We start from the raw sequence: 57671 nt of genomic DNA, 5'->3' as shown, positions 1-57671 counted from the left end.
CTGGCGCGGGAGCGCGGCCTGCGCGGCGCGAGCGCCGACCTGGTGGCCGCGGCGGACATGCCCGCCGTGGACGAGGCGGTCCGCTCCGCGGTGACCGTCCTGCTGGCCGAGCAGACGGTGCGCCGGGTGGTCTTCGCCACCGATGACCGTCAAATGGCCCTGGAGGCGCTCCCGCCCGCGCCGACCGGCCGCCGCCCGCGCAGCTGGTGGTCGGACGAGTCGCCGGCCGAGGAGGCCACCCTGATCTGCCCGCTCTGGCTCGAGCCGCTGGCTGTGGCCCGGCCCAGCGGAGGCGCCCTGGTGCTCACCGGTCGCCGGGACGCCCTGGTCGCAGCCCGCGACGCCCTGGAGGTGCTGGCCGGCCAGGCCGCCCTGGCCCTCGACCGGATCAGCCTGGTCGAGGCGGTCGGCCGCCGCGACAGCGACCTTTACCTGCGCGCTGTGATCCGCAACACGGCCGACCTGATGCTGGTGCTCGACGAGGATCAGCGGATCCGCTACGCCAGCCCGGCCCTGCACGACCTGCTGGGCGACGAGGAGCTGTCCCCGCTGTCGACCTTCGCCGACCTGGCCGACCGGGACGACCGGGGCCAGATCCGCCGCGCGTTCACCACCGGCGGCGACGGCACGATCTTCTGCGCGCTGCGCCGCCCCGACGACAGCCAGTTGCTGGTCGAGGCCACGTACCGCGACCTCCGCGAGGACCGCCTGGTCCAGGGTTTCGTGGTCACCATGCGCGATGTCACGGAAGGCCACACCGCGAGCGAGCGCCTCCCGCACCGGGAGCACGTGGACGACCTGCCGGCCTGGGTCAACCGCCGCAGCGCGCAGCACAAGTTCCGCTACTGAGAAAACGCCGAAGCGCCGGACCTTCGCGGTCCGGCGCTTCGTTCGTCGGGCGTGGTGAGCGCCCGGTTCTGCCTTATCGGGTGAGGCGGCGACGACCGCCGACACCCGCCACCAGGGCAACACCGATCGCGGCCAGGACAACCTGGAAGAGCAGCTCGATCCAGTCGAAGCCCTTGGTGTCGGCGACACCGGTCGCGCGGGCCAGCACCGTGCCCAGCAGAGCGGCCACCACACCGATGACCAGGGTCAGCCACAGCGGGATGTTCTGCTTGCCCGGAACGACCAGGCGGCCCAGAGCGCCGATGATGAGACCGACGATGAGCGCGGTGATGATGCCGGTGACAGTCATTGGGGGATCCTTTCGGGGGGTGAAGCAATCGTTGCGTCCGTCGAGCCCCAGAGTTCCCGACCCTCCCGAAAGCCAAACCGCCTATTTTTTGTTTGTCCCCTTGGGGTCCACCGAGTCGGATGTCGACAGTGCGGCGATGAAGGCCTCCTGCGGCACCTCCACGCGGCCGACCATCTTCATCCGCTTCTTGCCCTCTTTCTGCTTCTCGAGCAGCTTGCGCTTACGGCTGATGTCACCGCCGTAGCACTTGGCGAGCACGTCCTTGCGGATCGCCCGGATGGTCTCGCGGGCGATGATCCGGCTGCCGATGGCGGCCTGGATCGGCACCTCGAACTGCTGCCGCGGAATGAGTTTCTGCAGCTTGGCGGCGATGGTCACGCCGTAGTTGTACGCCTTGTCCTTGTGCACGATCGCGCTGAAGGCGTCGACCGGCTCGCCGTGCAGCAGGATGTCCACCTTGACCAGGTCGGCCACCTGCTCGCCGGACGGCTCGTAGTCGAGCGACGCGTACCCCTTGGTCTTGCTCTTGAGCTGGTCGAAGAAGTCGAAGATGATCTCGGCCAGGGGCAGCGTGTAGCGGAGCTCGACCCGCTCGGACGACAGGTACTCCATGCCGAGCAGCGACCCGCGCCGGCTCTGGCACAGCTCCATGACCGCGCCGACATACTCGTTGGGCACGAGCACGGTGGCCCGCACGACCGGCTCGTGGATCTCGGCGATCTTCCCGGTCGGGAACTCGCTCGGGTTGGTGACGACCTTCTCCTCGGCGTCCTCGGTGTAGACGCGATAGACCACGTTGGGCGCGGTGGAGATCAGGTCGAGATTGAACTCGCGCTCCAGCCGCTCGCCGATGATCTCCAGGTGGAGCAGGCCGAGGTAGCCGACGCGGAAGCCGAAGCCGAGCGCGGCCGAGGTCTCCGGCTCGTAGACCAGGGCGGCGTCGTTGAGCTTGAGCTTGTCGAGCGCGTCGCGCAGGGCCGGGTAGTCGGAGCCGTCGATCGGGTAGAGACCCGAGTAGACCATCGGCTTGGGGTCCTTGTAGCCGCCCAGCGGCTCGGTGGCGGGCCTGACGTTGCCGGTGACGGTGTCACCGACCCGGGACTGGCGCACGTCCTTCACACCGGTGATCAGGTAGCCGACCTCGCCCACGCCGAGCGCGCCCGCCTTCTCCATCTCGGGCGAGACGACGCCGATCTCGAGCAGCTCGTGCACGGCCCCGGTCGACATCATCTTGATCCGGTCGCGGGCCTCGATCCGCCCGTCGACCACCCGGACGTAGGTGACCACGCCCCGGTAGACGTCGTAGACCGAGTCGAAGATCATCGCGCGGGCCGGGGCGTCGGCCCGCCCGACCGGCGGCTGGAACTGCCGGACGATCTCGTCGAGCAGGTGCTCCACGCCCATGCCGGTCTTGCCGGAGACCTGGAGCACGTCGGACGGCTCGCAGCCGATCAGCTTGGCCAGCTCCTCCGCGTACTTCTCGGGCTGCGCGGCCGGCAGGTCGATCTTGTTGAGCACCGGGATGATGTGCAGGTCGTTCTCCATCGCCAGGTACAGGTTGGCGAGGGTCTGGGCCTCGATGCCCTGCGCGGCGTCGACCAGCAGGATCGCGCCCTCACAGGCGGCCAGGCTCCGGGAGACCTCATACGTGAAGTCGACGTGCCCCGGTGTGTCGATCATGTTGAGCACCGCGGTCTCACCCGTGCGGTCGCCCTCGCGGACCACCCAGGGCATGCGCACGGCCTGCGACTTGATGGTGATGCCGCGCTCGCGTTCGATGTCCATGCGGTCGAGGTACTGCGCACGCATCTGACGCGGGTCGACCACCCCGGTGATCTGCAGCATGCGGTCAGCCAGCGTCGACTTGCCGTGGTCGATGTGGGCGATGATGCAGAAGTTGCGGATCCGAGCGGGATCGGTGTTGCCGATCACGTTCACGCCGGGGTCGAGCGGTCCAGGCACGATCTTCCGTTCTTCTCGAACTTGACGACACCGGCGATCCGCCGGCGGGCTCTATCGTCCCACGTCCGCGCGGGGCCCCCGCTCACACCCGTTCACCTCCCGCTCAGATCTTCTCCAGCGGCGCCAACGGCGGGGGCGGCAGCTCCACGCTGATCTCGTCACCGGGCCGGATCGGGCCGCCGCGCAGCACCACGCCCATGACACCGCCCTTGCGCACCACGTTGCCCTGCTCGTCCTGCCCGATGACCTCCCTGAGCAGCCCCGGCCGGAACTTGTTGATCTGCGCGCACGGGTTCCGCAGCCCGGCCACGATCACCGCCGGCCGCGGATCGTCCCCGCCCGCCCGCGCCGCGACCGCCGCCACCTGCTCGGCCGCCGCGGCCGTGGCCTCGTCCAGCCGCGCCGCCGCAGCCGCCGCCAGCACCCCGGCCAGCGCCGCCGAGCCGCTCTCCCCCACCGCACCCGGCGCCGCCGAGCCGCTCTCCCTCACCGCACCCGGCGCCGGCGAGCCACTCTCGGCCACCACACCCCGCGCCGGAGAGCCACTCGCAGCCTCCGAATCGCGCGCCGGCGGGCCGAAGCGCAGGATCGTGCCGAGCGGCAGCCCGAGCAGGTCGAGCCCGCTGGTCGTCACGTTCTCACCCAGGTTGCCCGGGTTGACCGCGTAACCCTTCTCCCCGACCTCGCCGAACAGCTCCTCGTGGATCAGATGCACCTGCCGCAGGTTCGGCTGGGTCGGGTCCAGCTTCACCCGGTGGCGGTGCCGCACGTTCACCCCCGCGTGCACGTCGCCCTCGACCCCGATCCCGGCCACGAGCACGATCTCGTCCCGCACCGGCTTGGTGAACGAATAGGCGTCGTTGCGGCTGACCGAGGCGACCGTTCCACGAAGACTCATGCCCCGAGTCTCGCCGACCCCGAGCGGCCCGCCCGACCCCTTTCCCGCCCCCTGGACGCCGTCACTCCGGCGGCTCCAGGAACAGGGCCGACAACTTGGGCAGGCGCCGCTGCATCTCCTCCTCGTTGTCGAAATCCCACAGGTCGGCCACGTCGGGCCGGGTCACCGGGCGCTCACCGGCCGGCAGCTCCTCGCCGGTGGCCTGGGCATAGGCGTCGGCCGCGATGGACAGCACCTCCTCGGCCGCGAAGACGGCGCCGTTCTCGGCGGCGGCCCGCACGGCCTTGACGTTGGCCAGCGAGTCCGGCGATTTCACCGTGTTGGCCACCGCGTCGCGGCCGTGCGCGATCAGCCACCCCCGGAAGCTGTCGAAGCCCTCGTCGTCACAGCCGCCGTTGATCAGATAGGCCGCGGCCCACAGGTCGGCCGTGCCGGAGGCCACCATGACCTTGTCGAGATGCCGGCCCCAGGCCACGATCTCCTCCGGATCGCGGGTCGCCAGGTCGGCGGCGGCGCGTTTGGCCACCTCGGCGGGCGAGGCGGGCCGGTCGGCGGTCGCTCGGCCGATGACCGCCCAGAAGTCGTCGGTTCTCATGGCGTGAATCCTGCCAGCGGGGTACGACAAAAACGCGCGCGGCAGGATGGTGCCGTGCCGCCGATTTCCCTCCCCGACGTGCCGTACGGCGCCACCGCCGTCCGGCCGGACTGGTCCGACCTGCCGAAAGCCCTGCGCAAGGCGATCGCGGGGCGACTCGGCGCCCCGGTCACGGCCGCGCGCAGCGCCGGCGGCGGCTTCACCCGGGCCTTCGCCGCCGTGCTGAGGACCGCCGACAGCCGCCGCTTCTTCGTCAAGGCCGCGCCCCTGGAGGACCCCACGTCCCAGTGGTACGCCCGTGAGGGCTGGATCACCTCGCTGCTGCCCCCGGCCGTCCCGGCCCCGCGCCCGCTCTGGTCGATCGCCGAGGCCGGCTACTTCACGCTGTGCCTGGAGGCCGTCGACGGGCACGTGCCGGCCCTGCCGTGGCCGCCGGCCGAGCTGACAGCCACGCTGACGGCCTGGTCGGCCGCGGCCCGGGCCCTGGCCACCCCCTCGGCCGAGCTGCTGGCCTCGGGCATCCCGGCCCTGCCGGACATCCTGCGGGCGGAGATGTCCTGGTGGTCGGAGATCGCCGCCGGCCGGGAGCCGATGCCCGCCACCGCCCGGGACACGGTCGCGCCCGGCCGCCTGACCGAGCTGGCGGAGCTCGAGCGGGCCGCGCCCGGGCTCGTCGCCGGTCCCGGCCTCATGCACGGCGACCTGCGGATCGACAACGTCATGATCGACGAAGCGGGGCGGGCCCGGCTCTGCGACTGGACCTGGCCGTGCCTCGGGGCGCCCTGGTTCGACACGGTGACGCTGCTGGTGACGGCCCATGCCAGCGGGCTCGGCGCGGACGCGTACCTCCGGGGCTGGAACGCACCACCGGAAGGAATCGACGGCGCCCTGGCCGCGCTGGCCGGCTATTGGCTCGTACGGGCGGCCGGCGGGCCCGGCAGCGCCTCCCCGCACAGCCGCCAGCACCAGCGTTTCAGCGGCGAGCAGGCGCTCTCCTGGCTGGCCGCCCGGCGCGGCTGGGCGGCCTCGTGACCGGTCTCGCAGAGCCCTGAGCAGGGCACCGTTTTGGTGGCGGGTCGCGCGGCTGGTAGTCTGGCTCATCGCGTGTGGTGACGCGCCGTTGTTCGCTGTTTCGGCAGAGATGTTTCGAGTGAAACTCTCTTTGGGCAGGGACTTGGGGCCACCCCGCTGAGACCGTTTCCGAACAACTAGTCAGGACAAGGCTGTCGCGTGGCGAACATCAAGTCCCAGATCAAGCGCAACCGGCAGAACGAGAAGGCTCGGCTGCGCAACAAGTCGGTCAAGTCGTCGCTGAAGACGGTGATCCGCAAGCTCAACGAGGCGAGCGAGGCCGGCGACGCGCAGACCGCGACGACGCTGCTGCGTGACGCTTCTCGTCAGCTGGACAAGGCCGTCAGCAAGGGCGTCATCCACAAGAACCAGGCGGCGAACCGCAAGTCGGCCATCGCCAAGCGCGTCGCGTCGCTGTCGGCCTGATCATCGCTGATCCGCTCGGCCGCCTGACCTCGTCAGGCGCCGGGCGTCTGGCTACGCGCAGCTAGAACGCAACCCGGGCACCGCCGGACCGTGAGGTCCAGGGCGGTGCCCGGTTTCGTTTGCCGGCTTACTCGTAACGGCGAGTGGCCGACTGCCGGATCCACTGCTGCTGGACCTCGACCTTCTCCACCCAGGGCCGCTTGATCGGCGCACCCTGGCCCCGGTCGATCAAGCCGGGAAGGCGCCGCGTGGCGTCCTCGGACAGCCGCACCGCCGGCGCGTGCTCGACCGCCGGCCGGACCGCGACCCGCTCCGGGGCCACCGGCTGGGTCAGCGACCCCGCGATCACGTCGTTGAGCTTGACCATCACCGCGACCACGGCCGGCAGCACCAGCACGCCCCACCAGCTGACCAGCTCGGCCAGCGCCAGCAGGATGCCCAGCGCGACCGCGCCCTCGAGGTAGACGAAGCAGAGGAAGCCGCTGGGCGCCACGTGCCGAAGTCGCAGCATGCGCGCGTAGAGCGGCTGGTGGACGACGGTCATCGGCCACCGCCCCGGCGGGCCGCGGCGACGGCGAAGACGGCCTTCTCGAGCGCGTATCCGCGATCCTCGGCGCCGCCCTTGACCGCGGCGTTGCAGTCGGCGGCCGCCCGCATCGCGTCGACCAGGCCATCGGGCGTCCAGCCGCGGGCCCGTTCCTGGGCGCGCTGGATCTTCCACGCGGGCATGCCGAGCGAGCTGGCCATCTGGTACGGGTTCCCGCGCCCGGCCGAGGCGACCTTGGCCACCGTCCGCACGCCGTCGGCGATGGCGTCGGCGATCGGCACGGGGTCGACGCCGACGTGCAGCGCCCACCGCAGCGCCTCGAGCGCCCCCGGCAGGTCACCGATCATCGCGGCGTCGGCCACGGTGAACCCGCTCACCTCGGCCCGGCCCTTGTAGTAGCGCGCGACCACGGCTTCGGTGATCTTGCCGTCGGTGTCGGCCATCAGCTGCGAGCAGGCCGCGGCGATCTCCCGCAGGTCGTTGCCGACCGAGGCCAGCAGCGCGGCCGCCGCCGCCTCGTCACAGCGGCCCCCGTTGCGCCGGAACTCGTCGCGCACGAACGCTATCCGCTCCCGGTCGCCCTTGAGCTTGGCCGCCGCCACCACGGTCGCCCCGGCCGAGCGCAGCCCGTCGGCCAGCGCCTTGCCCTTGGCCCCGCCCAGATGCGACACGATCAGCGAGACCTCGGGGTCGGGGTTCTTGGCGTACGCCAGCAGGGCCGCGATCAGATCCTTACGCGCGTCCTGTCCACTGCGGATCACCAGCACCCGCCGTCCGCCGAACAGCGACGGGCTGAGCATCTCGGCCACCTCGCCCGCCGCGAGGGCGCCACCCTCGTACTCCCGGACGTCGGCCCCCGGATCGGCGGCGCGGGCCGCCTCGACCGCCCCACTGATCGCGCGGGAGGCGAGGAGTTCCTCATCGCCTTGGACGAGCAGCAACGGGGGAGGCGCGGTGGTCACGTCCAATATCGTCGCACGAGGGACTGACGTTTCCGCGTGGCTCACTCCTTAGCGCAGACCCACCGGTCAGCAAACGCGAAAGCCGACATATCGGTGTTCTGCCATATCCCCGGCCACATCACCGTCACCCCATCAGGCCGCCCACCCCACCCGGCCGCCCCGGTCCACCCGAACGGCCATCGACCCCCGTTCCCCGCACCCGGCGATGCCCGAACGGACGACCCCGGGCGTGTCGTCACCTCGGCCCCTCGGACGGCAACATCGAGCCGACCCACGCGTCGACCCGGCCGCCCCGGTGCACCAGACGCTGCCGCAGGATCGCCTCGACCCGGAAGCCGGACTTCTCCGCGACCCGCCGCGAGGCGACGTTCCCGACCTCGGCCCGCCACTCGATCAGCCCGAGCCCGAGCGTCCCGAACCCCCACCCGCACAACGCCCGGACCGCCGCCGTGGCCAGCCCGTGCCCACGCGCCCCCGGATCCATCCAGTAGCCGATCTGCGCGGCCCCGCTGCCGTCCAGCCCGAACCCGACCCGTCCCCGCGGCCCGTCCACGCCGGTCTCCTCGACCACGAACTCGGCGCGCTGCCGGCGCCCCCACGCGGCGATCGCCATCTCCCGGACGAAGTACTCCGCGTCCGACATCCGATAGGGGATCGGAATCTGCAGATACTTCTGCACGGCCGGATCCAGCGAAACGTCGTAAACCCACGGAATGTCCGCCACCGTGAACGGCCGCAGCCGTATCTTTCCGGCCGTAATCGCCTCGAGCTCCATCCCCCGATTCTCACCGCGGCCGTCACCCGGATGTCAGGAGCGGCACACACCGTCGACCGGGACCACGAAATTTGCCGGAACCCGTTAGCCTCTCAGGCCGACGGCGCGCACAGCCCACTCATAGGAGAGGGGCCCATGCCCTGCGCTCCGCCGTAGGAAGAGACTCCCTGATGACGACCATGGTGGCCGAATCCACCCCCACTCCGCTCCCGCCCCCGGAGCCGGAGGCCATCACCCGCCGTCGCCTCCCGTCGGCCGGCTGGCTGCCCCTCGCGATCGTCCTCGTCGTGGTCACGCTCGTCCTGCACCACTTCGGCGTCGCCGCGATGGACATAGCCAAGTTCGCCGTCTGCACCCTGTACGCCAGCACCCTGCCCGGCCTGCTCATCTGGCGGTCCGTCCGCGGCCGCGCCGACTACCTGCCGCTGGACGCCGCCTTCGGCACGGTCACCGGCTTCGTGATCGAGTTGCCGCTCTACCTGCTCCTGCGGCAGTTCGACGTGCCGTACGCGGTGGGCGCGTGGCCGCTCGTCGTGGTGGTGCTCTATGCGGTCGTCCCGCGGCTGCGCCGGTATTGGCGTGGCAGCGGCCGGCGGCTGCCGCTCGGGGTCTCGTGGACCGTGGCCGCCGGCTTCCTGTGGATCGTCGCCCTGATGGCGGTCGCGAACTTCCCCGACAACAGCCTCTCCTCGCCGGCCAACGGCCGGATGGGCATCGACTACCCGTTCCAGTTCGCGCTGGTCGGCGAGTTCAAGCACCACGTGCCGCTGAGCACGCCGTGGGTGGCCGGCACCGGCCTGCAGTACCACTGGTACGTCTACGCGCACGGCGCGGCCACCAGCTGGATCAGCGGCATCGAGCCGCAGACGCTGGTCCTGCGCCTCCTGCCGCTGCCCATGGTCGGCGCGTTCCTGCTGGCCGTGGTCGGCGCGATGCACCGGATCACCGGCCGGTTCTGGCCGGGCGCCGTGGCCGTCGTGCTCATGCTGATCGGCCTCTCGATCAACCCGTTCGACTGGTCCGCCGGGCCGATCTTCGACGGCGCCATCATCGACAACCTGTGGGTGAGCCCGACCCAGACGTTCGCGATGATGTTCTTCGCCGTCGTGATCTATCAACTGGCCGGGATGTTCCAGGCCGACCGGGCCGAGTTGCGCCGACCGCTGCCCTGGATCGTGCTGACCGTGCTGCTCGGCGCGGTGGCCGGGGCCAAGGCCACCTTCATCCCGATGGTGCTCTGCGGCCTGGTGCTCGCTGTGGTGCTGCGCGGCGTGTTCGCCCGCCGGATCGGCCCGGAGCTGCCCGCGCTCGGCATCACCGGCGCCTGGTTCGCCTTCGCCCAGCTGGTGCTCTACGGCTCCGGCTCGCAGGGCGCCGAGCTCTACCCGTTGCAGACCATCAAGTTCACCGCGCTCGGCCAGGCCGTGATGGGCCCGCCCGTCCGGGAGGACCAGTGGCCGCCGATGCTGGCCCTGACCGGGCTCGCCGTGCTGGCCGTGGCGTTCGGCTGGGCCGGGATGATCGGCCTGCTGCGCCGTGAGTGGCGGATGCAGCCGATCGTGCACGTCATGCTCGGCTTCGCGGCGTCCGGCGTCGGCGGCCTGTGGCTGATCGCCCACCCCGGCCTCAGCCAGACCTACTTCGCCCGGTCGGCCGTGCCCTACCTGGCCATGGCGTCGGCGATCGGGCTGGCCTCGCTGATCCCGGCGGGCCGGCCGGTGTCCCGCTGGTTCGCCGGGCTCGGTGTGGGCGGGGTGGTGCTGGGCGCCGCGGGCCTGATCGTGATCCGGGAGACGGCCGGCGCCAGGAAGTCCTGGGTGGAGCTCTCCCCCGGGAACGCCGCCCTCGCCTACGGCGCGGTGGCCCTGCTGCTGGCCGTGACCGGCGTGGCGATCGCGATCGTCGCCTGGCGGGTGCGGCTGCCCCGGCGGCTCACGGTCGCACTGCTTGCCCTCGTCGTCCTCGGCACGACGGTGACCAGCGGCGCCGTCGACCGGGGCCGGTTCATCAGGGCTGAGTTGGCGGCCAACCGGCAGCTGCACACCGACGACGCCGCACGGTCGCCCGCCGGCTTCCCCCGCGGCGCGCTCAAGGCCGGGCGCTGGCTGCGCGACCATTCCCGCCCGCTCGACATCGTGGCCACCAACAGCCACTGCCGCCCGGACCTCAACGGTTGCGACAGCCGCGACTTCTGGCTGGCGGCCTATTCGGAACGGCGGATCGTGGTCGAGGGCTGGAGCTACACCGAGAAGGCGTTCGAGGCCGGCACGCTGTGGACCAGCGCCCTCGGCCGGCGCACGTTCTGGGACCAGGACCTGCTGGCCGCCAACGACGCGATGTTCTACACGCCGACCGCGGAGAACGTCGCCTCGTTCACCAAGGCCCACCGCGTCAGGTGGCTCGTGGCGGTCACCAAGGCCCACGACCCCACCCTCATCCGCGAGACCAGGGAGCTCACCGCGAGCCGCCGGCTCGGCCACTACGCCACCGAACGGTTCCGAACGGGCGACATCACCATCTACGAGGTCCGCTGAGCCCCGCGCTCGGCCCAAGCCAGGCCGAGCGCGTGCACAGGGCCGAGCGCGTGCACAGGGCCGAGCGGCCGCGCCCGTTCGACCGCCGTGGCGCGGTCACCGCCCGGCGGCGGGTGGGTCGCCGCGGGCGACCACGGCCAGGCCGCGGCCGCTGACCACCGCCGCCAGGTCACCCGACTGGTCCGTACGCAGCACGCGCGCGCCACCGCGGCCGAGCCGGGCCAGCAGCGCCGCGTTCGGATGCCCGTAGTCGTTGTCCCGCCCCACCGACACCAGAGCCACCGCCGGATCGATCTCGTCGAGGAACGCCGGCGACTGGTAGCTCGACCCGTGATGAGCGACCTTGAGCACGTCAGCCCGTACCACCGCCGGCCCCAGCCGGTGAAGAAGGTCCTCCTGCTCCTCCGTCTCGGCGTCCCCGGGCAGCAGCACCGTCCGGCCGTCCACCCGGGCTCGCAGCACCAGCGAGTTGTTGTTCGGGTCGGAGTTCGTCCCCCGCATCGGATCGATCGGCCCCAGCACCGTCAGTTCCAGACCGCCCACCCGGTACGTCCATCCGTGCCGGACGACGCGCACCGGCACCCGTCCCGCGGCCTCCGCCACCGAGGCCCGCCCGGCCGGTGGTTCGGGCCAGTCCGGCCCCGCGACCGCCAGCACCTCCCGCCCCCGGAAGACCCCGGCCACGCCGCCGATGTGGTCCACATGGAAGTGGCTGGCCAGGAAGAGAACGATCCGCCGTACGCCCAGGCGCCGCAGGCAATGATCGACCGCGTTCGGCTCCGGCCCGGCGTCGACGACCACCGCGCTGCCCTTCCCGGCCGGCAGCACGACCGCGTCGCCCTGCCCGACCGCGCACGCCACCACCACCCAGCCCGGTGGCGGCCAGCCCGGGGCCAGCAGCCGGACCGGCAAAGCGCCCAGAATCCCACCCAGCGCCACCACCGTGACCAGCCGTCGGATCAGCGGCCGCCGCCCCGCCACGAGCAACCCGACCGTGACCACCGCGAGCAGCACCGCCCCGATCACGCCACCCGGCCAGGGCAGCGCCCCCGCCGGTATCCGCGCCCCGTACGTCGCCACCAGCACCAGCCACCGCGCCGGCCAGTGCCCGGCCCAGGCCGCGAACTCGGCCCCGGCCGGCCAGAGTGGCGACAGCACGGCCGAGGAGACCCCGAAGAGGGTGGCCGGCGCGATGGCCGGCACCGCCAGCAGGTTCGCCGGCACCGCGACGAGGCTGATCGTGCCCGACAGCCCCGCCACCACCGGCCCGCACGCGACCTGTGCCGCGGCCGGAACCGCCAGCGCCTCGGCCAGCCCCGCCGGCCATCCCCGTCGCCGCAGCCCGTCCCGCCAGACCGGCGCCAGCAACAGAAGACCGCTGGTGGCCAGCACCGACAGCGCGAACCCGGGATCCGCCGCCAGCTCCGGGTCGACCAGGATCAGCACCGCCACCCCGGCCGCCAGCGCCGGCAACGCGGCCCGCCGCCGCCCCGACGCCAGCCCGATCAGCCCGATCGCCCCCATGGCCGCGGCCCGCACCACACTCGGCGACGGCCGCGCCAGAATGACGAACCCCACCAGCGCCACCGCACACACCCCCGCGGTGACCACCGGCCCGGCCCGCGTCCGCCGCACCGCGAAGAGCACCACCCCCAGCACGATGGCCACGTTGGCGCCCGACACGGCGTTGAGATGCGTCATCCCGGTTGTTCGAAAATCCTCCTCCAGCGCCGGATCGAGCCGGCTCGTGTCACCCACCACGAGCCCCGGCAGCAGCCCGCCGGGTAGATCGGGCAGCGGCTCGCAGGCCTTCTGCAGCCCCGCCCGCAGCACTCCCGCCGCCCGCTGCGCCCACGACGGCTTCCCGAGCAGCACCGGCGGCTCCCGCACCGACGCCACCGCCGCCCGCAGATCGCCCCCACGCGGCGGCATGAGCTTCCCCCGAGCCGCCACCCGCTGCCCCGGCAGCAGCCCCCGCCACCCCGGATCACTGCCCAGCACCAGCCCCCGAGCCGCCAACCGCAAAGGCGCCGCCCCCTCCCCCCGCACCATCACAAAATCAACCGCCACCAGATAGGTAGGCGGCCCCGCCCCACCCCGAAGCGCCCGCGGATCATCCCGAACCACAACCTCCATCCCCACCGCCTCCCCACTCCGCACCAGCGCCACGAGCGGCCCGGCCTCCCGCACACTGACCCGCGCCCCCGTGGCCACACCCCCGCAGGCCACCCCTAGGAGCGCCGCCACCAGAACCCACTTGGCCGCCCCCGCCCGCCGAACCCCCCGACCCCACCATCGCCTGGCCGAAGTGGACGTGGGCTGGGGCTGCCGGGTGCCGGGCCGGCGGATGACTGCCGGTCGCGGCCGTGCAAGGGGCAGTCCGATCAGGACGGCCAGCAGGGCTGCTCCGGCGCCGAGCAGGAGGCCGGAGCGGGCTGAGAGGTAGAGGGCGGTCAGGGCGGACAGCCAGGTGGCGAGGGCGAAGCCGGCCAGCCGGAGGTCGGCGGGGACCCCGGGCTTCGGCGAAGGGCCGGCTCCGGGCGGTGCCGGCCGGCCGGGCGGTGCGGTGGTCATACCGTCACCAGGTCCTTGAGTTGCTCGTAGCGGGCGTCGCCGATGCCGTCGACCTTGCGGAGGTCGCTGACGGACTTGAAGCCGCCCTGGGCGTCGCGGGCGTCGAGGATGCGCTGGGCCAGGACCGGGCCCACGCCGGGGAGGGCGTCCAGGTCGGACAGGGACGCGGTGTTGAGATTCACCGGGGCGCCGGGTGCGGCGCCACCGCTCGCGGCCGGGGCGGCGGGGCCGGTGGGCACGACGGCTCCTGGCGGCGGGGTGACGCCGACGAGGATCAGTTCGCCGTCGACCACCTTGCGGGCCAGGTTGAGCAGGGCCACGTCGACCCCGGGGTTGGCGCCACCCGCGGCGTTGAGGGCGTCGGCGACCCGGGCGCCGCTGGGCAGGCGGACCAGGCCCGGATTGCGCACCTTGCCGCCGACCGCGACAACCACCTCGGACGGGCCGGACGGCGCCGCGATCGCCGGGCCGTCGGCGGCCGTGGCGCCATCACTGGTGGCGCCGTCGGCCGGCTGCGTCGCGTCGAAGGCCGGTGGCGCCACCGGGTCGACCTGCGGCCGGGCCCGCCACGCCAGAACCGCGGCGATCACGACCACCAGGGCCGCGACCATCGCCAGCGCCTTGACGCCACGCCGCCCGGGGTCAAAGGCACCCAGCCCGAACCGGCGTCCCTCCCCCTTGCCGCCACCGAAAGCACCAGCCGCACTGAGCCCCTCCGGCTCATCGTCCGCACCGGGGTACTCATCCCGCTCGAACGGATCACGCGGAAAGGGGCCGGACGGGAAGGGGTCGCGTGGAGACGGTTCAGATGGGAAGGCGGGAGGGGCGGCGGCGGGGACGAAGAGGCGGGTGGAAGAGGTGGAGGGGGACGAGGGTATGGGCGGGTTGGGCTCGTCCCCCTCCGGCAGAACCCAGGCCGGCGGCGGCAGCGGACGCCGCTCGGGCCCGGGCGGAACTGTGGCCGCCGGGCGAAGCACCGGCCGCGCGGCAGGAAGCGGGTCGCTTTCCGCGATCAAGTCGCCGAGATGTGACCGCTCGAGGTCCACGTAATCGACGCCCCCGCCACTCGCCGGCCTCATCGCCGCCGGCGGAGTTTCAGCCGGCGCAGGATGCCGAGAATTAGCTGTGCGGACCGGGCCCGGCGGCGTCGCCCACGCCGACCCCGCTGGAAACCGGGCCTCCCCCTCCGAACCGGCGGTAGCAAAGCCGGCGGGGGAAGCATCAGCGGCGGACGGCGGTGCCGGAGAGGGCGCGGCCGAGAAGGGCGGCACCCCCTCCGGGTCCAGGTCGACGTCGTCCGGCCAGGCGGGGATGATGTCCGACCAGTTCAGCGGCTCGCCCACCTCCGACAGCTCGGACAGCCCGCCCGGCGCCGGAGGGCCGCCGAGCAGGCCGCCCGGGGGTGGCGTGATGCCGCGGGGCGGCCCGGTCAGGGCCGCCCGGAGCCTCTCGGTGACGGCGTCGTCAGCACTCTTCCGCTCTCGCACGCCCCGGACGTTAGGGACTTCCGCGACCCCGCGCGGAGCCCGCTGTGGACAGCGGTGCATTGTGGATAACCCACCGACCCGCCCCCGACCGTGCTATGGGAAGCCTGTGACGATCACCGAATCCGCCCTGGCCACGGCCATCGAGCAGCTCCGCGCGGCCGGCTGCGTCTTCGCCGAGGAGGAGGCCGGCATTCTGGGCACGGCCGCGCCGGATGACGCCACCCTGGCCGCCCTGGCCGCCCGGCGCGCGCAGGGCGAGCCCTTGGAGCAGGTCGTCGGCTACGCCGACTTCGGCGGCATTCGGATCAAGCTCCGAAAGGGCGTCTTCGTCCCCCGGGTACGCAGCGAGCTCCTGGTCCGCACCGCCCTCGCGGAAAACCCGAACCGGGTCCTCGACCTGTGCTGCGGCTCCGGCGCCCTCGGTCTAGCCGTAAAAAGCCGCAAAAACATCGAACTCCATGCGACCGACATCGACCCCACCGCCGTAGCCACCGCCCGCGACAACGGCGTACCCCACACCTACCAGGGCGACCTCTACGACCCGCTCCCCCGCGATCTCCAGTTCGATGTGATCCTCGCCAACGTCCCTTACGTGGCCACCGCCCATCTCCCGTTCCTCCCGGCCGAGGCCCGCGACCACGAACCCCCCACCGCCCTCGACGGCGGCCCCGACGGCCTGGACATATTCCGCCGAGTAATCGGGAGCGCTCCCAGATGGCTGGCCGAAAACGGGGTACTGCTCTCGGAGATCACCGAAGCGCAGGAGGAGATTGCCGTCCGGACCGTGACCTACCAGGGTCTGGACGCCGACGTGATCTACGACGATGATCTCGAAGCGCGAGTGATCCGAGCCCGGAAGAGGGAGTAGCACATGGGCGTGCTGCGGAGGCTGGCCCGGGCCCGCCTGGCCGCCCGGGTGATGCGGCGTCTGCGCCGCGCGGGCGCCACCGGCGTGCGCTACGACGCCCGTACCTTCCAGATCCGCTGGTCGGCTCCCGGCGAGGACGTCCCGACCATCGTCGAGCTCGCCGACTTCCCCAGCGCCCGGAGGAAGGTCGTAGACCATCATCTGGCCGGCGTCCTACTTCCGGCCGGCCTACCGCCGGCCTGGTCGGAGGTACGCCCCCTGCTGCGCCCGGTCCTGCGCGGTGTCACCCCGGGCGCCCCGCTGCGCCGCCCGGTCCTTCCCTTCCTGTACGAACACGTGGTCGTCGACCATCCGGAGACGATGACCTACGTGACCGCCGACCAGCCGGCCCGCTGGGGCGTACGCCCGGAGCAGGTCTTCGCCGCCGCCCGGGCCAACCTCTCCGGCGCCGTCCTGCAGGGCGAGGCCACCGACCCGGTGGTGGTCCACTTCGTCGACGACGGCGACTCGTACTGGGTCTCGCACCTGCTGTTGGAGCACTGGCTGGAGCGCCTCGCGGCGCAGGTCGGCGGCGTCCCCGTGGCCTTCGCCCCCGAGCGCGGCACCCTGCTGGTCACCGCCGACGGCAGCCGGCATCTTCCCGGCCTGTTCGCCCGGGCCGAGGAGATCTACGCGAAGTCCCTGCGGCCCATCACCCCCATGGCGTACGTCAGTGACGCGCACGGTTGCACCGTGCCCTACGACGCCCCGCCCGGCCATCCCCTGCACCAGGCGGTCGGCCGGGCCCGGCGCATCCTGGCCGTCCAGCAGTACACCCTGCAGAAGGCCGAGCTCGCCGACCCGGCGGCCGACCTCGAGCTGATCGGCGACGAGGCGACCGGCTGGCGCACGCGGGCGGTCTGGACCGGCGACGGCCCGGCCCTGCTCCCCGAGGCCGACGAGGTCCGGTTAGGAGATCGGGTCGTCTCCTGGGCCGACTTGAGTCCGGCTCGCGAGGACGGCTACGAACCACCGCGGTGGAGTTTCAAGAACTAACGGCGGTGTACGACCACGCCGGCCAGCCCGGGCCCGACGTGCGCGGCCACCGCGGCCCCGATCTCGGTGATGTAGCAGTCGCGCATCCGGTCGCCGAGGCGCATCGCCACCGCGTCGGCCAGCGCCGTCGCCCGGTCGTGGGCCTCCAGGTGGTGCACCGCGATGTCCACCTCGCCCTCGCCGGAGGCCTCGACGGCGAAGTCGACCAGCTTGGCCAGGGCCCGCCCGGCCGTACGCACCTTGTCCCGGACGACGATCGCGCCGTCCACCACGTGCAGGATCGGCTTGACCGACAGGGCCGTCCCGAGCAGCGCCTGGGCCGCGCCGATCCGTCCGCCCCGGCGCAGGAACTCGAGCGTGTCGACGTAGAAGAGCGTGCTCACCCGGGACGAATGGGTGACCGCCTGCTCGCGTACGGCCGCAAGATCTTGACCGTCGGAGGCGGCCTTGGCCGCCGCCAGCGCCGCGAAGCCCAGCCCCATCCCGGTGGTTCCGCTGTCGACCACCTGGACGGCGGGCCCGAGGTCGGCCGCCGCCAGCGCCGCCGCCTCGTACGTGCCGGAGAGCTTGGCCGAGAGGTGGACCGAGACGATCCCGTCCGCCCCGGCCTTGAGCAGCGCCTGGTAGGCCTCGGCGAACTGCGACGGGGCGGGCCGGGACGTGCTGACCTGCGAGCGCCGGCCGCCGAGGGCCCGGGCCACCTCCGACGGCTGGATCTCGAGTCCCTCGAGCCCGTCCACACCGTTGATGACGACGGTCAGGGGCACGACGGTCAGGTCATACGTGCCGGCGAGCTCGGCCGGGAGGTACGCGGTGGAGTCGGTGACGACCGCGACGGGCATGCGGGCACGTTAACAGCACCGGCTGTGGTCAGGCCGCGCGGATCGACGTCACCAGGAAGGGGGTGCCCTGCTGGCAGGTCGACATCATGCCCTGCTGGGCCTGGCCGACCACGGTGACCTTGGCGCCGACCTTGGCGTCGCGGCGCATCGCGGCGTCGTCGAAGACCAGCAGATAGGACCCGGAAGAGTCGTTCAGAAGCAGGCAGTTGGGCTCGACCCCGGCGGCGACCGTGCCGGTGATCGTCTTGGCGCCGGCCGCCGGGCGGCTGGGCTCGCCGGTCGGGCCGGACGGCTTCCCGGTGGGCACCGGCATGTCGATCACCTCCGAGGCCGAGGGGCTGGGGCCGGAGGCGGCCGGCGCGGCGGCCGGGTCACTGCTGGCGCAGCCCGCGGCCAGCACGAGGAGCAATACGGCAGGAACCAGACGAGTCGTCAGCATGATGCTTGGACGCTACCGGATCATCGGCGGTTCCCTTCACACCGGCGGCGGCGAGGGCTTGTCCGTGAAGGGGCCGACGTTGTACGTGGCCAGTTGCCACCCGCGGTCGTCGTCGTGCGACAACTCGACCCAGTGACAGTTCTGCAGCGCGCGCAGGCTGCGCACCTGGTCCATGGACCAGCCGAGCACCCGGGCGACGCCCTGCCGGGCCGCCGCGCCGTGCGTGGCCACCACGACCGTGCCGTCGGCTGGCACCGTGGCCGCCGCGTCCCGCAGCGCGTCGGCGACCCGCAGGCCCAGCGCGTCGAGCGTCTCGACCTCGCCGCCGACCTCCTGGCCGGCCTTCCACGCCACGTACTGCTCGGGGAAGCGCGCCTGGACCTCGGTCATGGTCAGGCCCTGCCAGGCGCCGAAATAGCGCTCGCGGAGCCGCTTGTCGAAGCTGATCGTCAGGCCGCTGAGGGCGGCCAGCGCGGCCGCCGTGTCCGAGGCGCGCTGCAGGTCGCTGGCCACGATCGCGCCGGGCCGGAACTTGATCAGCAGCTCGGCCGCGTCGACGGCCTGCTGACGACCGAGGTCGTTGAGCGGCACGTCGGTCTGGCCCTGGACGCGTGAACCGGCGTTCCAGTCGGTGTTGCCGTGCCGCCAGACGATCAGGCGGGTCACTGAGCGTCCGCGTCGGCCAGATCCCGGTCGACGAACGGCATGGTGGGGCAGTCCTTCCAGAGCTTGTCGAGGGCGTAGAACTCGCGCTCCTCGGCGTGCTGGATGTGAACGACGATGTCGACGTAGTCGAGCAGGACCCAGCGGCCCTGGCGCTCACCCTCACGGCGGACCGGTTTCGCCTTCTCCGGCAGGTTGAGCAGCGCTTCCTCGACGGCGTCGACGATGGCGATGACCTGCCGCTCGTTGGAGGCGGAGGCGATCACGAAGGCGTCGGTGATGTAGAGCTGCTCGGCGACGTCGATGATGACGATGTCCTGCGCCTTCTTGTCGGCGGCGGCCTGCGCGGCGGCCATCGCCAGTTCAAGAGCGCGTTCGGTAACGGACAAGAGCATCCCCTCGGTTTGGTGTCCAGGTACGTCAAGCGTCTCACACGCGTATGACATTCCCTTAGCCCCGATAGAGGCCCCGCTTGTTGATGTATTGCACGACTCCGTCCGGCACCAGGTACCAGACCGGCTTGCCGGCGGTGGCCCGGGCCCGGCAGTCGGTGGAGGAGATGGCCATCGCCGGCACCTCGACGAGGGTGACGCTGTCGCGCGGCAGATGCTCGTCGGTCAGTTCGAAACCGGGCCGGGTGACGCCGACGAAGTGGGCCAGCGAGAACATCTCCATCGCGCTCTTCCAGCCCAGGATGCGCGAGAGGGCGTCGGCCCCGGTGATGAAGTAGAGCGTCGAGTCGGCCCCGTAGACGGACCGCATGTCACGCAGGGTGTCGATGGTGTAGGTGGGGCCGTCGCGGTCGATGTCGGCCCGGCTGACGTGGAACCGCGGGTTGGAGGCGGTCGCGATCACCGTCATGAGATAGCGGTCCTCGGCCGGCGAGACCTTGCCCTTCTCGTACGGCTGGCCCGTCGGCACGAACACGACCTCATCAAGATCGAAGCGAGCCTGCACCTCGCTCGCCGCGACCAGGTGCCCGTGATGGATCGGGTCGAACGTTCCACCCATGATCCCGATTCGGCGTCCACCCATCAAAAAAGGATAGATCCATTTCCACCAAGGGCGCGGGTGGGGCGATCAACCATCCAGGCGCTTACGCACGGCTGCGAGAAGGTCGTCCGCTGTGAACGGTTTCTCCAGCAGCGCCACGCCCGGGTCCAACGTGCCCTGCGAGTGCAGCACCGGTTGCGCATAACCGGACATATAGAGCACCCGAGTATCCGGCCTCTCCCGGACCAGCCGCTCCGCCAACTCCTTGCCGAGCATCCCCGGCATCACCACATCGCTCAGCAACAAGTCGATTTGCCCGGAATGCCGTGCCGCCACATCCAGCGCCTGAGCACCACACTCCGCCTTCAGAACCTGGTAGCCCGCCCCCGACAGGATCCGCCCGGCGACGTCCCGCAGCGCGGCCTCATCCTCCACGACCAGCAGCGTCTCCCCGTGCCCCTGGGTCGACCCCGCCGGCACCGCCGCCGCCGGCGAAGACTCCTCCCGGGCCCCGGCCGGCAGCAGCACGGTCACCGTCGTCCCGAGACCGGGCTCGGACGTGATGCCGACCTCCCCATCAGCCTGCGTGACGATGCCGTAGACGGTGGCCAGCCCCAGCCCGGTCGCCTCCCCGCTGGCCTTGGTGGTGAAGAACGGCTCGAACGCCCGCTCCACCACCTCCGGCGTCATCCCTTTACCGGAGTCGGACACCCGCAGCCGCACCTGATCACCGTGCCGCCCGGTGTCGATCACCAGGTTGCCCCCGGACGGCATCGCGTCGCGGGCGTTGAGCGCCAGGTTGACCAGCAGCTGCTCGATCTGGCCGGGATCGCAGGTCACCGGGGGCAGGCTCGCCTCGGGCCTGAAGATCAACGTGATGTGCTCGCCGATCGAGCGCCGCAGCATCGCCTCGACCCCGGTGATCACCTGGTTGAGGTCGAGGACCTGGGGCCGTACCACCTCGCGCCGGGCGAAGGCCAGCAGCTGATGGGTCAGGTCGGTGCCGCGCTTGCCCGCCTTGATCACCTGCTGGGCGTCGGCCGCGATCATCTTGACGTCCGGCTGGTCCGCCTCCGCCTCCTCGACCACGAAGCTGGCGTAGTTCACGATCACGCCGAGCAGGTTGTTGAAGTCGTGCGCGATGCCCCCGGCCAGCTGCCCGAGGCTTTCCAGGCGCTGGCTGCGGTGGATCTGGGCCTCGGCCCGGAGCCGGGCCTTCTCCTGCTCGGCCCGGTCCCGCTCGGAGAGGTCGCGCACCACGGCCAGCGCGAGCCGGCCCTGCGGCGTGTCGATGATCGACACCGAGGACTCGACCGGGATCTCGGAGCCGTCCCGGCGCCGGACGGTGGTCGTGACCGCCCCGATCGGGCCCGGACGGCCCTCGTCGATGCGCCGCCGGCGCTCGGGGAGCATCGTCCGGGCGTCGTCCGTGATGAGCTCGGTGATGTCGCGGCCGACCAGTTCGTCCCGCCCGTAGCCGTAGAGCTCCAGGGCGCGGTCGTTGACGAGCACGATCGTGCTGCCGGACATCACCAGGATGGCGTCCGGGGCGGCTTGCAGCAGGCCACCGGCCAGTTCCTCGGACCACTCCACGCCTTCACCCCCGTTGATCTACGAGGGTATCGGCTCAAAGCGGGGCCAAAGGTCAAAAACGCGCAGCGAGCGCCCGGCGGAGGTCGTCGTCGGCGTCGAGAACCACCCGCCTGAGCAGCGGGTCGAGGTCGTCCGAGCCCAGCAGGCCGGCCGCGAGCCGCCTGGTCTCCGCCTCCACCATCACGGCCGGGTAGGCCAGACCGGCCGTACGCTCGGCGCTCATCCCCGAGCGAAGCCGCATCATCCCGGGCATCTCGGCGAAGTACCGCGCCACGTACGGGCGGACCAGGTCGAGCTGCTCGGCCTGCCAGAAGCCGGAGGCGGTCATCTCGACGAGCCGGTTCGAGAGCTTGTCGTCCCCGATGATCGCCTCCCAGGCCGCCGCCTTGGCCTCCGCGTCGGGCCGGGCGGCCCGCGAGCGGGCGGCCCACTGCTCGCCGGTGGCGCTGCGGTCGCGCTCGAACTCGGCGTCGATCATCTCGGTGCCGGCCGCGCCCAGCACCGCGAGCCGGTAGACGATCAGCCAGCGCAGGTCGGCGTCGACGGCCAGCCCGGCCGGCACCTCACGCCCCTCCAGCCAGCCGCGGAGGCGCTCGACGTCGACGGTGGCGCCGATCAGGCCCCGGGCCGCCGCCAGCTGACGCGACCCGCCGGGCTCGGAGACGGCAAGCAGCCGGTCGGCCGCCTGCGCGACGAGCTCCAGAGCGGCCGGGCGGGTCTCCGGGGTCGAGTAGCGGTCGACCAGGCTGCGGGTGGCCCGCAGCACGTCCTCGATCACCACGACCTCGGACTCGACCGGCAGCGCGGTCAGGACCAGGGTGACCAGCTCGGCCACCGGGCGCTCGCCGTCGACCACCGCGTCGAGGGTGGCGGCCCAGAGCACGGCCCGGGCCAGCGAGTCGTCCAGCAGCGGGAGCAGGGCCGGCACGGCGGCGGTGGACTCCTCGTCCAGCCGGATCTTGGCGTACGTGAGGTCGCCGTCGTTCAGCAGCAACAGGTCGGCCACCGGCTCGCCGGCCAGCTCGCCGATCTCCGTACGGCCGGTGGCCTCGATCTCGACCTCGAGGCGCTTGCGCAGCACCACGGCGCCGTCGGCCCGGTCGTACAGCCCGAGGCCGACCTTGTGCGGGCGCAGCGTCGGGAACTGCTCCGGCGCGGTCTGGAGGACGGCCACCGACGCGTACGCCCCGCCGTCCCGGACCACCTCGGTGCGCAGGGTGTTGACCTGGGCCCGCCGCAGCCAGACGTCGGCCCAGGTGGTCAGGTCGCGCCCGCTCGCGGCCGACAGGGCCTGGAGCAGGTCGGCCAGGGTCGCGTTGCCGTAGGCGTGCGCCTCGAAGTGCGCGTTCACGCCGGCCAGGAACGCCTCGTCGCCGACCCAGGCCACCAGTTGCTTGAGCACGGCCGCGCCCTTGGCGTACGAGATGCCGTCGAAGTTGAGCAGCGCCTGGTCGGTGTCGGTGACCTCGGCCGGCGCCACCGGGTGGGTCGAGGGGTGCTGGTCGGCCCGCAGGCCCCACGCCTTGCGCTGCATGGCGAACGTGGTCCAGGTGTCCGGGAAGCGGGTGGCCTCGGAGGCGATCCGGGTCCCGAGGTACTCGGCGAACGACTCGTTCAGCCACAGGTCGTCCCACCAGGCCATGGTGACCAGGTCGCCGAACCACATGTGGGCCATCTCGTGGGCGATCACGTTGGCCCGGTGCTCGCGCTCGCTCTCGGTGACCGCCGAGCGGTAGATGAACTCGTCCCGGAAGACGACCAGGCCCGGGTACTCCATCGCGCCGAAGTTGAATTCCGGGGCGAACGCCTGCTGGTAGTGCCCGAACGGGTAGCGGATGTCGAAGATCTGGTGGAACCGGTCGAGGCACTGCTTGGTGACCTCGAAGATCTCGGCCGCCTCGGCCTCCAGCGGCTCGGCCAGCGCCTTGCGGGCGTAAAGGGCCAGCGGGATGCCGTCGTGCTCGTCGGTGACCGAGTGGTACGGGCCGGCGATCAGCGAGCACAGATAGGTCGAGATCGGCCTGGTCGGCGCGAACTCCCACCGCCCGTCCTTGCCCGCCACCAGCGGCCCGTTCGCCGCGACCAGCCAGCTCGCGGGCGCGGTCACGCTGACCCGGAAGGACGCCTTCATGTCGGGCTGGTCGAAGCTGGGCAGGATCCGCCCGGCGTTGTTGATGAACATGTGCTGGTAGAGGTACGTCGAGTCGTCCGCCGGGTCGACGTACTTGTGCAGGCCCTCGCCGTTGTTCGAGTAGCGCATGACCGCGTCGACCACGAGCTCGTTGTGCTCGGCGAGGTCGCTCAGGTGCAGCCGCTCGCCGTCCATGGCCCCGGCCGGGACGGGCGCGCCGTTCAGCGTGATCGAGGCGACCGAGACCGGCTCGAACTCCAGGAACGTGGAGGCGCCGGGCCGCGAGGAGAAGCGCACGACGGTACGGGCGCCGAACGTGTCTGTTTCGCCGGTCAGGTCGAGGTCGATCTCGTACTCGTGGACGTCGACGGTGGCGGCGCGGGCGGTGGCCTCGGCGCGGGTCAGGCTCGGCATGACGACAATCATGCCGGTATTCACCATGGCGTCACACCACCACCCCGTTGCTATGGTGGAGTCATGCGTTGCGCGACCCGGAACTGGTGGCTGCCCTAGACGGGCGGCTACCCCATCGCGCAGAAGACGGCCGCCCCCTCCGGGCGGCCGTTCGCATGAGAAGGGTCCCGGAGGAGGGCGTACACCCGACCCGGAAGGACCCCACCATGACCCGCCGCCTCACCGGCTTCCAGCCCACCGGCAACCTGCACCTCGGCAACCTGCTCGGCGCGATGCGCCCGCTCGTGGCCGCCCAGGACGACCCCGGCACCACCAGCTCGATCGCGATGATCGCCGATCTGCACGCGCTGACCATGGAGCATGATCCGGCCCGGCTGCGGGCCAACACCGTCGAGGCGGCCACGCTGCTGCTGGCTGCCGGCGTCGACCCGGACCGCACCGCCCTGATCGCCAACTCACAGGTGCCGGAGCACTCCGAGCTGCACTACCTGCTCGAGTGCGCCACCGGCTACGGCGAGGCCGCCCGCATGATCCAGTTCAAGGAGAAGTCGGCCGGCGGCGGCCCGGTGCGGCTCAGCCTGCTCACCTACCCGGTGCTGATGGCGGCCGACATCCTCGTGCACGACGCCGGCCACGTGCCGGTCGGCGACGACCAGAGCCAGCACCTGGAGCTGGCCCGGACGATCGCGACCCGGTTCAACCACCGCTACGGCCCGACCTTCACCGTGCCCGAAGGCATCCGTCCCGAGGCGGCCGAGCGGATCATGGATCTGACCGAGCCCACCCGCAAGATGAGCAAGAGCGCCGCCAACCCGGCCGGCCGGATCGGTCTGCTCGACCCGCCCGACGTGATCCGCCGCAAGGTCGCCCGCGCGGTCACCGACACCGCCGGCGTCGTCCGCCACGATCCGGAGAACCAGCCCGGCGTCACCAACCTGCTGGAGATCCTGCGCGCGTGCACGGGGGCCGAGCCGGGCTCGTTCACCTCCTACGGCGAGCTGAAGCGGGAGGTCACCGACGCGGTCGAGGCGGTCCTGGCGCCGATCCGGGCGCGGCACGCCGAGTTGACCGACGACCCCGGCCACGTCCAGAAGATCTTGGCGGAGGGCCGGGCCCGGGTGCGGCCAAGGGCCGAGGAGACCGTACGCCGGACGCGCGCCGCCCTAGGTCTACTGAACTAACGCCGCCAGGCGCTTCACGAAGGCGCCGCCGGCCTGGTCGTAGCCGGACGACTGGAACAGGGCGACGGCCGCGGGCGAACACGGCCCGGTCTCCAGCCGGATGACCGAGCGGCCCGCGGCCAGCGCCTCCTCCTCGATCCAGACGATCAGCTGGCGGGCGATGCCGCGGCCGCGGAACGCCGGCCGGACGTACACCCGCTGGAGCTCGGCCACCCCGTGACCGGGGGCCGGGCGCCAGGCCGCGCAGGCCACCGCCCGCCCGTCGACCACCGCTATCAGATAGCGGGCGTCGTCGTCGGGGGTGAACGCCGTGGAGCCCAGCTCGTGCTGCTGGGCCGCCACCAGCGCGGCGAGCTCGGGGTCCAGGGCGGGCCGCGCTTCGATCATCACGACGGTGACTCTAAGCGACGCCCGTTTCCGGATGGTTGACGCAATCTGGACGACTCGCTATTCGGCGGTGTCGTCCTCGTCGCCGTCGTCCTCCGAGTCCTCCACCAGCACCGGGCGCTTGGCGTTGGACACGCTCGTGACCGTGCCGTCGGCCGCCATGTGCAGCAGCTCGTCGTCCGAGCGGACCCGGCGGGCCTTACGGGCCGCGAGACGCTGGGCGGCACTGGCCCGGCCGCTCTCCTCCTCGAGGCGGGCGTCGGTGCCGCGCGGGCCGGCCACGAACTCGCCGGCGTTGGGCTGCCAGTCGAACTCGCGGGCGCCGATCCGGACCGGGTCGCCCGCCTGGGCGCCCTTCTTGGCCAGCATGTCCTCGACCCCGATGCGGTCCAGCCGGTCGGCCAGGTAGCCGACGGCCTCCTCGTTGTCGAAGTTGGTCTGGCGGACCCAGCGCTCGATCTTGGCCCCGCGGACCACGAAGACGCCGTCCTCGTCCTGCTCGATGGTGAAGCCGGAGTCGTCGACGGCCTGCGGGCGCAGCACGATCCGGGTCGGCTCGGGCTCGGGCTGGGCCAGCCGGTGCTCCTCGACCACCTTGGCCAGGGCGTACGTCAGCTCCTTGAGCCCCTCGCGGGTGATCGCGCTGACCTCGAAGACGCGGTAGCCGCGGGCCTCGAGGTCGGGGCGGACCATCTCGGCCAGGTCGCGGCCGTCCGGAATGTCGATCTTGTTGAGCACGACGAGCCGCGGACGGTCCTCGAGACCGCCGTACGCGGACAGCTCGGCCTCGATCGCGTCGAGGTCGGCCAGCGGGTCGCGCTCGATCTCGGGTGCGGCCGCGTCGAGCACGTGCACCAGCACCGAGGTGCGCTCGATGTGGCGCAGGAACTGCATGCCGAGACCCTTGCCGGTGGCCGCGCCGGGGATCAGGCCGGGCACGTCGGCGATGGTGAAGATCTGGTCGCCGGCCTGCACCACGCCCAGGTTGGGCACGAGCGTGGTGAACGGGTAGTCGGCGATCTTCGGCTTGGCCGCCGAGAGCACCGAGATGAGCGAGGACTTGCCGGCCGACGGGAAGCCGACCAGGCCGACATCGGCCACGCTCTTGAGCTCGAGCACGACGTCGAGCTGGTCGCCCGGCTCGCCGAGCTCGGCGAAGCCCGGCACCTTGCGGCGGGTGTTGGCCAGCGAGGCGTTGCCCCGGCCGCCGCGGCCGCCGCGGGCCACCTCGAAGGTGGTGCCGGCGCCGATCAGGTCGGCCAGCACCTCGCCGTCGGCGGTCTGCACGACCGTGCCGTCGGGCACCTTGAGCACGAGGTCCTTGCCGTTGGCGCCGTCGCGGTTGGCGCCGGCCCCGCCGCCGCCGTTGGATGCCTTGACGTGCGGGTGGAAGTGGAAGTCGAGCAGCGTGTGGATCTGCGGGTCGACGACCAGCGTGACGCCGCCGCCGTGCCCGCCGTTGCCGCCGTCGGGGCCACCGAGCGGCTTGAACTTCTCCCGGCGGACCGAGACGCAGCCGTGCCCGCCGTCACCCGCCTGCAGGTGCAGCACAACCCGGTCGACGAACGTGGTCACTGCTCGAACTCCTTCAACTGCTCAAACAAAAGAAAGCGGGCCACGGACCCGTAAGGTCCGCGGCCCGCTTCTGAAAAACTTACTCCGCGGCCGGAACGATGCTGACGGTCTTGCGACCGCGCTTCGTGCCGAACAGGACGTTGCCGGTCGCCAGGGCGAACAGCGTGTCGTCGCCACCACGGCCGACGAGCTCGCCCGGGTGGAACTTCGTGCCGCGCTGGCGGATCAGGATCTCGCCCGCGCTGACCAGCTGGCCACCGAACCGCTTGACGCCGAGCCGCTGGGCGGCGGAGTCACGGCCGTTGCGCGAGCTGGAAGCACCCTTTTTGTGAGCCATGAGTGATCCGCCCCTACTTCCCGCTCTTGATGCCGGTCACCTTGACGCGGGTCAGCGGCTGGCGGTGACCCTGGCGCTTGTGGTAGCCGGTCTTGTTCTTGAACTTGTGGATCCGGATCTTCGGACCCTTGGTGTGCTCGGCGATCTCGCCGGACACCGTCACGCTGGCAAGCTTGGCCGCATCGGTCACCAGGTTGTCACCGTCGACGAGGAGGACCGCGGCGAGCGTCAAGGCATCGCCGGGCGCACCCACGAGCTTCTCGACCTCGATCACGTCGCCCTCGGCAACCTTGTACTGCTTGCCGCCGGTCTTGACGATCGCGTACATCGGACGCGGACTCCCTGAGACTTACGCAGCGAAAGGCACTGCTTGGCGGATGGTGCTTGTTTCCCCACACACACCCGAGGCGGGTGGACACGGAAACACGACGCTAGAAAAGCGCCGTCCGAAAGCGTACTTCATCAGCGGGCCCTTCCCCAAACCGGGGATGAGGGTCAGCCGTTTCCGCACGCTTTGTCGAGTGTACCTGTGAGCTCGGCCAACTTGTCACCGTCGATCTTGGTGAGGTCGCCCTTGAACGTCGCGACCTGCTTGCTCATGCCGGTCAGCGCCTTCTTGAGCGCCGGGTCGGCCGTGAGCTTCGCCATGTCGGCCAGGGCGTACGAGTGGCTCATCATGTCCCGCTCGACCTTCTGGTCGGCCCGCTGCTTGGCCTCGGCACCCTGGCCGGCCGCCTCCGCCTGCAGCTTGATGTCGGCGATGAAGGTCTGGCCGAAGGCGCTGCTGACCCGCCCGGCCTGGGCGCAGATGGCCTCGGTGTCGCTCGACAGGGCCGCGTCGGCCGAGGCCGCGACGGACGGGTCGATCGGGGCCGGCGGGACAGCTGAGGCGGCGGTCGGGGCGGGAGCCGCCGCCGGGGCCTGACCGGTGCCACCGCCGGAGCAGGCGGCCAGGAAAAGAAGGGACACGGCCGCCAGGGCCGGCAGGGAAACACGCATGGGGACTCGGTCTCCTCGGGGGGAACGGGGATCGATCCCGCGAGGGTAACCGACACGGACGGCAAAGGGCGGCTCGGTAGTAAACTTTCTTTACCGAACCGCCCTTTCCTACCCCTGATCAGGGACGCGTACGCCTCCGCGTGCCCCCGCGGCGCGACCGTCGCCGGGCCGCTCCGGCACCCACCGGCTCGTCGTCGTCCTCGTCCTCGTCGTCGTCGGCCGCGTCCGGGTCGTCGGCGCCGGTCAGGCGCAACGGCTCGGTCTCCTCGTCGGCCGCCGGCGCCTCGTAGCGGGACAGGTCGTAGCCACTGATGTCGTAGTCGTCATCCGGCTCGGCCGCCGTCAGCTTGGCCCCGGGCGTGACGATGCCGGAACCGTGCACCGGCGGCAGCTCGGCGACCAGGGCGATCGGGCTCTCACCGGGCTCGCTGACGACCACCTCGGTCGGCGTCGCGGGCGGGTTCTCGAGCAGCTCAGCCGGCGGCTCGACCTCGGCCGGCGCCACGACCTCGACCGGCGCCGCCTCGGCAACCGGCGCCGCCTCGGCGACCGGCGCGCTCTCGCCCCCGCCGCCCCGGCGCCGCCGGGACTTGCCCTCCTTCGGCGCCTGCGGCTGCGGCGGGGCCTGCGTGGTCGTGGCCGCCGCGACGGCCTTGACCTGGTTGGCCGCGCCGTTCGCGCGCTTCTCCGGCACCGGCTCGGTGTGGATCAGCACGCCGCGGCCCTTGCAGTGGTCGCAGGTCTCGCTGAACGCCTCGAGCAGGCCCGCGCCGATCCGCTTGCGCGTCATCTGCACCAGGCCGAGCGAGGTGATCTCGGTGACCTGGTGCTTGGTGCGGTCGCGGCCCAGGCACTCGGTGAGCCGCCGCAGCACCAGCTCGCGGTTGCTCTCCAGCACCATGTCGATGAAGTCGATGACCACGATGCCGCCGAGGTCCCGCAGCCGCAGCTGCCGGACGATCTCCTCCGCCGCCTCGAGGTTGTTGCGGGTCACCGTCTCCTCGAGGTTGCCGCCGGCCCCGGTGTACTTACCGGTGTTGACGTCGACCACCGTCATCGCCTCGGTGCGGTCGAAGACCAGGTGGCCACCCGAGGGCAGGAAGACCTTGCGGTCCAGGCCCTTGAGGATCTGCTCGTCGATCCGCTTGTCGGCGAAGACGTCGCCCGTGCCGGTGTAGCGGTGCATCCGCTCCAGCAGGTCCGGCGAGACCGACTCGAGGTAGCCCTCGAGCTCGTTGTAGGTCTGCTCGCCCTGCACGATCAGCTCGCGGAAGTCCTCGTTGAAGAGGTCCCGGACGACCCGGATGACCAGGTCGGGCTCCTCGGAGAGGGCGGCCGGGGCGTGCCCCTCGGCGGCCTTGCGCTGGATGTCCTCCCACTGCGCCTGCAGCCGCTTGACGTCGCGGGCCAGCTCGTCCTCGCTGGCGCCCTCGGCCGCCGTACGGACGATCACCCCGGCGCCGTCCGGCACGAGCTTCTTGAGCACGTCACGCAGGCGCTTGCGCTCGTTGTCGGGCAGCTTGCGGCTGATCCCGGACGCGTTGCCGTTGGGCACGTAGACCAGGTGCCGGCCGGAGAGGGCGATGTGGCTGCTCAGCCGGGCGCCCTTGTGCCCGATCGGGTCCTTGGTCACCTGCACCAGCACCGAGTCGCCGGAGCGCAGCGCCTGCTCGATCGAGCGGGCGCGCCCCTCCAGGCCGGTGGCGTCCCAGTTGACCTCGCCGGCGTAGAGCACCGCGTTGCGGCCCCGGCCGATGTCGACGAACGCCGCCTCCATGCTCGGCAGCACGTTCTGCACCTTGCCGAGGTAGACGTTGCCGACCATGGTGCCGGAGGTGCTGCGGGAGACGTAGTGCTCGACGAGCACGCCGTCCTCGAGCACGACGATCTGGATCCGGTCCGGCTTCTGGCGCACGACCATGACCCGGTCGACGGCCTCGCGGCGGGCCAGGAACTCCGACTCGCTCAGGATCGGCGGCCGGGTCCGGCGCTGCTCACGGCCGTCGCGGCGGCGCTGGCGCTTGGCCTCGAGCCGGGTCGAGCCGGAGACGCCCTGCACCTCGTCGCTGCGGCGCGGCTCGCGCACCCGCACGACGGTGTGCACGCCGTCCTCGATACCACCGGTCTCGGCGTCGCCGCTCGAGCCCTTGCGGCGGCGACGGCGGCGACGGCGGGTCACGCCCTCGCCGTCACCTTCGTCCGACTCGTCCTCTTCGTCCGACTCTTCGTCGGCCGACGCCTCGGCACTCTCGTCGCCCTCGTCCTGATCGCCCTCGTCGGACGGGCCCTTACCGCGGCCCCGGCCCCGGCGGCCCCGGCGGCGACGGCGGCGACCGGCGGCGGAGTCGTCGTCCTCGTCCGACTCGTCGTCGATGCCCTCCTCGACGTCGTCGGCGGTCTCGTCGACCTCGTCCACCACCGGCTCGGCCGTGGTGTCGACGGCCTCGGCCTCAGGCTGCTCCTCGACGGCGCCGCGACGGCGACGGCGGGTGCGCCGGGTGCCCTCGGCGGGCTCCTCGACGACCGGCAGGTCGGCCACCTCGGCCTCGGCCTCGCCGACCGGCTCGTCGACGGCCTCGGTCACCGGCGGCACGCTGGTGGCGCCGCGACGGGTTCGACGGGTGGGTGCGGGCGCCACCTCGGCCTCGGTGGCCTCGGGTGCGGTCACCGGCGGAACAGCGGCCGTGCCCCGGCGGGACCGGCGGGCGGGCGCGGGCGCCGCCTCGGCCTCGGTCGGGTCCGGCGGCATGAACAGCACGGCCGGCGGCAGAGCGGCGGCCCGGCGGCGGCTGCGCGGGGCCGGCTTCTCCTCGACGAAGTCGGCGTCCAGCGGCAGCACGCCGATGACCGTGGTCTCCTCGGCGGCGGCCTCGGCCTCCTCGTCCGGCGCGGAGACGGCCGGCTCCTCGCCCGCGATCACCTGGGCGACCGGGACCGGCTCGATCGGCGCGGTGGCGGCCACGACCGGCTCGACCGGGGCCGGCTCGGCGACACCGGCGGCGGCCGGAGCCACCTCGGCGGGCTCGACCGGCGCCGGAGCGGCGGCCTTCTTGCGGCGGGTGCGCTTGGCCGGGGCGGCCGGAGCGGCCCCCTCGGCGGGCGGCTCCTCGGCCGGCGGCTCCTCGCCGGCGGCCGGAGCGGCCGCGGGCGCCGCAGCCTTGCGGCGGGTCCGCTTCACCGGCTTGGCCGGCGCCTCGTCAGCCGCCGGGGTGGCGGCCTCTGGGGTAGACGCTATGGGTTCGCCCGGGCTCGCGGCCGCCTCGGAAGCGGTCGCGGCCTCGATGGCCGCGCCGGGGGCGTCGGCCGGAGGCGGGGCCGCCGGCGCCGCTGCCTTGCGGCGAGGGGCCCGCGCACGGCGAGCGGGAGTGGTGGCTGCGGCGGTCTCGGGCGGAGTGACTGCTCCGTCCCGCTCACCGCCCTGGTCTCCCGAGTTGTCTCGGGGCTCGTTATCGAGCATGGGGCGCTCTCCAGTTCTGGCGGCCCCGGGCGCGTTGGAGCGCTGCCACGCAGGGTCGCCGCAAGTTTTTCGGTCCCGCCGGGTCAACCGGCGGGCTTCCGAAGTCTGTCAAGGGCGCCGGCTGCAGCTAGCGCCCTCCGATGGAGGCGTCCTTACCCAGGAAGGGCTGTCTCCCGATCCGCATTCAACGGATCGACGATCTCCCCCTGCGCGGTGAGCATGCCCTGGGCCAGCCGGGTCACCCGCGGGGGCACCGGCGGCTCCAGGCCCGCTACCGCGCGCAGGCCAGAAAGGACGTCATCGGGCCGTACGGCGGGCGTCACCTGTCGTACGACAAGGTCGATTATCGCACACGGTGCGCCGTCCGCCTCGGAAGGTAGGTCGGACTGCTGCGTCACAGCGATGCGGGTCACTGCCTGGCGGGCGTCGAAGGTCCGCTTGCCCTGCTTCGTCATGCGCTCGACCAGCACTTCTTCGGCATCCTGGAAGGCTTTGACGGCGGCCTGGGCCACGGCCGGGTCGACGTCGGAAAGTTCCAGGCGCCAGTGCGAGGCGTCTATCCGGTCGGCCAGGCTGCCCCCGCCCTCCCGGGCGATCACGGACTCGAGCACGTCGAGGCCGGGCGAGAGGGCGGCGTCGAGGGCGATCCGCAGCTTCTCCGGGTCGACCTCGGCCTGCAGGCCGATCTCCAGGTATTCGGCCTCGCTCCCGACACCGGTCGGCGCGGCCGAGGCGTACGAGATCTTGGGGTGCGGGGTGAAACCCTGGGAGAACGCGATGGGCACGCCGCCGCGGCGCAGCGCCCGCTCGAAGGCCCGGGCGAAGTCGCGGTGCGAGGTGAAGCGCAGCGGCCCGCGCTTGGCGTAGCGCAGGCGGACACGCTGAACGACCGGGGCCTGGCCACCGACGGGCTGATTCTTGGGCGCCATGTCAGGCCGACACTCCCAGCCGGTTCCCCACGGGGGTCAGCGGCAGCAGCTTCTTTCCGGTGGGGCCGATCTGGATCTCGGTGTCCATGGACGGGCAGACGCCGCAGTCGAAGCACGGGGTCCAGCGGCAGTCGTCCTGCTCGTACTCGGTGAGCGAGTCCTGCCAGTCCTGCCACAGCCAGTCCTTGTCGAGACCCGAGTCGAGGTGGTCCCAGGGGAGCACCTCGAGCTGCTCGCGCTCGCGGGTGGTGAACCAGTCGAGGTCGACGCCGAACTGCGGCAGCACCTCGGCCGCGGACTCGACCCAGCGGGCGTACGAGAAGTGCTCGCTCCAGCCGTCGAAGCGGCCGCCCTTCTCCCAGACCCGGCGGATGACCGCGCCGACCCGGCGGTCGCCCCGCGAGAGCAGGCCCTCGATCAGCGACGGCTCGCCGTCGTGATAGCGGTAGCCGATGGCCCGGCCCAGCCCCCGGTCGCTGTTGATCTCCTGCTTGAGCATCTTGAGCCGGGCGTCGATGACCTCGGGGCGCTCCATCGCGGCCCACTGGAACGGGGTGTGCGGCTTGGGCACGAACCCGCCGATCGACACCGTGCAGCGGATGTCCTTGGTGCCGGCGGCCTCGCGGCCGGCCTTGATCACCTCGTGGGCCATGTGGGCGATCTCGAGGACGTCCTCGTCGGTCTCGGTCGGCAGGCCGCACATGAAGTACAGCTTGACCTGGCGCCAGCCGTTGCCGTACGCGGTGACGACCGTCCGGATCAGGTCCTCCTTGGTCACCATCTTGTTGATGACCTTGCGGATGCGCTCCGAGCCGCCCTCGGGAGCGAAGGTGAGGCCGGTGCGGCGCCCGTTGCGGGAGAGCTCCTGAGCCAGGTCGATGTTGAAGGCGTCGACCCGGGTCGACGGCAGCGACAGCGAGACGTTGGTGTCCGCGTACTGCTCGGCCAGGCCGGAGCACATGTCGCCGATCTCGGAGTGGTCGGCGCTCGACAGGGAGAGCAGACCCACCTCGGAGAAGCCGGAGAACTCCAGGCCCTCCTTGACCATCTGGCCGACCGTGGTGATCGAGCGCTCCCGGACCGGGCGGGTGATCATGCCGGCCTGGCAGAAACGGCAGCCACGGGTGCAGCCGCGGAAGATCTCCACCGCATACCGCTCGTGGACCGTCTCGGCCAGCGGGACCAGGGGCTTCTTGGGGTAGGGCCAGGCATCGAGATCCATGGTCGTGCGCTTGGCCACCCGGAAGGGCACGTCCGGCCGGTTCGGCACGACGCGCTGGATGCGGCCGTCGGGCAGGTAGTCGACGTCGTAGAAGCGCGGGACGTAGATGCTCTCGGTGCGGGCCAGGCGCAGCAGCAGCTCGTCGCGGCCACCGGGGCGGCCCTCGGCCTTCCACTCCCGGATGATGCCGGTGATCTCGAGCACGGCCTCCTCGCCGTCGCCGAGCACGGCGGCGTCGATGAAGTCGGCGATCGGCTCCGGGTTGAAGCTGGCGTGACCGCCGGCCAGGACGATCGGGTCGTCCTCGGTGCGGTCGGCGCTGTCCAGCGGGATGCCGGCCAGGTCGAGGGCGGAGAGCATGTTGGTGTAGCCGAGCTCGGTGGCGAACGAGAGGCCCAGCACGTCGAACGCTCTCACCGGGCGGTGCGCGTCGACGGTGAAGGCGGGAACGCCGTTCTCCTTCATCAGCGCCTCGAGGTCGGGCCAGACCGCGTACGTGCGCTCGGCCAGGACGTCGGGCTGCTCGTTGAGCACCTCGTAGAGGATCTGGACGCCCTGGTTGGGCAGGCCCACCTCGTAGGCGTCGGGGTACATGAGAGCCCAGCGGACCGTGGTCTCGTCCCAGTCCTTGACGACGGCGCCGAGCTCGCCGCCCACGTACTGGATCGGCTTGCTGACCCGGGGCAGCAGCTGCTCGAGCTGCGGGAAGACGGAACGTACGCTCATGGGGGTCCAGGGTACGCGGTTAAACCTGAAGATCCGCCGCCGCCCGGTCGAGGTCGGTGGCCAGGACGTCCTCGCGGAACGAGCACAACTGCAGCGTCATCCGGGCGGCTCCCCGCTCCCCCACGACGAGCCGCGTGGGGGTCCCGTGATCGGACAGGTCGCCCACCAGGGCGTCCAGCAGCCGCACGCCGGCGCTGTCGAGGAACGAGACCGTCCTCAGGTCGATCAGCACCTTGCCGGCCCGCTGCAGGCGCTTGACGATGGCCTGGCCGATCTCCGGGGCGTTGGCCAGGTCGATCTCTCCGGTCAAGCTGACCAGCTCCGCGTCGCCGAATTTGGCGAAAGTCACCCACTGATCGGTCACTCGTCCTCCCCGCGGCTGCGCCGCATGGTGACGGTCGTGCCGTCGCTGCGGTCGAACAGCACCTGATCCATCGACTCCCTGATGAGCTGAAGCCCCCGGCCCCGGGAGACGTCGCCGATCGGGCCGCGCCAGGTGCCACGGTCGGTCACCCGCACCTCGACCGCGTCGGCGGTCACCGTGGCGACCACGTCGATCATGCCGAACGGGTCGTCGCGGTAACCGTGCTCGATCGCGTTGGCCACCGCCTCGGAGCAGGCCAGCAGCACCGCGTCACGGGCCTCGGCCCCGACCCCGTGCGCCACCAGCCAGCCCCGCAGGTCGGCCCGCAGCAACGCGATCTGCATCCGGTCGGCGCCGATGGTGCGCTCGATGCGCTCCTCGGTGCCGAGCGTCAGGCAGAGCATGCAGACGTCGTCCGCGTGGTCCTTGCCGACCAGGGTGTCGGCCAGCCCGGCGGCGAGCCCGGGCAGCGGCGCGTCGCGGCGCCTCGCGTACTCGCGGGCGAGGATCTCGAAGCCCTTGTCGATGCCGCGGCTGCGCCGCTCGATCAGGCCGTCGGTGTAGAGCAGCATCCGGCTGCCGGGGGTGAGCCGGCGGCGGTGCTCGGTGCGGTGGGTGTTGCCGGCCCGGCTGCCGATCGGGGCCGAGCGGGCGTGCATCAGGAACTCCGGCGAGCCGGCCGGCTCCTGCAGCAGCGGCGGCAGGTGACCGGCGCAGCAGTACGCCACCTCGCCGGTGGTCAGGTCGACCTCCGCGTAGGCCACGGTGGCCATCCGGGCCGGCTCGACCCGCTCGCAGAACCGGTCCAGGCCCTCGATCACCCGGGCCGGGCCGTTCTCGTTGGAGGCGAGCGCGCGGACCGCGCTACGGAGCTGGCCCATCGTGGTGGCGGCGTCGATGCCCCGCCCGACCACGTCGCCGACCACCACGGCCAGCTTGTCGACGGTGATCAGGAAGGCGTCGTACCAGTCCCCACCGACCTCGAGATCCTGTCCCGAGGCCTGGTAGTAGGTCTCGACCGCGAAGCGGTTGTCGCCGGTCGGCAGGTCGCCGGCGAGCAGGCTGCGCTGCAGGGTCCGGGCGATCTGCCGTTCCTGCTCGTAGAGCCGGGCGTTCTCCAGGGCCAGCCCGGCCCGGTCGGCCAGGTCGCTCAGGAAGGCCCGCTCGGCCGCGGCGTCGCGGCGGTCGGGCGCCATCCGCAGCGCCAGCGTGCCCAGCACCAGCCCGCGGGCGGTCAGCGGCAGCACCGAGCAGTCGAGCAGATCGGGGTCGGCCGCGAAGATCGGCTCGCCGGTGGCGGCGACCTGGCCGAGACGCTGCCGCAGCAGCTCGGTGTCGGGGGCCGGGCTGCCCTTCTGCTCCTCGATCGGCACGGCCCCGACCTGCAGGCGTACCTCGGCCCAGTCGGCCACCTCGGGCACGAGCCGGTCGAGCAGGCGGCGGATCCGCGGCTGCAGCCGGTGCACCTCGTCGAGGGCGCCGGTCGTCTCGGCCAGGAACTTGCTGCGTTCCTCGCGCCGGCGCGCGTCGTCGTAGAGACGGGCCCGGTCGAGCGCCTGGCCGGCCTGCTGGCCGAGCAGCCGGACCATGCGCAGCTCGCCGTCGCTGAGCTGGTGCTCGCCCTTGAAACTGAAGGCCAGCACGCCCAGCGTGACGATGCCGGCCTGCTCGTCGGTCGGACCTGTGGTCAAGGGCAACAAAACGACAGTGTTGCGCCCCGAGCGGCGCATCGAGTCGACCAGGTCGGGGAAGTGCTCCTTGGCCTCGGTGAGCGAGGCGACCACGTGCAGGTCGCCGCGCTCGGCGACCCGGGCCACGGCGCGCGGGGACGAGCGCGGCATGTCGTCCCAGTTGCCGGTGGTGGGGTCGGTCGAGGCCACGGCCACGATCTGGTCGCGCTCGGTGTCGACCAGGTAGATGCTGCTGCTGGCGGCGCCGAAGGCCGACTCGGGGGCGCGGACCACCGACTCGGCCACCTCGGCCTCGGTCGGCGCGGCCGACAGGTCGGCCACTATCTGCTGCAGCACCCGGACCCGGCGCTCGGACGCCTCGGCGATGTTGCGGGCGAGCAGCAGCTCCTTCTCGTACTGCCGCCGCTCGGACGCGTTGAAGATCATCGTCCGGATCGCGCGCGGCTGCCCGGCCTTGTCGCGGCCCAGCGTCGAGTTGACCAGGGTCGGCAGCTGCCGCCCGTCGGCGCAGACCACGTCGAAGGCCAGCTCGTGCACCTCGTCCTGCATGCGCAGCAGCGGGGCGTAATGGGTCTCGTGGTAGATCTGCCCGCCCGAGCTGAGCAGGTCACGGAAGCGCCGGTGCCCGACCAGCTCGCCGCGCGTGTAACCCGTCCAGGTCAGGAAGGTCTGGTTGACCCGGACGATGGTGCCGTCCGGCAACGTGGTCAGGTACCCGCACGGCGCGTGCTCGTACAGGTCGTCAGGGTCTTCGTCCCAGGGCAGCCGCAACTCCTGCGTCACGTCCGGCCCACCAGAGTCACTCACGGTCCGCTTCTTACAGCCAGGCCTTCATGGCGTCGGTCATCTCCTCGGGAGCACTCAGGTTGGGGCAGTGCCCGGTGGCGTTGAGCCGGACCAGGGTGCTGCCCGCTGTGTGCTTGTGAACGTAGTCACCGACGAAGTCGGGTGCGATCACATCATCCGAGCACTGGAGGATCAAGGCAGGGGTACGCAACTTGAGCAGATCGTCGCGGTTGTCGGAGAGGAAAGTGACCCGCGCGAACTTCTTGGAGATCTCGGGATCGGTCCGGCAGAAGCTGTTGGTCAGCTCCTCGCCCAGCTCGGGCCGGTCCGGGTTGCCCATGATGACCGGCGCCATCGTGCTCGACCAGCCGAGGTAGTTGCTGTCCAGCGAGTCGAGCAGCGAGTCGATGTCGGCGCGGTTGAAACCGCCGACGTAGTTTTCGCCGGGCTCGTTGATGTAGCGCGGGGACGGGCCGACCAGCACCAGCTTGGCGAAGCGCTCGGGCTCCTGCACGGCGGCGATCACGCCGATCATGGCGCTCACCGAGTGGCCGACGAAGACCACGTCCCACAGGTCGTGCTCGTGCAGGATCTCCAGCAGGTCGTCCGCGTAGCCGGCGAGGCTCGAGTGACGCTGATCGTCGTAGGCCGACAGGTCGGACCGGCCGTTGCCGACGTGGTCGAACAGGACGAGCCGGTAGTCATCCGCGAAGGCCGGAGCGACGAGGCGCCACATGTTCTGGTCGCAGCCATAGCCATGCGCGAACACCATCGGCTGACCGGTGCCGTTGCCGGTCAACGTGACGGCATTTCTCTGTGTCGTTCTCATGTCCCGGTAACCATACGGCTCCAGAGCGTTCCGCACATCGCCCTGGTTGTCCGGCATCTGCATCCGATTTCGGCGTCTTCGCTTTCCCGAAGGGGTGGCGCACCGCATTTAACCTGGGACAAGACCCTGGCCGGAGATCGCGGGCGGGGAGCGAAGGAGATCGACGGATGGCCGACCAGCAGCCGGGCGACACGACGCCGGCGGCCGGGATGCCCGACAGGACCCGGGTCGAGGACGGTTCGGAGCCCTCCACCGTGGACGCGCCGGCCCGGTGGAGCGGGGCCGCGACCGTGGTGCCGCCCGAGCCGCGCAAGCGGTGGTGGCAGCGCCACCAGGAACCGGAGGACGACCGGCTGGCCACGCCGGCGGTCGACCCGTGGGCCGACTACGACACCCCGGTCGACCCGTTCCCGATGGTGACCGAGGCGCCCCCGCCCACGAGGATCGAGCCGAGCCCGCCGCCGGTCACCGCGCAGCCGCCCCCAGTGCCCGCCCCAGTCCCCGCGCGCCCGCCCGCCCCGGTCCCCGCGCGCCCGCCCGCCCCGGCGCCGAAGACCGCGAGGCAGCGGCGGAAAGAACGTAAAGCGGCCGGCCGCCGGCCCGCCGCCCCAAACCCCCCGACGGGCGCGCCGCCCGCCCCGCCGCCTTGGGTCCAGCGCCCGGTGGCCCGCCCGCTGCCCCCGCCGCGCCGCAAGCGCCGCTGGGGCCGCCGCCTGGCCCTGTTCAGCCTGTTGAGCGTCGCCTGCTGCTGCGGCGTGCCCTTCGGGGCCTACCAGCTCTCCTCGGCCCAGTACCCGGTCACCGCCGTCCTGCCGGAGTCCTTCGCCGATCTCCAGCTGCGCGACAAGGACGGCACCGGCACCGGCGACTTCGCCGGTGAGTACAAGGACGACCGCGGCAAGCGGGTCACCGTCTTCGGCACGACCGGCTTCCGCCTCAACCCCGGCGGCGACGTCGGCGCCCACCTGGATCAGGTCGCCGACGAGTACAAGCTCTCCGACGTGCAGTCGTTCGACCTGAACGAGTTCGGGGCGCACGAGAGCTGCGGCACCGGCCGCGACAACGGCTCGGCGGTCGTGGTCTGCGCCTGGGCCGACCACGGCAGCCTGGCCACCGTGCTGCTGACCCGCCGCTCGGTCGCGGACAGCGCCGAGCTGGTCGCCCAGCTGCGCGAAGCCGTGCTGACGAAGGGTTAGGCCTTCTTGGGGGCGTACCTCGGCACGTACTCCTGGCCGGTCAGCTTCTGGATCTCGGCCATCACCTCGTCGGTGAGCTCACGCAGCGAGGTGCGGTCGTCCGCGCGGCCGGAGGGGTCGATCGGCTTGCCGAATTTCAGCGTGACCGACCCGCCGCGCAGGCGGGGCGTCGGGTACGGCTGGCCGATCGGCTGCACCACTTCGGTGCCGAGGCAGCCGACCGGGATGATCGGCACGCCCGCCCCGATCGCGAGCCGGGCCACGCCCGTACGCCCGCGGTAGAGCTTGCCGTCGGGTGAGCGCGTGCCCTCCGGGTAGACGACGACCGCGTCGCCGGCCTTGAGCACCGGGATGGCGCCGTCGAAGGCGGCCAGCGCGGCCCGCCCGCCGGCCCGCTCGACGCGCACGGCGCCGAGCCCGTTCAGCAGGTTGCGGGTGAACCAGCCGCTGAGACCGGTGCCGTCGAAGTAGTCCGACTTGGCCCAGAAGCAGAGGTGCCGGGGCACGACCGCGCCGATGAAGAGCTCGTCAGCGACCGACAGATGGTTGCTGGCGAAGATCACTCCGCCCGTCGTGGGCACGTGCTCGAGGCCCTCGACACGCGGCCGCCAGCCGATCTTCAGCGTATTGCCGACGGTCAATTTGCCGATCGTATAGAGCAGCGGCAACGGGGGTTCCTCCGGAACGGGGTGGTGCGAAAACAGTGGGGGGCGGCTGTGAGGGTAGCGGACGTCACCAGGGAAGTCCCTGTCGAGCCGTCCGACAGACCCGGACATTCACCGCCGAAGCGGAGAATTGTCCGGGTCCGGTTGTCAGTTTCACAGCTTAGTGCTGCCGGGACACCGCCACCGTCACCTGCTCGCCGTCTCCGACCTCACCTGCGAAACCACCCGAAGCGCCCCCGAACTCCAGGGCCGTGGCGAGGGTCTCGCCGGCCACGAACTCCCGGTGCGCCTCGACCGCCGCCTGGACGGCCGGCGAGGCCGAGACCACCAGCGCGATCCGGTCCGACACGTCCAGGTCGGCATCCCGGCGGGCCTGCTGCACGACCCGGATCACATCACGGGCGAGCCCCTCGGCCGCGAGGGCCGGGGTCACCGACGTGTCGAGCACGACCACACCGGCCCCGGCGGGCAGCGGCGCCGAGTTCTCGACGTCCGAGGCGACCTGCTTGAGCTCGTACTCGCCCTCCTGGAGGGTGACGCCGGCCGCGACCGGCGCCCCGTCGACCAGCTCCCAGTCGCCGGTCTTGACCGCCTTGATCACCTGCTGCACCTGCTTGCCGAGCCGCGGCCCGAGGGCGCGGGGCACGACAGTCAACACCTTCTGGCTGTACGCGGCCACGTCGTCGGTGAACACGACGTCCTTCACGTTCACCTCGTCGGCCAGCAGATCCCCGAAACCCGACAGGGCCGGCGCCTGCGCGGTGGCCACCGTGAGCCGGGCCAGCGGCAGCCGGACCCGCAGCGCGCGGGCCTTGCGCAGCGACAGCGCGGCCGAGGCGACGTCGCGGATCGCGTCCATCGAGGCCACCAGCTCGTGGTCGGCCGGCAGCGCCGCCGCCGACGGCCAGTCGGTCAGGTGCACCGAGCGGCCACCGGTCAGCCCGCGCCAGATCTCCTCCGCGGTCAGCGGGGCGAGCGGCGCCACCACCCGGCACACCGTCTCGAGCACGGTGGCCAGGGTGTCGAACGCGTCCCGGTCACCGGCCCAGAAGCGGTCCCGCGAGCGGCGTACGTACCAGTTGGTCAGCGCGTCGAGGTAGGAGCGGACCGAGCCGGCGGCGCCCGAGATGTCGTACTCGTCCATCTGGCGCTGCACCTCGGTGACCAGTTCCCCGGTCTTGGCCAGGATGTACCGATCGAGCAGATGAGGCGAATCGACGCGCTCGACGGCCACATAGCCGGCGGCGTTCGCGTAGAGGCTGAAGAAGTACCAGACGTTCCACAGCGGCAGCAGCACCTGGCGGACGGAGTCGCGGATGGCCACCTCGGTGACGGCCATGTCCCCGCCCCGCAGCACCGGCGACGACATCAGCATCCAGCGCATGGCGTCCGACCCGTACGAGTCGAAGACCCGGTAGACGTCCGGGTAGTTCCGCAGCGACTTGGACATCTTGCGCCCGTCCTCGCCGAGCAGGATGCCGTGGCTGAGGCAGTTGCGGAACGCGGGCCGGTCGAACAGGGCCGTGGCCAGCACGTGCATCGTGTAGAACCAGCCCCGGGTCTGGCCGATGTACTCGACGATGAAGTCGCCCGGGTAGTGGTGCTCGAACCAGTCCTTGTTCTCGAACGGGTAGTGCACCTGGGCGAACGGCATCGACCCCGACTCGAACCAGCAGTCCAGCACCTCGGGCACCCGCCGCATCATCGACTTGCCGGTCGGGTCGTCCGGGTTGGGGCGGGTCAGCTCGTCCACGTACGGCCGGTGGAGGTCCTTGACCTTGACCCCGAAGTCCCTCTCCAGCTCCTCGTGCGAGCCGTAGACGTCCACGCGCGGGTACTGCGGGTCGTCGGACTTCCAGGCCGGGATCGGCGAGCCCCAGAACCGGTTGCGGGAGATCGACCAGTCGCGGGCGTTGGCCAGCCACTTGCCGAACGAGCCGTCCTTGATGTGGGCCGGCGTCCAGGTGATCTCCTGGTTGAGCTCGACCATCCGGTCACGGAACTTCGTCACGGCCACGAACCACGACGACACCGCCTTGTAGACCAGCGGCGTGTCACAGCGCCAGCAGTGCGGGTACGAGTGCGTGTAGCCCTCGTGCCGCACCACCACGCCCCGCTCCTTGAGCAGCGCGATGATCGGCTTGTTGGCCTCGAAGACCTGCACGCCCTGCCAGTCCGGCACCAGCGAGGTGAACCGGGTGTGGTCGTCCACGGTCACGACGGTCGGGATGCCGGCCGCGTTGCAGACGTTCTGGTCGTCCTCGCCGAAGGCCGGCGCCTGGTGGACGACGCCGGTGCCGTCCTCGTCGGTCACGTAGTCGGCCGCCAGCACCTGGAACGCGTTCGGCCCGCCGGCCTCGACCAGGAAGTCGAAGAGCGGCTCGTACCTCCGGCCGGCCAGCTCGCTGCCGCGTACCGTGCCGACCTGGGTCCAACCCTCGAGTTCCTTGCTGTACGCGGCCACGCGCGACCCGCCGAGGATGAGCTTCTCGCCGTCCTTCTCCAGCACGGCGTACTCGATGGCCGGTCCGACCGCGAGCGCGAGGTTGGACGGCAGCGTCCACGGCGTGGTCGTCCACACCGCGATCCTCTCGCCGGTCTCCAGCTTGAAGGTGACGGTCAGCGCCGGGTCGGTGCGGTCGCGGTAGACGTCGTCCATCCGCGTCTCGGTGTTGGACAGCGGGGTCTCGCACCGGAAGCAGTAGGCGAGCACGCGGAAGCCCTCGTACACCAGGCCCTTGTCGTGCAGCGTCTTGAACGCCCACATGACCGATTCCATGTAGGCCGGATCGAGCGTCTTGTAGTCGTTGGAGAAGTCCACCCACCGGGCCTGCCGGGTGACGTAGCGCTCCCAGTCCTTGGTGTAGGCGAGCACGGACGTCCGGCAGGCCTCGTTGAACTTGTCGATGCCGAGCTCGACGATCTGCGCCTTGGTCGTGATGCCGAGCTGCTTCTCCGCCTCGACCTCGGCCGGCAGCCCGTGGGTGTCCCAGCCGAAGCGCCGCTCGACGTGCTTGCCCCGCATCGCCTGGTAACGCGGCACCAGGTCCTTCACGTAGCCGGTGAACAGGTGCCCGTAGTGCGGGAGCCCGTTGGCGAACGGCGGCCCGTCGTAGAACACGTACTCGTTGGCGCCGTTCTCCCCGGCCGGCCGCTGGTCGACCGAGGCCTCGAAGGTCTTGTCGGCCTCCCAGTGCTCGAGGACCGCGCGCTCGACCGCGGGCAGATCCGGGCTCGCCGGGACGCCCGTGGCGTCGGTGTGCTGGGGATAGGCCATCGGTGGTCCTCCAACAGTCGTCTGGACTGCGAGGACGAGCTCCACGCCCGCGGTACCACCTCGCTTGACGGGGTCTCCCCGCCCGCTCATTGCCGTGCTGCCCGGTTCTAATGAGGCCGGAGGCCCGTTCTTCCGGAGGCTCCCCGGTGATGGCCGGATCGTCGCCTGTGTGCGAGACAACGATACCGGCCACCCCCGGGCGCCTACCAATCGATTACCCGGTCCAACCACCCCACCAACCACCCTTGAACGACTAAAGGCCTCCTACCGGGCGGCCGCAAGCGTGGTCGACCACAGCGACTTTCCGTCCCGGTCGCGCAGGTTCACCGTGAAGGCGCCGGTCCGGCTGTCGATCTCGACCTCGCCGAAGTGCTGGAAGCCCTCGGCCGGCGACGCGTTGGCCACCGGCGGCGCGTTGACGAAGACCGCCTGCGGGCCGAACGTGCCGTCGAGGGCGTTCGGCCCGAACGCGCCGGCGTGGGCCGGCCCGGAGACGAACTCCCAGAACGGCGTGAAGTCCTGCACGGCCGCCCGGGCCGGGTCGTAGTGGTGGGCCGCCGTGTAGTGCACGTCCGCGGTCAGGAAGACGATGCCGGTGACGCCGCGCCGATGCGCGTCCCGCAGCACCTGGGCGAACTCGAGCTCACGCCCCTTCGGCGCCCCCGGGTCCCCCTGGGCGACACCCTCCTGCGCGGTCGGCCCGTCCGGCACGACCAGGCCGATCGGCAGGTCGTTGGCGATCACCTTCCAGGTCGCCCTCGACTCGCGCAGGCCGCGGATCAGCCAGTCGCGCTGCTTCGCGCCGAGCAGGCCGCGCTTCGGGTCGGCGTACGTGTTGCCGTCGTTGACGTCCTTGAAGGTGCGCATGTCGAGCAGGAAGATGTCGAGCAGCGGCCCGTACGAGATCTTGCGGTACACGGGGCTGTTCCCGGCGCCGGGCGTCGGCACCCACTCGTGGTACGCCTGGTGGGCCCGCCCGGCCAGCACGTCCACCCGCTTCTCGGTGTAGCGGGCGTCGTCCAGGATCTCGCCCGGGTACCAGTTGTTGGTGACCTCGTGGTCGTCCCACTGGTTGATCTGCGGGACCTCGGCCGCGAACGCCTTGTAGGCCGGGTCGAGCAGGTTGTAGGCGTACTGCCCGCGGTACTCGGCGAGCGTCTCGGCCACCTTGAGCTTCTCCTCGGTGACCACGTTGCGCCAGACCCGCCCGTCCGGCAGCGTCACCGTCTCGGCCAGCGGCCCGTCGGCGTACACCGTGTCGCCGCTGTGCAGCAGGAAGCCGGGCCGGCGGCGGCGCATCGACTCGAAGATCTTCAGGCCGCCGTACGCGGGGTCGATGCCCCACCCCTGGCCCACGACATCGCCCGTCCACACGAAGCGGATGTCGTCACGGCGTACCGGCGCAGTGGTGAAACTGCCGGTCAGCGGCGCGCTGAACAGGCCCGGGCGCTCCAGGCTCTCGGCCCGGACCCGGTAGTGCAGTTTGGCGCCGGCGGGCAGGTGACCCAGCTCGAGCTTGCCGGTGAAGCCGGTGGCGGGGGTGAGGACCGGGCCCCGGACCACCCGCGCGCCGCGGAAGTCGGGACGGCGGCTGACCTGGACCCAGAGCCGGCCCGGCCGGTCGGCGCGGCTCCAGACGATGGCCGAGTCGGCGGTGGCGTCGCCGCTCTGGACGCCGTGGGTGAGGACCGGGCGGGTGCCGGCCGAGGAGAACGCGGGCGCTTCGAACAGCACGCCCGCGACACCACCGGCGACGCCGGCGCGGAGGAGGTTCCGTCGGGACAGAGACGTCATGAACGATGCCTACCGATCGGACATGGCCCGCAAGTGGCCGTCTCCTAAAATCGGGGACGTGATCCGCATCGAGATCGATGAACCCACGCTGGCCCGCACCCGGATCGCGATCAGCCCGCTGACCGAGGCCGTGGTCAGCCTCTACCTGCTCCAGCGCAATCCCGGGGCGGCGCCCTGGCCGTACGACGGCTGGGCCCGCCGGGCCCGCGAGATCCTGCGCACCGACCCGGCCACGGCACCCGCGCAGCTGCACATGATGTTGCCCTCGGTCTCGCCCGACTTCCTGGCCCCGCTGCCGGCCTCCGCCCTGCCGACGATCGAGGAGCAGCTCGACCAGCTGCGGGCCACCCCCGACGAGGTCATCGACTTCGAGCTGGCCAAGCACTTCCCCGACGGTGACCTGCCGGCGCTCATGCGGCCGTTCCGCGACGACCGGCGGGCCGCCCTGGCCCGGCTGGCCGACGGCATGCAGGCGTACTGGGACGCGGCCATCGCCCCGTACTGGCCGGCCATGCGGGCCGCGCTCGACGAGGAGGTGCTGCTGCGGGCGCGGGCCCTGGCCGCCGACGGGCCGGACGCGCTGCTGGCCCGGCTGCACGAGCGGATCCGCTGGGAACGGCCGGTGCTCACCCTGATCAAACCGCTCGACCAGCAGATGGAGGCGGTCGACAAGCGGCTGCTGCTGGTTCCGCTGATCTTCTCCCGGGGCGCCCTGCTCTGCTCGGGCGATCATCCTTCGATCCAGATGGTCACCTATCAGTCGCGGGGCGCCGCGGTGCTGGCCGACGACCCGACCCGGTCCACCACCGATGATCAGCTAGCCGTTCTGCTGGGTCGCGGCCGCGCCTCGGTGCTGCGCGCGCTGGTCGTCCCGGCCAGCACCACCGCGCTGGCGACCGCCCTCGGGCTCGCGCCGAGCACGGTCTCCGAGCACCTCTCCAACCTGCTGGCGGCCGGGGTCGTCCACCGGCGCCGGGCCGGGCGCCGGGTGCTCTACGAGCTCGAACCGGCCGGAGTGGCGCTCGTCAATCTCCTCGGGGATTCGGCCCGGACCGAATTCGTTTCCTAGACCGCCCCCGCTTCCCTACCGTCTCGGGTCATGGGGAGCGATTACGCCATCGAGGCGGATGAATTACGCCGGACCTACCGGGCGCGGACGGGCTGGCTCAAGCCCAAGCGCACGGAGGTCGAGGCGGTGTGCGGGGTGAGTTTCACGGTCGGCCGGGGTGAGCTGTTCGGCCTGCTCGGCCCGAACGGCGCCGGCAAGACCACCACCATCAAGATGCTGAACACCCTGCTCATCCCGACCTCGGGCACGGCCCGGGTCGGCGGCTTCGACGTCCAGGGCCAGACCCGGGAGGTACGCCGGCGGATCGGTTACGTCTTCGGCGGCGACCGCGGCCTCTACGACCGGCTGTCCGCGCTGGACAATCTCCGCTACTTCGCCGAGCTGTACGGGGTCGCGCCGCGCGAGCAGAGACATCGCATCGCCGAGCTGCTCGACCTGGTCGGGCTGGCCGGCCGCGAGAAGGAGCGGGTCGAGGGTTACTCGCGGGGCATGCGCCAGCGCCTGCACATCGCCCGTGGCCTGCTGCACTCCCCCGACGTGCTGTTCCTGGACGAGCCGTCCATCGGCGTCGACCCGGTGGCCGCCCGGGAGCTGCGCCGCACCGTGTCCGACCTGGCCTCGACCGGCACCACCGTGCTGCTGACCACGCACTACATGGCCGAGGCGGACGAGCTCTGCGACCGGATCGCGGTCATCTCGGACGGCCGGATCCAGGCCCTGGGCACCCCGGCCGAGCTGCGCAAGCACGCCGACGGCTTCCGGGTGGTCGAGGTCGAGGCGTACGGCGTGCCCGAGACCGCGGTCGACGCGCTGCGTGACCTGCCCGGCGTGCGGGAGACCGCGGTCGAGGTGAAGGGCGCGCTGCAGCTGCTGACCGTGCACTCGGACGCCCACGTGGACGTGCAGGGCGACGTGCTGCGTGAACTGGCCGGCATCCGCCTGGGCCGGGTCAACAGCCGGGAGCCGACCCTCGAGGACGCGTACGTCGCGATTGTGAGCGCGGCATGAGGACCTTGCGACTGCTCGCGGTGGGGACCCTGCTGCACGCCAAGCAGATCAGCCGCTCGCCCTTCGAGGTGGCGATCGCCCTGGTCGTGCCGGTCGTGCAGGCCACCCTCGCGGTCTATCTGTTCCGGTCCGGCGGCGAGCAGCACCGCCTGCTCGAGGCCGCGGTCGGGGCCGGCGTGATGGGCGTCTGGTCCTCGGTGCTCTTCGGCTCCGGCGGCGCGATCCAGAACCAGCGCTGGCAGGGCACCCTCGAAATGATCATGCTGGCGCCCCGCCGCCCGGCCCTGGTCATCCTGCCGATCACCATCGCCACCGGCATCACCGGCACCTACGCCCTGCTGGCCACTCTCGCTTGGGGACGGCTGCTGTACGGAATCAAGCTCGACTTCGCCCATCCCGTCGCGTTCCTGGTCGCGGCGGTGGTGTGCGTGATCGGGCTCGGCATGTTCGGCCTGCTCCTGGCCGCCACCTTCGTGCTCATGCGCAACGCCAACGCGCTGGCCAACACCCTCGAATACCCGGTGTGGCTGGTCAGCGGCATGCTCGTGCCGATCACCGTGCTGCCCGCCTGGACCACGCCGATCGCCGCGATCCTGCCGACCACCTGGGGCGCCCGGGCGCTGCGGGAGGCCACCAGCGGCGGTCCGGTCTGGCCGTCCGTCGCCCTCTGCCTCGCGATCAGCCTCGTCTGCCTTGCTCTCGGGGCCTTCTTCCTGACGTACGTCGAACGCCGCGCTCGGGCGGCCGCAACCCTGGCGCTGGCATGAAGACATTGAGACTGATGACCGTGGGCGGGACGATTGCGTACCGCGCCCTGTTCAACTGGACCACGCCGGGGATGTTCGTCGGCACGCTGCTGGTCGGGCCGCTGTTCCAGCTGCTGTTCTTCGCCTACCTGGGCCGGCAGCTGCAGGTGGCCGACGACCGCTTCTACATCGTCGGCAACGCCGTGCTGACCGCGTCGCTGGCCTGCGTCTTCGGCGGCACGATGGCGGTGGCCAACGAGCGGCGCTTCGGCACGCTCGGGCACGTGCTGCTCTCGCCGCGGAGCCGGACGGCGATCTTCTGGGGGCGGGTGCTGCCGTACGCCGGCAACGGTCTCCTCATCGCGGTGGTGACCCTGACCGTGGGGGCGCTGCTGCTCGGGCTGCGCATTCCGCTCGGCGCCCTGCCCGGGCTGCTGCTGGCGATGGCGGCCGGCTCACTGGCCTGCGGCTTCTTCGGGCTGACGCTGGGCGCGCTCGGGCTGCGCTTCCGCGACGTGTGGGTGGTCTCGAACGTCTCGGTGGCGCTGTTGCTGCTGCTCACCGGGGTCAACGTGCCCGCCGCCGGCCTGCCCGGCTGGATGGTGACGGCCGGTCAGTGGTTGCCGATCACCCACGCGGCCGACGCGGCCCGTACCTTCGCCGCCGGGGAGGGATTCGCGGCGGCCGCGCCCGCGCTGGGCCGGGAACTGCTGGTCGGCGCCATCTACGCGGCCGCGGCCGTCATCCTGCTGAAGATCTTCGAGTTCGAGTCCCGCCGGAAGGCGTCGCTCGACACCCTGTAGTTACCGGTTGGGGAACCAGAGGTCGATCTCGCGCTTGGCGCTCTCCGGCGAGTCGGAGGCGTGCACGAGGTTCTCCCGGTTGGAGAGGGAGAAGTCGCCCCGGATCGTGCCGGCGGCCGCCTTGCGGCCGTCGGTCGAGCCGATCATGGCCCGGACCACCTCGATGACCTCGTCGCCGCTGAGGATCAGGGCGGCCAGCGGGCCCGAGGTCATGAACTCCTTGAGCGGCGGGTAGAACGCCTTGTCCACGTGGTCGGCGTAGTGCTGGTCGGCCAGCGCCGCGTCCATCGTGCGCAGCTCGAGCGCCTCGACGGTCAGACCCTTGCGCTCGAACCGGGAGAGCACCTCGCCGAGCAGTCCGCGCCGGACGGCGTCCGGCTTGATGAGCACGAGCGAACGCTCGGTGTTGCTGGGCACGGTGTTCTCCTTTTTTGCACGACACGCGGGAGCTTCAGCCTATCGGTACCGGGAATCCCGCATGCGTCAACGCCGGACCAGCCGCACTTTCCCTTCGGTGGCGCCGGGCAATAACCTGACGGTAACGAGCGGGAGGTCCACATTGGCAAACCAGACCGGCCGTCCGATCGCACCGGCCCGGAAGCTGGTGGCGGCGGTCGCGGGAACGATCTCGGTCTTCGTGGTCGCGTTGGGCTTGGGCATGTCGAGCCTGGGCGTGGTCATATTCGGCTTCGTCCTGCTCGCGCTCGCGGTCGCGCTCGGCTCCGTCAACGTGGTGCGCCGCGGCGCCCGGGCCTGGGTGAGCGGCACGGCCGAGGTCCGGTCGATCTCGCCGCCGCCCACCTCGGCCGCGGTCTACGGCCGGGCCAAGATCCTCGCGGTCGTCGTCGCCCCCGGCCTGCCCACCTCCGAGGTGGAGATCAACGAGTCCAAGGTCCCGGTGGTCAAGTGGCCGGCCCCCGGCGACACCCTGCCGATCACGGTCGACGTCGACGACATGCGCCGCGTCCGGATCAACTGGGACGAGGCGGTCCCCCGCGAGCGCGGTGACGACCCGCCCCCGCCGCCCACCGCCGACTACGACGACTTCGGCGCCGCGGCCGACGACGACCTCGACGCCGCCCTGCTCGACGACGTCGAGCCCCCGCCGTGGGTCACCCGCGACCGCCAGTGGGGCCGCGGCCCCGACGAGCCGCCGCCCCCGCCCCCGCCGTCGGCCTCCCCGGCCCAGCCCAGCCTCGACGACAGCACGGTCGTCGTCCGCGACACCCCCGCCGGCCCGGTCGTCGAGGGCGAGTTCGTCGACCACGACGACACCCCGCCGACCCTGCCCCGCCGCGCCCCCAAGGCCGCCGAGAGCCCCACCGCCGACACCGCCACGGTCGCCGCCACAGCCGGCGCCGCCGCCGCGGGCGCCACCGCCGCGGCCGCCTCGACCCCCGGCACCCGCCGCCCCAGCCCGCACCCCCGCGGCGGCGGCACAGCCACGGTCACGGCCGACCCCGAGACCCGCCCCGCCCCACCCACTCAGCGCGACCCCCACCCCGACGACGACCTGGCCGCCCCCCAACCGGCCCCCCACCACCTCGACGACGAGCTGACCGACCGCCCGCCGTCCCCCCACCAGGCCGACGACGAACTGGACCGCCCGCCGTCCCCCCACCCCGACAACAAGCTGGACGACCGCCCGCGGTCCCCGCACCACCCCGACGACGAGCTGGACGACCGCCCGCGGTCCGCCCGCCATGCCGACGACGAGCTCGGGGCGGACCTGCCGGCGGACCACCCCCGCGGTCGCGACGAGATCGCCACGGACATCCCCCTGGACGACCCGCAACCGGCCCCCCACCGCCAGGACGACGACCTCCTGACCGACATCCCCCTGGACGACCCGCAACCGGAGCCTCGCCGCCCGCAACCGGTCGCCACGTCGACGCCGCCCACCCCCTCCCCGGTGGGCTCCTTCCCGACCGCCCCGCCCCCGTCGACCCCGCCCCCCACGGCGCCGCCGCCGTCGACCCCACCGAGCCGCCCCGTGGCCGACGACGAGATCGACCTCCCCCTCGACAGCGACCCCGACCCGGCCCCGGAAACCACCCCCCACGCCGCCACCGCGCTCGCCGACGACCTGATCGCCCCACCACCCCGCTCCAAGGACCCCACCCAGCCCCTTGACCCCTCGCCGGCCGCCGAGCCGCGCTCAACCCCGATCCACGCGTCGACCCGCTTCGTCTCCAACGCAGCCCACGACGCCGCCTCCCCTCCACGGGCGCCGGAGCAAGTCGAGTCCGCGACACCTTCCGGCCCGGAGCAGCCCGAGGCAAAGCACGGCCTGCTGGCCACCGCCGTCGGTGCCGTGGCCGCAGCCGCGGTAGCAGCCGTCAAGAAGGCCGGTAAGCAGGACCGCGACGAGCCTTCAGCCGAGTCGGCCACCACCACCGGCGCCGCCCCGGCCCCGGCCCCGGCCCCGGCCCCGGAGCAGGCCAACACCCGGCCCTCCACCCCCGCATCGGCCGAGGCCCCGCCCACAGCAGCCCCGGCAGCATGGCCGACCCAGGGCACCAGGTCCGCCCCGGTCACCGACGCTCCCACCCCGGACATCCGGTCCGGGAGGGCTCCGGCCGCATGGCCGGTCCAGGACGCCGAGCCGGCCTCGGACAGAGACGCTCCAACCGCAGATCTCCGGTCCAAGGAGGCCCCGACAGCGCGTCCCGCCCAGGACGCCGGGCCCGGCCTGGTCGCAGAGGCCCCGACTCCGAATGCCCCATCTGCTGAGGCGCCCTCGTCGGCGCAGGCGGCCGGATCGGAGGGTCCTTCGACCGCGCAGATTGCCGAGGCGCGGTCGCCCGCGCCGGCTGCGGCCCCGGCCCCCGCCGCGCGGCCCAGTGCGCCGACGCCGGCCGCTGCCGCGCTGGCGGCGGCGGCTGCGGCGGCGGCTGCCGGCACCGGGAAGAGCCCGTGGGCCGATCTGGCTGGGCAGCGGGAGCCCGACGAGGGCGCGGCCGATGTCATCACGGCCTATCCGAGCGCTCGGCCGGGACCGGCCGGGGCGATACACGGTGTCGGGATCACCGTGCTGGTCACCGATCTGGGTCGCTCGATCGTCTTCTACCGGGACACGCTCGGCTTCTACGAGATCGACCACGGCGAGGGCAGTGCCGTCCTGGCCTCGGGCGACACCCGGCTGGTGCTGCGCACGGTGCACGGTCTGTCGGCCGAGGCGGGCCGTCTGATCTACCTCAACCTGGAGGTCGGCGACGTCGAGGCCGTCTACGAGGAGCTGCGGGCCAAGGGCGTCGAGTTCGTCCACGCCCCGCGGCCGGTCAATCGCGGCGACCGGCTGGAGCTCTGGTCGGCGTCCTTCCACGACCCCGACGACCACAACATCGCCATCACCCAGTGGCGGGCCATCCACTGACCTACGGGCGCCCCGGCCCCGGTCAGCGCCGGTGGCCGGGGGCCGGTCAGAGCAGGCCCGGGCGGCCGAGGATGGTCCGGCGGACGCTGAGGGCGTACACCCAGGCGGCGCCGAAGAGCAGGCCGAGGACGGCCAGGGAGTAGTGGAAGAAGCCGCTGGCCAGCAGGAGGATCTGCAGGACCAGGCCGGCCGGCCACGCCCAGGGGCGTTTCATCACCCCGGAGAGCAGGATGGCCAGCACGGCCAGGGCGATCACGGTCGCGACGCCCCAGCCGGTGAGGTGGCCGCCCATGATGCGGATGGGCTGGATGGCCAGCAGCAGGACGATGGCCTCCATGATGAGCGTGCCGGCGCCCAGCCCCCGTACGGCCGCCTGGGGGTTCTTCAGGCCTGAACGCGGCGGCTGGGGGTCGGTCATCGCTTCAGCAGCTTCCGGGCGTCCGCGACCGTGACGACCGAGCCGGTGATCAGCACCCCGACCCCGCTGAGCTCGCCCGACGTGTCCTCCTCGGCCAGCACCACGGCCTCCTCGATCGCGTCCGGCATGTTCTGGGCCACCGTCACCCTGTCCTCGCCGAAGATGTCCGCCGCCACCTGCGCCAACTCTTCCACCGGCATCGACCGGGGCGAGCTGTTCTGGGTCACCACGATCCGGGCCGCCAGGGGTTCGAGCAGGTCGAGCAGGCCGGAGACGTCCTTGTCGGCGAAGACCGCGACCACCGCGACCAGGTGCCGGAACGCGAACTCCTCCTCCAGCGCGGTCACCGTGGCCGCCATGCCGTGCGGGTTGTGCGCGCCGTCGAGCAGGATCGCCGGGGCGCTGCGGACCCGCTCGAGCCGGCCCGGCGAGTCGACCTGGGCGAAGCCCTCCCGGACCAGGTCGGCCTCGAGCTGCTTGGTCTTGCCGGCACCGAGGAACGCCTCGACCGCCGCCAGCGCCGCCGCCGCGTTCTGGGCCTGGTGGGCGCCGAAGAGCGGCAGGAAGATCTCGTCGTACACGCCACCCAGACCCTGCAGGGTCAGCACCTGGCCGCCGACCGCCTGGGTCCGCTCGACCACGCCGAACTCGCGGCCCTCGAGGGCCAGCGTCGCGCCCATCTCGGCGCAGCGCTCGAGGATCGGCCGCATGGCCTCCTCGGTCTGCAGCGCCGAGATCACGGTCGCGCCCTTGTGGATGATGCCCGCCTTGGCCCAGGCGATGTCCTCGATGGTGTCGCCGAGCCACTCGGTGTGGTCGAGCCCGATCGGGGTCATCACGCAGATGCCGGCGTCGATGACGTTGGTCGCGTCCTCCTCGCCGCCCAGCCCGACCTCCACGACCGCGATGTCGACCGGCGCGTCGGCGAACGCCGCGTAGGCCATGGCGGTCGTCAGGTCGAAATACGTGAGCGGCTCGGAGTTGCGGGCGTCGATCAGCTCGGCCAGCGGCGCGACCTCGTCGTACGTCCGGGCGAGCCCCTCCTCGGAGATCGGCTCCCCGTCGAGGCTGATCCGCTCGCGGACCGTCTCGAGGTGCGGGCTCGTGTAGCGGCCGGTGTGCAGGCCGTGCGCCCGCAGCAGCGCGTCGATCATGCGGGCGGTGCTGGTCTTGCCGTTCGTGCCGGTCAGGTGGATCGCCGGGTAGGCCCGCTGCGGGCTGCCCAGCACGTCCATGAGATCGCGGATCTTCTGCATGTCGAACGCCATGCGGGTGAAGCCGCGCCCGTCGAGCGCGGCCACCACCTCTTCGTACGTGCTCATGTTGTCGGCAACGCTTCCAGGGCCGCCGCAATTCGCGTGAGATCGGCCTCGGCCGTCGCGAGGCGGTCCTTCATCTTCGCGACGACCTGTTCCGGCGCCTTGCTCACGAACGACTCGTTGCCGAGCTTGGCCCGGGTCTGGGCCGCTTCCTTCTCCGCGGCCGCGCGATCCTTCTCGAGCCGGGCCCGCTCGGCCGCGACGTCGATCGCGCCCCGCGTGTCCAGGTCGACCGTGATCGCGCCGGACACCGCCAGCGTCGCCGTCGCCGTGAAGTCGGCGGCCGGCGGGTCGAGCCGGGCCAGCGAGCGGATCAGCGGCTCGTGCGTGTCGATGCCGACGTTGCCCAGGCCGGTCAGCGCCGCGCTGACCCGCTGGCTCGGCTTGAGCCCCTGGTCGGAACGGAACCGGCGGACCTCGGTGACCACCTTCTGCAGCGCGGCCAGCTCCTCCTCGGCGGCGTCGTCGACCAGCGCCGGGTCGGCCACCGGCCACGCGGCCCGGGTGACCGTCTCGCCGCCGGTCAGCGCGACCCACAGCTCCTCGGTGACGAACGGGATGACCGGGTGCAGCAGGCGCAGCAGCTGGTCGAGCACGTGGCCGAGCACCCTCTTCGAGGCCGCGCTCCCCTCCGAGGCCAGCACCGGCTTGCTCAGCTCGAGGTACCAGTCGCAGACGTCGTCCCACGCGAAGTGGTAGAGGGTGTCGCAGATCTTCGCGTACTCGTACGTCTCGAAGTACTGGTCGACCTCGCCGATCACGTGCTGCAGGCGCGAGAGCACCCACTTGTCGATCGCCGACAGCTCCGCCGCGCCGGGCAGCGGGCCCTCGACCGTGGCCCCGTTCATCAGGGCGAAGCGGGTCGCGTTCCAGAGCTTGTTGCAGAAGTTGCGCGAGCCCTGGCACCACTCCTCGCTGATCGGCACGTCGGAGCCGGGGTTGGCCCCGCGGGCCAGCGTGAAGCGGGTGGCGTCGGCGCCGTAGCGCTCGATCCAGTCGAGCGGGTCGACCACGTTGCCGAACGATTTCGACATCTTCTTGCCGTGGCCGTCGCGGACCATGCCGTGCAGGTTGACCACGTCGAACGGCTGGACGCCGTCCATCGCGTACAGCCCGAACATCATCATCCGGGCGACCCAGAAGAAGAGGATGTCGTACCCGGTGACCAGGACGCTGGTCGGGTAGAACTTCTCAAGCTCGGCCGTACGCTCCGGCCAGCCCATGGTCGAGAAGGGCCACAGGGCCGACGAGAACCACGTGTCGAGCACGTCCTCGTCCTGCTTCCAGCCCTCGCCGGACGGCGGCTGCTCGTCCGGGCCGACGCACACGACCTCGCCGGCCGGGCCGTACCAGACCGGGATGCGGTGACCCCACCACAGCTGGCGCGAGATGCACCAGTCGTGCATGTTGTCGACCCAGGCGAAGTAGCGCTTGGACAGCTCGGCCGGCTCGATGGTGACCCGGCCGTCCCGCACCGCGTCACCGGCCGCCCGGGCCAGCGGGCCGGTGTTGACGAACCACTGCAGCGACAGCCGCGGCTCGACGGTGGTCTTGCAGCGCGAGCAGTGGCCGACCGAGTGCACGTACGGGCGCTTCTCGGCGACGATCCGGCCCTCGGCGCGCAGGGCGGCGACGATCGCAGGGCGAGCCTCGTACCGGTCCATGCCCTCGAAGGGACCGTGAACGGTGACGACCGCCCGCTCGTCCATGATCGTGATGCTGGGGAGGTCGTGCCGCTGCCCGATCTCGAAGTCGTTCGGGTCGTGGGCCGGGGTCACCTTGACCGCGCCGGTGCCGAAGGACGGGTCGACGTGCTCGTCGGCCACGATCGGGATGCGCCGCCCGGTCAGCGGCAGCTCCACCTCGGTGCCGACCAGGTGCTTGTACCGCTCGTCGTCCGGGTGGACGGCCACGGCGGTGTCACCCAGCATCGTCTCGGCCCGGGTGGTGGCGACCACGATCGCGTTGTCGCCTTCGCCGTACCGGATCGAGACGAGCTCACCCTCGTCGTCGGTGTGCTCGACCTCGATGTCACTGAGCGCGGTCAGGCAGCGCGGGCACCAGTTGATGATCCGGTTCGCCCGGTAGATCAGGTCGTCGTCGTAGAGCCGCTTGAAGATGGTCTGCACGGCCCGGGACAGGCCCTCGTCCATGGTGAACCGCTCACGGCTCCAGTCGACGGAGTCACCGAGCCGGCGCATCTGGCCGAGGATCGCGCCACCGGACTGCGCCTTCCACTCCCAGACCTTCTCCACGAACGCCTCACGGCCCAGATCGTGCCGGGACAGCTGCTGGGCGGCGAGCTGACGCTCCACCACGTTCTGAGTGGCGATGCCGGCGTGGTCCATGCCGGGCAGCCAGAGAACCTCGAACCCGCGCATGCGCTTGAGACGGGCCAGCGTGTCCTGGATGGTGTGGTCGAGCGCGTGGCCGACGTGCAGCGAGCCGGTCACGTTGGGCGGCGGGATGACGATGGAGAACGGCGGCTTGTCGCTCTTGGGGTCCGCGGTGAAGTAGCCCTCCGATACCCACTTCTCGTACCGCCGCTGCTCTACCTCACCCGGCTGGTACTGGGCTGAGAGGCCACCAGTGGGCCGGCTGTCGGGGGTGCGGGTCTCGGTCGCATCGGTCACCCGACAAGTCTACGGATGTCGCGGGTCAACTCCGAATTCGCACCACCCCCGCGCGACCGGGATTGCTACGCTCGCCGAATGTCCGAATCCGGCCCCGCCGAGTCCCGCCCCATCGACATCGGCACCGTCGACCGTCCCGAACAGGTTGTCGCCGTCATGGAAGATGAGGACCGGCCCCGCCGCCGCCTCCCCGCCCGCCGCATAGCCCTGGGCGTTGTGCTGGCGGTGGGCCTGGCCGGCGCGGTGGCGTTCGGCCGCACGGGCTGGCAGATCTACACGCAGAAGGACGCCACGCTCACCGCGCCGGCTCAGGTCGGCGAACTGCGCCTGGACGACAGCGCCTCGGGCAAGGAGACGGCCGAGTACCTGCAGACCGCGCTCTCGGCCGAGGTCGAGCTCGACAAGGCGGTCGGTGCTGTCTACCGCGACAGCACGAACAAGAACGTGCTCTTCCTCGGCGGCACCGGCCTGTTCTGGACCCCGTCCGACGACCTGGACACCGCCTTCGGCCTGATCTCCGACGCCGAGGGCGCCGTCACCGGCCTGCACGACGTGGACGCCGGCCCGCTCGGTGGCACCATGCGCTGCGGCTCCACGAAGACCGACGACGGCGACCTCACGGTCTGCGGCTGGGCCGACCACGGCACCCTGGCCATGGCCATGTTCCCCAGCCGTACGGAATCAGAGGCGGCCCCGCTCCTGCGCGAAATCCGCTCGACCGCCCAAAAGCGATGAGCCATCCGCCTTTTTCTAGGCGAGCGGCTCACAAATAACCCAGAAACGACAGTAGGCCCACCCCTGAGGGGTGGGCCTACTGTTTCACGTTGAGTCCGGCGGCGTCCTACTCTCCCACACCCTCCCGAGTGCAGTACCATCG

General features: G+C 71.8%; 48 protein-coding genes (1 of these 48 running past the window's edge). 14 read left to right on the top strand and 34 right to left on the bottom strand.

Annotated elements, in window-relative coordinates; genetic code table 11:
* Positions 1-849: the 3' portion of a PAS domain S-box protein gene (locus AB0J66_RS26475; RefSeq protein ID WP_364665738.1), read on the top strand. It extends 726 nt beyond the left edge of the window; only the last 849 of its 1575 coding nucleotides appear in the window; its start codon lies beyond the left edge, outside the window; it ends in the stop codon at positions 847-849.
* A gap of 73 nt (positions 850-922) precedes the next feature.
* Here the strand turns inward: AB0J66_RS26475 and AB0J66_RS26470 are convergent, their stop codons facing one another.
* The 4 genes from AB0J66_RS26470 to AB0J66_RS26455 all read right to left on the bottom strand — a co-directional run bounded on the left by AB0J66_RS26470 (position 923) and on the right by AB0J66_RS26455 (position 4653).
* On the bottom strand, positions 923-1198 hold the full coding sequence (locus AB0J66_RS26470; RefSeq protein WP_364665735.1) for a GlsB/YeaQ/YmgE family stress response membrane protein: 276 nt from the start codon (positions 1196-1198) through the stop codon (positions 923-925).
* Positions 1199-1279: 81 nt separating this feature from the next.
* Complete coding sequence (gene lepA, locus AB0J66_RS26465) at positions 1280-3160, bottom strand: translation elongation factor 4 (RefSeq protein WP_364665732.1); 1881 nt, start codon at positions 3158-3160, stop codon at positions 1280-1282.
* A gap of 103 nt (positions 3161-3263) precedes the next feature.
* The gene (locus AB0J66_RS26460) at positions 3264-4058 is read right to left on the bottom strand and encodes an MOSC domain-containing protein (protein WP_364665729.1); all 795 of its coding nucleotides are present in this window, start codon (positions 4056-4058) and stop codon (positions 3264-3266) included.
* Between the two features lie 61 nt (positions 4059-4119).
* Positions 4120-4653 carry a DUF4240 domain-containing protein gene (locus AB0J66_RS26455; protein ID WP_364665726.1) on the bottom strand — a complete coding sequence of 178 codons (534 nt, stop codon included), beginning with the start codon at positions 4651-4653 and terminating at the stop codon, positions 4120-4122.
* Between the two features lie 54 nt (positions 4654-4707).
* Between AB0J66_RS26455 and AB0J66_RS26450 the strand changes: the two genes are divergently transcribed.
* Together AB0J66_RS26450 and rpsT are read left to right on the top strand one after the other, a co-directional pair.
* The gene (locus AB0J66_RS26450) at positions 4708-5685 is read left to right on the top strand and encodes a phosphotransferase (protein ID WP_364665725.1); all 978 of its coding nucleotides are present in this window, start codon (positions 4708-4710) and stop codon (positions 5683-5685) included.
* A 198-nt stretch (positions 5686-5883) separates the two neighbouring features.
* Positions 5884-6150 (top strand): 30S ribosomal protein S20, encoded by a 267-nt coding sequence (gene rpsT, locus AB0J66_RS26445; RefSeq protein WP_364665722.1) that lies wholly within the window; start codon positions 5884-5886, stop codon positions 6148-6150.
* Between the two features lie 127 nt (positions 6151-6277).
* On the opposite strand, the gene AB0J66_RS26440 is transcribed toward rpsT, so the two are convergent.
* The 3 genes from AB0J66_RS26440 to AB0J66_RS26430 all read right to left on the bottom strand — a co-directional run bounded on the left by AB0J66_RS26440 (position 6278) and on the right by AB0J66_RS26430 (position 8434).
* On the bottom strand, positions 6278-6694 hold the full coding sequence (locus tag AB0J66_RS26440) for a hypothetical protein (protein ID WP_364665720.1): 417 nt from the start codon (positions 6692-6694) through the stop codon (positions 6278-6280).
* Complete coding sequence (holA, locus tag AB0J66_RS26435; protein WP_364666358.1) at positions 6691-7668, bottom strand: DNA polymerase III subunit delta; 978 nt, start codon at positions 7666-7668, stop codon at positions 6691-6693. The genes AB0J66_RS26440 and holA overlap by 4 nt, the downstream gene beginning before the upstream one ends.
* A gap of 226 nt (positions 7669-7894) precedes the next feature.
* Positions 7895-8434: a GNAT family N-acetyltransferase gene (locus tag AB0J66_RS26430; RefSeq protein ID WP_364665717.1), complete on the bottom strand. Its 540-nt coding sequence runs from the start codon at positions 8432-8434 to the stop codon at positions 7895-7897.
* Positions 8435-8604: 170 nt separating this feature from the next.
* Here AB0J66_RS26430 and AB0J66_RS26425 point away from each other — a divergent pair, with 170 nt between their 5' ends.
* Positions 8605-10968, top strand: a complete 2364-nt coding sequence (locus tag AB0J66_RS26425) for a hypothetical protein (protein ID WP_364665715.1) — start codon at positions 8605-8607, stop codon at positions 10966-10968.
* Between the two features lie 96 nt (positions 10969-11064).
* On the opposite strand, the gene AB0J66_RS26420 is transcribed toward AB0J66_RS26425, so the two are convergent.
* Both AB0J66_RS26420 and AB0J66_RS26415 read right to left on the bottom strand, forming a co-directional pair.
* Entirely contained in the window at positions 11065-13542 is a 2478-nt protein-coding gene (locus AB0J66_RS26420) for a ComEC/Rec2 family competence protein (protein ID WP_364665712.1), read from the bottom strand.
* On the bottom strand, positions 13539-14198 hold the full coding sequence (locus AB0J66_RS26415) for a ComEA family DNA-binding protein (RefSeq protein WP_364666355.1): 660 nt from the start codon (positions 14196-14198) through the stop codon (positions 13539-13541). Before AB0J66_RS26415 ends, AB0J66_RS26420 begins: the two co-directional genes overlap by 4 nt.
* 937 nt (positions 14199-15135) lie before the next feature.
* Here AB0J66_RS26415 and AB0J66_RS26410 point away from each other — a divergent pair.
* A complete protein-coding gene (locus tag AB0J66_RS26410; RefSeq protein ID WP_364665709.1) occupies positions 15136-15897 on the top strand; it encodes a putative protein N(5)-glutamine methyltransferase in 762 nt (253 codons plus the stop codon).
* A 3-nt stretch (positions 15898-15900) separates the two neighbouring features.
* Positions 15901-16932: a hypothetical protein gene (locus tag AB0J66_RS26405; protein ID WP_364665706.1), complete on the top strand. Its 1032-nt coding sequence runs from the start codon at positions 15901-15903 to the stop codon at positions 16930-16932.
* Here AB0J66_RS26405 and AB0J66_RS26400 read toward each other — a convergent pair.
* From AB0J66_RS26400 to pepN, 7 genes are all read right to left on the bottom strand, one after another.
* Positions 16929-17774, bottom strand: coding sequence for a DegV family protein (locus AB0J66_RS26400; RefSeq protein WP_364665704.1), 846 nt, complete (start codon positions 17772-17774; stop codon positions 16929-16931). The two genes, AB0J66_RS26405 and AB0J66_RS26400, sit on opposite strands and share 4 nt — an antisense overlap.
* A 28-nt stretch (positions 17775-17802) precedes the next feature.
* Positions 17803-18213, bottom strand: a complete 411-nt coding sequence (locus AB0J66_RS26395; RefSeq protein WP_364665701.1) for a hypothetical protein — start codon at positions 18211-18213, stop codon at positions 17803-17805.
* 36 nt (positions 18214-18249) lie between these two features.
* Entirely contained in the window at positions 18250-18879 is a 630-nt protein-coding gene (locus AB0J66_RS26390; RefSeq protein ID WP_364665698.1) for a histidine phosphatase family protein, read from the bottom strand.
* A complete protein-coding gene (gene rsfS, locus AB0J66_RS26385; RefSeq protein ID WP_364666352.1) occupies positions 18876-19265 on the bottom strand; it encodes a ribosome silencing factor in 390 nt (129 codons plus the stop codon). The genes AB0J66_RS26390 and rsfS overlap by 4 nt, the downstream gene beginning before the upstream one ends.
* A gap of 61 nt (positions 19266-19326) precedes the next feature.
* Complete coding sequence (gene nadD, locus AB0J66_RS26380; RefSeq protein ID WP_364665695.1) at positions 19327-19911, bottom strand: nicotinate-nucleotide adenylyltransferase; 585 nt, start codon at positions 19909-19911, stop codon at positions 19327-19329.
* A gap of 45 nt (positions 19912-19956) precedes the next feature.
* Positions 19957-21462, bottom strand: a complete 1506-nt coding sequence (locus AB0J66_RS26375; RefSeq protein WP_364665693.1) for an ATP-binding protein — start codon at positions 21460-21462, stop codon at positions 19957-19959.
* Between the two features lie 52 nt (positions 21463-21514).
* Positions 21515-24007, bottom strand: a complete 2493-nt coding sequence (pepN, locus tag AB0J66_RS26370; protein ID WP_364665690.1) for an aminopeptidase N — start codon at positions 24005-24007, stop codon at positions 21515-21517.
* Between the two features lie 206 nt (positions 24008-24213).
* On the opposite strand from pepN, the gene trpS reads away from it, so the two are divergent.
* Entirely contained in the window at positions 24214-25188 is a 975-nt protein-coding gene (gene trpS, locus AB0J66_RS26365) for a tryptophan--tRNA ligase (protein WP_364665688.1), read from the top strand.
* On the opposite strand, the gene AB0J66_RS26360 is transcribed toward trpS, so the two are convergent.
* The 11 genes from AB0J66_RS26360 to AB0J66_RS26310 all read right to left on the bottom strand — a co-directional run bounded on the left by AB0J66_RS26360 (position 25177) and on the right by AB0J66_RS26310 (position 38490).
* Positions 25177-25575 carry a GNAT family N-acetyltransferase gene (locus tag AB0J66_RS26360; protein ID WP_364666349.1) on the bottom strand — a complete coding sequence of 133 codons (399 nt, stop codon included), beginning with the start codon at positions 25573-25575 and terminating at the stop codon, positions 25177-25179. The two genes, trpS and AB0J66_RS26360, sit on opposite strands and share 12 nt — an antisense overlap.
* Positions 25576-25635: 60 nt before the next feature.
* Positions 25636-27150, bottom strand: a complete 1515-nt coding sequence (gene obgE, locus AB0J66_RS26355; protein ID WP_364665685.1) for a GTPase ObgE — start codon at positions 27148-27150, stop codon at positions 25636-25638.
* 79 nt (positions 27151-27229) lie between these two features.
* Entirely contained in the window at positions 27230-27487 is a 258-nt protein-coding gene (gene rpmA, locus AB0J66_RS26350; RefSeq protein WP_097320297.1) for a 50S ribosomal protein L27, read from the bottom strand.
* Positions 27488-27500: 13 nt separating this feature from the next.
* Positions 27501-27815, bottom strand: a complete 315-nt coding sequence (gene rplU / locus AB0J66_RS26345) for a 50S ribosomal protein L21 (RefSeq protein WP_360251737.1) — start codon at positions 27813-27815, stop codon at positions 27501-27503.
* Between the two features lie 167 nt (positions 27816-27982).
* Positions 27983-28486: a hypothetical protein gene (locus tag AB0J66_RS26340; RefSeq protein ID WP_364665681.1), complete on the bottom strand. Its 504-nt coding sequence runs from the start codon at positions 28484-28486 to the stop codon at positions 27983-27985.
* Between the two features lie 118 nt (positions 28487-28604).
* Complete coding sequence (locus AB0J66_RS26335) at positions 28605-31943, bottom strand: Rne/Rng family ribonuclease (RefSeq protein ID WP_364665678.1); 3339 nt, start codon at positions 31941-31943, stop codon at positions 28605-28607.
* 152 nt (positions 31944-32095) lie between these two features.
* Positions 32096-32872 (bottom strand): TIGR03936 family radical SAM-associated protein, encoded by a 777-nt coding sequence (locus tag AB0J66_RS26330; protein ID WP_364665676.1) that lies wholly within the window; start codon positions 32870-32872, stop codon positions 32096-32098.
* A 1-nt stretch (position 32873) separates the two neighbouring features.
* Positions 32874-34820: a TIGR03960 family B12-binding radical SAM protein gene (locus AB0J66_RS26325; protein WP_364665673.1), complete on the bottom strand. Its 1947-nt coding sequence runs from the start codon at positions 34818-34820 to the stop codon at positions 32874-32876.
* A gap of 19 nt (positions 34821-34839) precedes the next feature.
* On the bottom strand, positions 34840-35184 hold the full coding sequence (locus AB0J66_RS26320) for an STAS domain-containing protein (RefSeq protein ID WP_364665670.1): 345 nt from the start codon (positions 35182-35184) through the stop codon (positions 34840-34842).
* Positions 35181-37682: a SpoIIE family protein phosphatase gene (locus tag AB0J66_RS26315; protein WP_364665668.1), complete on the bottom strand. Its 2502-nt coding sequence runs from the start codon at positions 37680-37682 to the stop codon at positions 35181-35183. Before AB0J66_RS26315 ends, AB0J66_RS26320 begins: the two co-directional genes overlap by 4 nt.
* Before the next feature lie 10 nt (positions 37683-37692).
* Complete coding sequence (locus tag AB0J66_RS26310; protein ID WP_364665665.1) at positions 37693-38490, bottom strand: alpha/beta hydrolase; 798 nt, start codon at positions 38488-38490, stop codon at positions 37693-37695.
* Positions 38491-38657: 167 nt separating this feature from the next.
* On the opposite strand from AB0J66_RS26310, the gene AB0J66_RS26305 reads away from it, so the two are divergent.
* On the top strand, positions 38658-39686 hold the full coding sequence (locus tag AB0J66_RS26305) for a hypothetical protein (protein WP_364665663.1): 1029 nt from the start codon (positions 38658-38660) through the stop codon (positions 39684-39686).
* On the opposite strand, the gene AB0J66_RS26300 is transcribed toward AB0J66_RS26305, so the two are convergent.
* The 3 genes from AB0J66_RS26300 to AB0J66_RS26290 form a co-directional block, all read right to left on the bottom strand.
* Entirely contained in the window at positions 39683-40354 is a 672-nt protein-coding gene (locus tag AB0J66_RS26300) for a lysophospholipid acyltransferase family protein (protein WP_364665660.1), read from the bottom strand. The two genes, AB0J66_RS26305 and AB0J66_RS26300, sit on opposite strands and share 4 nt — an antisense overlap.
* Before the next feature lie 157 nt (positions 40355-40511).
* The gene (gene ileS, locus AB0J66_RS26295; protein WP_364665657.1) at positions 40512-43628 is read right to left on the bottom strand and encodes an isoleucine--tRNA ligase; all 3117 of its coding nucleotides are present in this window, start codon (positions 43626-43628) and stop codon (positions 40512-40514) included.
* A gap of 264 nt (positions 43629-43892) precedes the next feature.
* A complete protein-coding gene (locus AB0J66_RS26290; protein WP_364665654.1) occupies positions 43893-45422 on the bottom strand; it encodes an alkaline phosphatase D family protein in 1530 nt (509 codons plus the stop codon).
* A gap of 58 nt (positions 45423-45480) precedes the next feature.
* Here AB0J66_RS26290 and AB0J66_RS26285 point away from each other — a divergent pair, with 58 nt between their 5' ends.
* The 4 genes from AB0J66_RS26285 to AB0J66_RS26270 are packed head-to-tail and all read left to right on the top strand — an operon-like array spanning position 45481 to position 49048.
* On the top strand, positions 45481-46491 hold the full coding sequence (locus AB0J66_RS26285; protein WP_364665651.1) for a helix-turn-helix domain-containing protein: 1011 nt from the start codon (positions 45481-45483) through the stop codon (positions 46489-46491).
* A 30-nt stretch (positions 46492-46521) separates the two neighbouring features.
* A complete protein-coding gene (locus tag AB0J66_RS26280) occupies positions 46522-47499 on the top strand; it encodes an ABC transporter ATP-binding protein (RefSeq protein ID WP_364665649.1) in 978 nt (325 codons plus the stop codon).
* Positions 47496-48266, top strand: coding sequence for an ABC transporter permease (locus AB0J66_RS26275; protein ID WP_364665646.1), 771 nt, complete (start codon positions 47496-47498; stop codon positions 48264-48266). Before AB0J66_RS26280 ends, AB0J66_RS26275 begins: the two co-directional genes overlap by 4 nt.
* Complete coding sequence (locus tag AB0J66_RS26270) at positions 48263-49048, top strand: ABC transporter permease (protein WP_364665644.1); 786 nt, start codon at positions 48263-48265, stop codon at positions 49046-49048. Before AB0J66_RS26275 ends, AB0J66_RS26270 begins: the two co-directional genes overlap by 4 nt.
* Here the strand turns inward: AB0J66_RS26270 and ndk are convergent, their stop codons facing one another.
* Positions 49049-49465 (bottom strand): nucleoside-diphosphate kinase, encoded by a 417-nt coding sequence (gene ndk / locus AB0J66_RS26265; protein WP_364665641.1) that lies wholly within the window; start codon positions 49463-49465, stop codon positions 49049-49051.
* Between the two features lie 142 nt (positions 49466-49607).
* Here ndk and AB0J66_RS26260 point away from each other — a divergent pair, with 142 nt between their 5' ends.
* Positions 49608-52424, top strand: coding sequence for a VOC family protein (locus AB0J66_RS26260; RefSeq protein WP_364665637.1), 2817 nt, complete (start codon positions 49608-49610; stop codon positions 52422-52424).
* A gap of 46 nt (positions 52425-52470) precedes the next feature.
* Here the strand turns inward: AB0J66_RS26260 and AB0J66_RS26255 are convergent, their stop codons facing one another.
* Genes AB0J66_RS26255 through AB0J66_RS26245 form a run of 3 tightly spaced genes read right to left on the bottom strand, consistent with a single transcriptional unit; the run spans position 52471 to position 56794 of the window.
* Positions 52471-52842 (bottom strand): DUF4233 domain-containing protein, encoded by a 372-nt coding sequence (locus AB0J66_RS26255; protein WP_364665634.1) that lies wholly within the window; start codon positions 52840-52842, stop codon positions 52471-52473.
* Positions 52839-54164, bottom strand: a complete 1326-nt coding sequence (locus AB0J66_RS26250) for a folylpolyglutamate synthase/dihydrofolate synthase family protein (protein ID WP_364665631.1) — start codon at positions 54162-54164, stop codon at positions 52839-52841. The genes AB0J66_RS26255 and AB0J66_RS26250 overlap by 4 nt, the downstream gene beginning before the upstream one ends.
* Positions 54161-56794, bottom strand: a complete 2634-nt coding sequence (locus AB0J66_RS26245; RefSeq protein ID WP_364665628.1) for a valine--tRNA ligase — start codon at positions 56792-56794, stop codon at positions 54161-54163. The genes AB0J66_RS26250 and AB0J66_RS26245 overlap by 4 nt, the downstream gene beginning before the upstream one ends.
* Before the next feature lie 78 nt (positions 56795-56872).
* On the opposite strand from AB0J66_RS26245, the gene AB0J66_RS26240 reads away from it, so the two are divergent.
* Positions 56873-57529 (top strand): hypothetical protein, encoded by a 657-nt coding sequence (locus AB0J66_RS26240; RefSeq protein ID WP_364665625.1) that lies wholly within the window; start codon positions 56873-56875, stop codon positions 57527-57529.
* Positions 57530-57671 lie beyond the last annotated feature (142 nt).

Origin of the sequence: Actinoplanes sp. NPDC049598 (genome assembly GCF_040675435.1) — a bacterium.
GTDB lineage: Bacteria > Actinomycetota > Actinomycetes > Mycobacteriales > Micromonosporaceae > Actinoplanes.
The sequence above is the reverse complement of the archived record's forward strand: the minus strand, read 5'-3'. Positions and strand labels throughout refer to the sequence as shown.

Excerpts from the sequence above, each read along its gene's own strand:
- AB0J66_RS26470 (WP_364665735.1), bottom strand. The coding sequence starts at position 1,198 with ATGACTGTCACCGGCATCATCACCGCGCTCATCGTCGGTCTCATCATC.
- AB0J66_RS26460 (WP_364665729.1), bottom strand. The coding sequence starts at position 4,058 with ATGAGTCTTCGTGGAACGGTCGCCTCGGTCAGCCGCAACGACGCCTAT.
- AB0J66_RS26455 (WP_364665726.1), bottom strand. The coding sequence starts at position 4,653 with ATGAGAACCGACGACTTCTGGGCGGTCATCGGCCGAGCGACCGCCGAC.
- AB0J66_RS26440 (WP_364665720.1), bottom strand. The coding sequence starts at position 6,694 with ATGACCGTCGTCCACCAGCCGCTCTACGCGCGCATGCTGCGACTTCGG.
- AB0J66_RS26430 (WP_364665717.1), bottom strand. The coding sequence starts at position 8,434 with ATGGAGCTCGAGGCGATTACGGCCGGAAAGATACGGCTGCGGCCGTTC.
- AB0J66_RS26425 (WP_364665715.1), top strand. The coding sequence starts at position 8,605 with ATGACGACCATGGTGGCCGAATCCACCCCCACTCCGCTCCCGCCCCCG.
- AB0J66_RS26420 (WP_364665712.1), bottom strand. The coding sequence starts at position 13,542 with ATGACCACCGCACCGCCCGGCCGGCCGGCACCGCCCGGAGCCGGCCCT.
- AB0J66_RS26405 (WP_364665706.1), top strand. The coding sequence starts at position 15,901 with ATGGGCGTGCTGCGGAGGCTGGCCCGGGCCCGCCTGGCCGCCCGGGTG.
- AB0J66_RS26400 (WP_364665704.1), bottom strand. The coding sequence starts at position 17,774 with ATGCCCGTCGCGGTCGTCACCGACTCCACCGCGTACCTCCCGGCCGAG.
- AB0J66_RS26395 (WP_364665701.1), bottom strand. The coding sequence starts at position 18,213 with ATGCTGACGACTCGTCTGGTTCCTGCCGTATTGCTCCTCGTGCTGGCC.
- nadD (WP_364665695.1), bottom strand. The coding sequence starts at position 19,911 with ATGGGTGGACGCCGAATCGGGATCATGGGTGGAACGTTCGACCCGATC.
- pepN (WP_364665690.1), bottom strand. The coding sequence starts at position 24,007 with ATGCCGAGCCTGACCCGCGCCGAGGCCACCGCCCGCGCCGCCACCGTC.
- trpS (WP_364665688.1), top strand. The coding sequence starts at position 24,214 with ATGACCCGCCGCCTCACCGGCTTCCAGCCCACCGGCAACCTGCACCTC.
- AB0J66_RS26360 (WP_364666349.1), bottom strand. The coding sequence starts at position 25,575 with ATGATCGAAGCGCGGCCCGCCCTGGACCCCGAGCTCGCCGCGCTGGTG.
- rpmA (WP_097320297.1), bottom strand. The coding sequence starts at position 27,487 with ATGGCTCACAAAAAGGGTGCTTCCAGCTCGCGCAACGGCCGTGACTCC.
- rplU (WP_360251737.1), bottom strand. The coding sequence starts at position 27,815 with ATGTACGCGATCGTCAAGACCGGCGGCAAGCAGTACAAGGTTGCCGAG.
- AB0J66_RS26340 (WP_364665681.1), bottom strand. The coding sequence starts at position 28,486 with ATGCGTGTTTCCCTGCCGGCCCTGGCGGCCGTGTCCCTTCTTTTCCTG.
- AB0J66_RS26335 (WP_364665678.1), bottom strand. The coding sequence starts at position 31,943 with ATGCTCGATAACGAGCCCCGAGACAACTCGGGAGACCAGGGCGGTGAG.
- AB0J66_RS26330 (WP_364665676.1), bottom strand. The coding sequence starts at position 32,872 with ATGGCGCCCAAGAATCAGCCCGTCGGTGGCCAGGCCCCGGTCGTTCAG.
- AB0J66_RS26325 (WP_364665673.1), bottom strand. The coding sequence starts at position 34,820 with ATGAGCGTACGTTCCGTCTTCCCGCAGCTCGAGCAGCTGCTGCCCCGG.
- AB0J66_RS26310 (WP_364665665.1), bottom strand. The coding sequence starts at position 38,490 with ATGAGAACGACACAGAGAAATGCCGTCACGTTGACCGGCAACGGCACC.
- AB0J66_RS26305 (WP_364665663.1), top strand. The coding sequence starts at position 38,658 with ATGGCCGACCAGCAGCCGGGCGACACGACGCCGGCGGCCGGGATGCCC.
- ileS (WP_364665657.1), bottom strand. The coding sequence starts at position 43,628 with ATGGCCTATCCCCAGCACACCGACGCCACGGGCGTCCCGGCGAGCCCG.
- AB0J66_RS26290 (WP_364665654.1), bottom strand. The coding sequence starts at position 45,422 with ATGACGTCTCTGTCCCGACGGAACCTCCTCCGCGCCGGCGTCGCCGGT.
- AB0J66_RS26280 (WP_364665649.1), top strand. The coding sequence starts at position 46,522 with ATGGGGAGCGATTACGCCATCGAGGCGGATGAATTACGCCGGACCTAC.
- AB0J66_RS26275 (WP_364665646.1), top strand. The coding sequence starts at position 47,496 with ATGAGGACCTTGCGACTGCTCGCGGTGGGGACCCTGCTGCACGCCAAG.
- AB0J66_RS26270 (WP_364665644.1), top strand. The coding sequence starts at position 48,263 with ATGAAGACATTGAGACTGATGACCGTGGGCGGGACGATTGCGTACCGC.
- AB0J66_RS26255 (WP_364665634.1), bottom strand. The coding sequence starts at position 52,842 with ATGACCGACCCCCAGCCGCCGCGTTCAGGCCTGAAGAACCCCCAGGCG.
- AB0J66_RS26250 (WP_364665631.1), bottom strand. The coding sequence starts at position 54,164 with ATGAGCACGTACGAAGAGGTGGTGGCCGCGCTCGACGGGCGCGGCTTC.
- AB0J66_RS26240 (WP_364665625.1), top strand. The coding sequence starts at position 56,873 with ATGTCCGAATCCGGCCCCGCCGAGTCCCGCCCCATCGACATCGGCACC.